Annotated in this window: 59 protein-coding genes, 1 tRNA gene and 1 pseudogene (2 of these 61 only partly in view); 30 read left to right on the forward strand and 31 right to left on the reverse strand. The window is 55.9% G+C overall.

The features are described from left to right. The 4 genes from xynR to IM303_RS22250 form a co-directional block, all read right to left on the reverse strand. Window positions 1-193, reverse strand: partial view of a DNA-binding transcriptional repressor XynR gene (gene xynR / locus IM303_RS10530; protein WP_048998901.1) — the 5' end (the start) only. Its footprint begins 569 nt before the window's first position; only the first 193 of its 762 coding nucleotides appear in the window; its start codon is at window positions 191-193; its stop codon lies beyond the left edge, outside the window. 208 nt (window positions 194-401) lie between these two features. Then, window positions 402-956, reverse strand: a complete 555-nt coding sequence (locus tag IM303_RS10535) for a DUF3828 domain-containing protein (protein WP_226859537.1) — start codon at window positions 954-956, stop codon at window positions 402-404. Between the two features lie 519 nt (window positions 957-1,475). After that, window positions 1,476-2,480 carry an ornithine carbamoyltransferase gene (gene argF / locus IM303_RS10540; protein ID WP_193052588.1) on the reverse strand — a complete coding sequence of 335 codons (1,005 nt, stop codon included), beginning with the start codon at window positions 2,478-2,480 and terminating at the stop codon, window positions 1,476-1,478. Then, the gene (locus tag IM303_RS22250; protein ID WP_213014347.1) at window positions 2,450-2,545 is read right to left on the reverse strand and encodes a hypothetical protein; all 96 of its coding nucleotides are present in this window, start codon (window positions 2,543-2,545) and stop codon (window positions 2,450-2,452) included. Before IM303_RS22250 ends, argF begins: the two co-directional genes overlap by 31 nt. 99 nt (window positions 2,546-2,644) lie before the next feature. Between IM303_RS22250 and rraB the strand changes: the two genes are divergently transcribed. From rraB to IM303_RS10570, 6 genes are all read left to right on the forward strand, one after another. Continuing rightward, a complete protein-coding gene (rraB, locus tag IM303_RS10545) occupies window positions 2,645-3,070 on the forward strand; it encodes a ribonuclease E inhibitor RraB (RefSeq protein ID WP_003862940.1) in 426 nt (141 codons plus the stop codon). Window positions 3,071-3,117: 47 nt separating this feature from the next. Beyond that, the gene (gene miaE / locus IM303_RS10550) at window positions 3,118-3,876 is read left to right on the forward strand and encodes a tRNA isopentenyl-2-thiomethyl-A-37 hydroxylase MiaE (RefSeq protein ID WP_193359888.1); all 759 of its coding nucleotides are present in this window, start codon (window positions 3,118-3,120) and stop codon (window positions 3,874-3,876) included. Window positions 3,877-3,906: 30 nt separating this feature from the next. Next, the gene (locus IM303_RS10555; protein WP_193359889.1) at window positions 3,907-4,629 is read left to right on the forward strand and encodes a topoisomerase II; all 723 of its coding nucleotides are present in this window, start codon (window positions 3,907-3,909) and stop codon (window positions 4,627-4,629) included. 106 nt (window positions 4,630-4,735) lie between these two features. After that, window positions 4,736-4,820, forward strand: a tRNA-Leu gene (locus IM303_RS10560). A gap of 336 nt (window positions 4,821-5,156) precedes the next feature. Continuing rightward, entirely contained in the window at window positions 5,157-7,031 is a 1,875-nt protein-coding gene (locus IM303_RS10565; RefSeq protein ID WP_193359890.1) for a DNA adenine methylase, read from the forward strand. Further along, window positions 7,000-8,175, forward strand: coding sequence for an HNH endonuclease signature motif containing protein (locus IM303_RS10570; protein ID WP_193359891.1), 1,176 nt, complete (start codon window positions 7,000-7,002; stop codon window positions 8,173-8,175). The genes IM303_RS10565 and IM303_RS10570 overlap by 32 nt, the downstream gene beginning before the upstream one ends. A 143-nt stretch (window positions 8,176-8,318) precedes the next feature. Here the strand turns inward: IM303_RS10570 and IM303_RS10575 are convergent, their stop codons facing one another. After that, window positions 8,319-9,191, reverse strand: a complete 873-nt coding sequence (locus IM303_RS10575) for a phosphorothioated DNA-binding restriction endonuclease (RefSeq protein ID WP_193359892.1) — start codon at window positions 9,189-9,191, stop codon at window positions 8,319-8,321. Window positions 9,192-9,492: 301 nt separating this feature from the next. Between IM303_RS10575 and IM303_RS10580 the strand changes: the two genes are divergently transcribed. Continuing rightward, complete coding sequence (locus IM303_RS10580) at window positions 9,493-9,966, forward strand: SymE family type I addiction module toxin (RefSeq protein WP_075206615.1); 474 nt, start codon at window positions 9,493-9,495, stop codon at window positions 9,964-9,966. 77 nt (window positions 9,967-10,043) lie between these two features. Here IM303_RS10580 and IM303_RS10585 read toward each other — a convergent pair whose 3' ends face one another. The 11 genes from IM303_RS10585 to trpS form a co-directional block, all read right to left on the reverse strand. Further along, on the reverse strand, window positions 10,044-10,415 hold the full coding sequence (locus IM303_RS10585) for a hypothetical protein (protein WP_192986745.1): 372 nt from the start codon (window positions 10,413-10,415) through the stop codon (window positions 10,044-10,046). Between the two features lie 114 nt (window positions 10,416-10,529). Next, window positions 10,530-10,778 (reverse strand): bacteriocin immunity protein, encoded by a 249-nt coding sequence (locus tag IM303_RS10590; protein ID WP_045259639.1) that lies wholly within the window; start codon window positions 10,776-10,778, stop codon window positions 10,530-10,532. 58 nt (window positions 10,779-10,836) lie between these two features. Continuing rightward, window positions 10,837-11,094, reverse strand: a complete 258-nt coding sequence (locus IM303_RS10595) for a colicin E3-like toxin immunity protein (protein WP_075206614.1) — start codon at window positions 11,092-11,094, stop codon at window positions 10,837-10,839. A 39-nt stretch (window positions 11,095-11,133) separates the two neighbouring features. Beyond that, on the reverse strand, window positions 11,134-11,385 hold the full coding sequence (locus tag IM303_RS10600) for a hypothetical protein (protein ID WP_045259569.1): 252 nt from the start codon (window positions 11,383-11,385) through the stop codon (window positions 11,134-11,136). Next, window positions 11,385-12,926, reverse strand: a complete 1,542-nt coding sequence (locus IM303_RS10605) for a colicin E3/pyocin S6 family cytotoxin (protein WP_065420201.1) — start codon at window positions 12,924-12,926, stop codon at window positions 11,385-11,387. The genes IM303_RS10600 and IM303_RS10605 overlap by 1 nt, the downstream gene beginning before the upstream one ends. A gap of 3 nt (window positions 12,927-12,929) precedes the next feature. Next, a complete protein-coding gene (locus IM303_RS10610; protein WP_048999504.1) occupies window positions 12,930-13,412 on the reverse strand; it encodes a hypothetical protein in 483 nt (160 codons plus the stop codon). A gap of 488 nt (window positions 13,413-13,900) precedes the next feature. Beyond that, entirely contained in the window at window positions 13,901-14,272 is a 372-nt protein-coding gene (locus IM303_RS10615; RefSeq protein WP_150144905.1) for a hypothetical protein, read from the reverse strand. A 115-nt stretch (window positions 14,273-14,387) separates the two neighbouring features. Continuing rightward, on the reverse strand, window positions 14,388-14,867 hold the full coding sequence (locus IM303_RS10620) for a type VI secretion system tube protein TssD (protein WP_048999276.1): 480 nt from the start codon (window positions 14,865-14,867) through the stop codon (window positions 14,388-14,390). A 2-nt stretch (window positions 14,868-14,869) separates the two neighbouring features. Beyond that, window positions 14,870-15,217: a hypothetical protein gene (locus tag IM303_RS10625; protein WP_193359893.1), complete on the reverse strand. Its 348-nt coding sequence runs from the start codon at window positions 15,215-15,217 to the stop codon at window positions 14,870-14,872. Next, window positions 15,210-15,893, reverse strand: a complete 684-nt coding sequence (locus IM303_RS10630; RefSeq protein WP_048999277.1) for a hypothetical protein — start codon at window positions 15,891-15,893, stop codon at window positions 15,210-15,212. The genes IM303_RS10625 and IM303_RS10630 overlap by 8 nt, the downstream gene beginning before the upstream one ends. Window positions 15,894-16,065: 172 nt before the next feature. Then, complete coding sequence (gene trpS, locus IM303_RS10635) at window positions 16,066-17,070, reverse strand: tryptophan--tRNA ligase (protein ID WP_048999278.1); 1,005 nt, start codon at window positions 17,068-17,070, stop codon at window positions 16,066-16,068. Window positions 17,071-17,269: 199 nt separating this feature from the next. Between trpS and fosA the strand changes: the two genes are divergently transcribed. Continuing rightward, window positions 17,270-17,695 carry a FosA/FosA2 family fosfomycin resistance glutathione transferase gene (gene fosA / locus IM303_RS10640; protein ID WP_048999279.1) on the forward strand — a complete coding sequence of 142 codons (426 nt, stop codon included), beginning with the start codon at window positions 17,270-17,272 and terminating at the stop codon, window positions 17,693-17,695. Here the strand turns inward: fosA and IM303_RS10645 are convergent. Then, window positions 17,681-18,688, reverse strand: a complete 1,008-nt coding sequence (locus IM303_RS10645; protein WP_048999280.1) for a LacI family DNA-binding transcriptional regulator — start codon at window positions 18,686-18,688, stop codon at window positions 17,681-17,683. The two genes, fosA and IM303_RS10645, sit on opposite strands and share 15 nt — an antisense overlap. A 185-nt stretch (window positions 18,689-18,873) precedes the next feature. On the opposite strand from IM303_RS10645, the gene IM303_RS10650 reads away from it, so the two are divergent. Beyond that, window positions 18,874-19,962 (forward strand): cellulase family glycosylhydrolase, encoded by a 1,089-nt coding sequence (locus tag IM303_RS10650; protein WP_048999281.1) that lies wholly within the window; start codon window positions 18,874-18,876, stop codon window positions 19,960-19,962. Between the two features lie 45 nt (window positions 19,963-20,007). Then, window positions 20,008-21,402 carry an MFS transporter gene (locus IM303_RS10655; protein ID WP_048999282.1) on the forward strand — a complete coding sequence of 465 codons (1,395 nt, stop codon included), beginning with the start codon at window positions 20,008-20,010 and terminating at the stop codon, window positions 21,400-21,402. Window positions 21,403-21,438: 36 nt separating this feature from the next. Here the strand turns inward: IM303_RS10655 and IM303_RS22255 are convergent, their stop codons facing one another. The 5 genes from IM303_RS22255 to IM303_RS10680 form a co-directional block, all read right to left on the reverse strand. Then, complete coding sequence (locus IM303_RS22255) at window positions 21,439-22,680, reverse strand: hypothetical protein (RefSeq protein ID WP_048999283.1); 1,242 nt, start codon at window positions 22,678-22,680, stop codon at window positions 21,439-21,441. 125 nt (window positions 22,681-22,805) lie between these two features. Further along, window positions 22,806-23,627 carry an alpha/beta fold hydrolase gene (locus IM303_RS10665; protein ID WP_048999284.1) on the reverse strand — a complete coding sequence of 274 codons (822 nt, stop codon included), beginning with the start codon at window positions 23,625-23,627 and terminating at the stop codon, window positions 22,806-22,808. A gap of 30 nt (window positions 23,628-23,657) precedes the next feature. After that, window positions 23,658-25,277, reverse strand: coding sequence for an MFS transporter (locus IM303_RS10670; RefSeq protein WP_193359894.1), 1,620 nt, complete (start codon window positions 25,275-25,277; stop codon window positions 23,658-23,660). Beyond that, window positions 25,274-25,681: a DoxX family protein gene (locus IM303_RS10675; protein WP_028015359.1), complete on the reverse strand. Its 408-nt coding sequence runs from the start codon at window positions 25,679-25,681 to the stop codon at window positions 25,274-25,276. The genes IM303_RS10670 and IM303_RS10675 overlap by 4 nt, the downstream gene beginning before the upstream one ends. Next, on the reverse strand, window positions 25,681-27,552 hold the full coding sequence (locus tag IM303_RS10680; protein ID WP_193359895.1) for an amidohydrolase: 1,872 nt from the start codon (window positions 27,550-27,552) through the stop codon (window positions 25,681-25,683). The genes IM303_RS10675 and IM303_RS10680 overlap by 1 nt, the downstream gene beginning before the upstream one ends. 219 nt (window positions 27,553-27,771) lie before the next feature. On the opposite strand from IM303_RS10680, the gene IM303_RS10685 reads away from it, so the two are divergent. The 5 genes from IM303_RS10685 to IM303_RS10705 all read left to right on the forward strand — a co-directional run bounded on the left by IM303_RS10685 (window position 27,772) and on the right by IM303_RS10705 (window position 34,994). Beyond that, complete coding sequence (locus IM303_RS10685) at window positions 27,772-28,458, forward strand: hydrolase (protein WP_023331928.1); 687 nt, start codon at window positions 27,772-27,774, stop codon at window positions 28,456-28,458. Window positions 28,459-28,519: 61 nt separating this feature from the next. After that, entirely contained in the window at window positions 28,520-28,741 is a 222-nt protein-coding gene (locus tag IM303_RS10690) for a DUF1427 family protein (protein WP_028015362.1), read from the forward strand. Further along, window positions 28,738-28,998, forward strand: coding sequence for a XapX domain-containing protein (locus tag IM303_RS10695; protein ID WP_193359896.1), 261 nt, complete (start codon window positions 28,738-28,740; stop codon window positions 28,996-28,998). Before IM303_RS10690 ends, IM303_RS10695 begins: the two co-directional genes overlap by 4 nt. Before the next feature lie 23 nt (window positions 28,999-29,021). Continuing rightward, on the forward strand, window positions 29,022-29,402 hold the full coding sequence (locus tag IM303_RS10700) for a response regulator transcription factor (protein ID WP_028015364.1): 381 nt from the start codon (window positions 29,022-29,024) through the stop codon (window positions 29,400-29,402). A gap of 9 nt (window positions 29,403-29,411) precedes the next feature. Continuing rightward, complete coding sequence (locus IM303_RS10705; protein WP_193359897.1) at window positions 29,412-34,994, forward strand: ATP-binding sensor histidine kinase; 5,583 nt, start codon at window positions 29,412-29,414, stop codon at window positions 34,992-34,994. A gap of 3 nt (window positions 34,995-34,997) precedes the next feature. On the opposite strand, the gene IM303_RS10710 is transcribed toward IM303_RS10705, so the two are convergent. Together IM303_RS10710 and IM303_RS10715 are read right to left on the reverse strand one after the other, a co-directional pair. Continuing rightward, window positions 34,998-35,615 carry a response regulator transcription factor gene (locus IM303_RS10710; protein WP_193359898.1) on the reverse strand — a complete coding sequence of 206 codons (618 nt, stop codon included), beginning with the start codon at window positions 35,613-35,615 and terminating at the stop codon, window positions 34,998-35,000. Between the two features lie 179 nt (window positions 35,616-35,794). After that, a complete protein-coding gene (locus IM303_RS10715; protein ID WP_193359899.1) occupies window positions 35,795-36,181 on the reverse strand; it encodes a VOC family protein in 387 nt (128 codons plus the stop codon). 85 nt (window positions 36,182-36,266) lie between these two features. Between IM303_RS10715 and IM303_RS10720 the strand changes: the two are divergent. Next, window positions 36,267-36,872: pseudogene (locus tag IM303_RS10720) on the forward strand (ATP-dependent Clp protease proteolytic subunit); the annotation flags it as partial. Between the two features lie 135 nt (window positions 36,873-37,007). After that, entirely contained in the window at window positions 37,008-38,129 is a 1,122-nt protein-coding gene (locus IM303_RS10725) for a cupin domain-containing protein (protein WP_045259554.1), read from the forward strand. A 38-nt stretch (window positions 38,130-38,167) separates the two neighbouring features. On the opposite strand, the gene IM303_RS10730 is transcribed toward IM303_RS10725, so the two are convergent. Further along, a complete protein-coding gene (locus IM303_RS10730; protein ID WP_028015370.1) occupies window positions 38,168-38,356 on the reverse strand; it encodes a hypothetical protein in 189 nt (62 codons plus the stop codon). 220 nt (window positions 38,357-38,576) lie between these two features. On the opposite strand from IM303_RS10730, the gene IM303_RS10735 reads away from it, so the two are divergent. The 3 genes from IM303_RS10735 (at window position 38,577) to foxA (ending at window position 42,132) form a co-directional block, all read left to right on the forward strand. Continuing rightward, window positions 38,577-38,810 carry a DUF2171 domain-containing protein gene (locus IM303_RS10735; protein WP_028015371.1) on the forward strand — a complete coding sequence of 78 codons (234 nt, stop codon included), beginning with the start codon at window positions 38,577-38,579 and terminating at the stop codon, window positions 38,808-38,810. A 138-nt stretch (window positions 38,811-38,948) separates the two neighbouring features. Then, window positions 38,949-39,902 carry an AraC family transcriptional regulator gene (locus IM303_RS10740; RefSeq protein ID WP_032644966.1) on the forward strand — a complete coding sequence of 318 codons (954 nt, stop codon included), beginning with the start codon at window positions 38,949-38,951 and terminating at the stop codon, window positions 39,900-39,902. A 121-nt stretch (window positions 39,903-40,023) separates the two neighbouring features. After that, the gene (gene foxA / locus IM303_RS10745; RefSeq protein WP_126296415.1) at window positions 40,024-42,132 is read left to right on the forward strand and encodes a ferrioxamine B receptor FoxA; all 2,109 of its coding nucleotides are present in this window, start codon (window positions 40,024-40,026) and stop codon (window positions 42,130-42,132) included. A 77-nt stretch (window positions 42,133-42,209) separates the two neighbouring features. On the opposite strand, the gene IM303_RS10750 is transcribed toward foxA, so the two are convergent. Next, a complete protein-coding gene (locus IM303_RS10750) occupies window positions 42,210-43,625 on the reverse strand; it encodes a PLP-dependent aminotransferase family protein (RefSeq protein WP_041911335.1) in 1,416 nt (471 codons plus the stop codon). Window positions 43,626-43,801: 176 nt separating this feature from the next. Between IM303_RS10750 and IM303_RS10755 the strand changes: the two genes are divergently transcribed. After that, window positions 43,802-43,963, forward strand: coding sequence for a DUF1127 domain-containing protein (locus tag IM303_RS10755; protein ID WP_032644967.1), 162 nt, complete (start codon window positions 43,802-43,804; stop codon window positions 43,961-43,963). A gap of 39 nt (window positions 43,964-44,002) precedes the next feature. Here IM303_RS10755 and IM303_RS10760 read toward each other — a convergent pair whose 3' ends face one another. Continuing rightward, complete coding sequence (locus IM303_RS10760) at window positions 44,003-45,391, reverse strand: PLP-dependent aminotransferase family protein (protein ID WP_048999291.1); 1,389 nt, start codon at window positions 45,389-45,391, stop codon at window positions 44,003-44,005. Between the two features lie 101 nt (window positions 45,392-45,492). On the opposite strand from IM303_RS10760, the gene IM303_RS10765 reads away from it, so the two are divergent. Next, entirely contained in the window at window positions 45,493-45,972 is a 480-nt protein-coding gene (locus IM303_RS10765; protein ID WP_014882392.1) for a carboxymuconolactone decarboxylase family protein, read from the forward strand. Here IM303_RS10765 and IM303_RS10770 read toward each other — a convergent pair. After that, window positions 45,959-46,861, reverse strand: a complete 903-nt coding sequence (locus tag IM303_RS10770; RefSeq protein WP_041911333.1) for a LysR family transcriptional regulator — start codon at window positions 46,859-46,861, stop codon at window positions 45,959-45,961. The two genes, IM303_RS10765 and IM303_RS10770, sit on opposite strands and share 14 nt — an antisense overlap. A gap of 100 nt (window positions 46,862-46,961) precedes the next feature. Here IM303_RS10770 and IM303_RS10775 point away from each other — a divergent pair, with 100 nt between their 5' ends. The 7 genes from IM303_RS10775 (at window position 46,962) to IM303_RS10805 (ending at window position 52,569) form a co-directional block, all read left to right on the forward strand. After that, entirely contained in the window at window positions 46,962-48,374 is a 1,413-nt protein-coding gene (locus IM303_RS10775) for an aldehyde dehydrogenase family protein (protein WP_192986767.1), read from the forward strand. 75 nt (window positions 48,375-48,449) lie between these two features. After that, window positions 48,450-48,773 (forward strand): antibiotic biosynthesis monooxygenase, encoded by a 324-nt coding sequence (locus IM303_RS10780; protein WP_028015378.1) that lies wholly within the window; start codon window positions 48,450-48,452, stop codon window positions 48,771-48,773. Next, window positions 48,766-49,161, forward strand: a complete 396-nt coding sequence (locus IM303_RS10785; RefSeq protein ID WP_045631062.1) for an amino acid-binding protein — start codon at window positions 48,766-48,768, stop codon at window positions 49,159-49,161. The genes IM303_RS10780 and IM303_RS10785 overlap by 8 nt, the downstream gene beginning before the upstream one ends. After that, the gene (locus IM303_RS10790; RefSeq protein WP_193359900.1) at window positions 49,136-49,831 is read left to right on the forward strand and encodes a helix-turn-helix transcriptional regulator; all 696 of its coding nucleotides are present in this window, start codon (window positions 49,136-49,138) and stop codon (window positions 49,829-49,831) included. Before IM303_RS10785 ends, IM303_RS10790 begins: the two co-directional genes overlap by 26 nt. Before the next feature lie 149 nt (window positions 49,832-49,980). Then, window positions 49,981-50,451 carry a MarR family winged helix-turn-helix transcriptional regulator gene (locus tag IM303_RS10795; RefSeq protein WP_047367261.1) on the forward strand — a complete coding sequence of 157 codons (471 nt, stop codon included), beginning with the start codon at window positions 49,981-49,983 and terminating at the stop codon, window positions 50,449-50,451. Further along, the gene (locus IM303_RS10800; protein WP_193359909.1) at window positions 50,448-51,515 is read left to right on the forward strand and encodes an HlyD family secretion protein; all 1,068 of its coding nucleotides are present in this window, start codon (window positions 50,448-50,450) and stop codon (window positions 51,513-51,515) included. The genes IM303_RS10795 and IM303_RS10800 overlap by 4 nt, the downstream gene beginning before the upstream one ends. Next, a complete protein-coding gene (locus tag IM303_RS10805) occupies window positions 51,505-52,569 on the forward strand; it encodes a DUF2955 domain-containing protein (RefSeq protein WP_045259544.1) in 1,065 nt (354 codons plus the stop codon). Before IM303_RS10800 ends, IM303_RS10805 begins: the two co-directional genes overlap by 11 nt. Here IM303_RS10805 and IM303_RS10810 read toward each other — a convergent pair. Then, entirely contained in the window at window positions 52,560-52,940 is a 381-nt protein-coding gene (locus IM303_RS10810) for a tautomerase family protein (RefSeq protein ID WP_028015384.1), read from the reverse strand. The genes IM303_RS10805 and IM303_RS10810 overlap by 10 nt on opposite strands. Further along, window positions 52,940-53,248: a carboxymuconolactone decarboxylase family protein gene (locus IM303_RS10815; RefSeq protein WP_028015385.1), complete on the reverse strand. Its 309-nt coding sequence runs from the start codon at window positions 53,246-53,248 to the stop codon at window positions 52,940-52,942. The genes IM303_RS10810 and IM303_RS10815 overlap by 1 nt, the downstream gene beginning before the upstream one ends. A gap of 97 nt (window positions 53,249-53,345) precedes the next feature. On the opposite strand from IM303_RS10815, the gene IM303_RS10820 reads away from it, so the two are divergent. Beyond that, the gene (locus tag IM303_RS10820; protein ID WP_048999300.1) at window positions 53,346-54,209 is read left to right on the forward strand and encodes a LysR substrate-binding domain-containing protein; all 864 of its coding nucleotides are present in this window, start codon (window positions 53,346-53,348) and stop codon (window positions 54,207-54,209) included. Here the strand turns inward: IM303_RS10820 and IM303_RS10825 are convergent. After that, on the reverse strand, window positions 54,190-55,285 hold the 3' portion of the coding sequence (locus tag IM303_RS10825) for a DUF445 domain-containing protein (RefSeq protein WP_193359901.1). It continues 182 nt past the right edge of the window; only the last 1,096 of its 1,278 coding nucleotides appear in the window; its start codon lies beyond the right edge, outside the window; its stop codon occupies window positions 54,190-54,192. The two genes, IM303_RS10820 and IM303_RS10825, sit on opposite strands and share 20 nt — an antisense overlap.

Here is a 55,285-nt window from a genome sequence, read left to right on the forward strand (position 1 = left end):
CGAGGCGATATTTGCCGTTCTCCGGATTCTGATCGATATAGCCGTGAAGCTGGAGGGTTTTCAGCAGCGAGTGGAGGGTGCTCTTGCTCAGCCCCATCAGTTTGCTGATGTCGGTGATCTTAAGCTCGGTGGCCTGCTCGTTGAACAGGTCGAGGATCTGCAACGCACGTTCAACAGACTGAATAATCGGCATAATGCTGGCATGTCCACGCTGGAATGAAGGCGAAAACGTACCTTTTTCGGGGTGAAAAATCAATTGAGTAGAGCGGGTTGTGGGAGAAATGGCATCAGGCCGCATCGTAGCCTGATTTGCCCGGCGGCGCTACGCTTGCACGGGCCTACGGGTTTTGTAGGCCGGGTAAGCGCAGCGCCACCCGGCTACATTATTGTTAGCGGGGGAATCAATTATTATCCCGTGCAGCGACAGACTGAATTTTCCAGATCCCATCTTCTTTAACCATGCAATCAATAACTGTGTGCTGGGTCTTTTTGCCGAACGTGATATTCACGTTTACACAGACCGGGTCTGAATCATACGAATCAATAGCCACATTCTCAGCCCAGTCCTCGCCGATATACTGCGATTTCATAAAAAAATCAGCCTCGTAAAATTCAGCATCGGCATAACGGGGATCGTCTGCATGACGTAATTTTTTCATGGTACTGGCCGTAACGAACTTATCGATTTCATTTCCCTCCTGGATAGGATAATGATCGTTGTTCACCTGTTTGACGTACCAGCGATTGAATTCAAGGGCGCGCTGCATCGGTATCTGAAAATCTTCGGCCCCCAATGCTGCTGTGCTGAATAATACAATTAAGATGAGCTTATTCATATTAATAATGCCTGTATAAGGTGACGGCTGGCTGGAGTTGGCGATACGTTGGCCCCGGGTACATTGTTCTCTGTTTAAAATCTGAATACCAGGTTCCAGCGCCATCGTAAATACAGACATGCCCGTACTGATTCGGGCCGGGCAAGGCATCAATCACCGCGATATCCCCCTCTATGGGAGTGCCATCGACTTTTGTGAACCCTGCTTTTTCAAGAGAACGCCAGAAATCCTTAGCGTTTGCCCCTTCGATTTTAAGCCCTCCGGCTCGAATGGCGGCGGCGATTGCGCGAGCGCAATAGTGTCCAGTATGGGTTAGTGCGTGGCTGCGGGCATACGACACAGCTTCATGCTTATTCCATGACATGAATAATCTTTATTAACGAAATGCAGCAATAAGGAATGTTACGCCGATAATATACGGTGTTTTGTAATTGATAATGACCTGATATTAACCATTATCTACTCAATAAATAATGGTTAATAAAAACATAAATACTTATTATGGTTAATGTCTATCTGAGAAAGCGGCATTAAAAATATTTTTCTGCCAGACCATAACGCTGTTGTCGTTTTTAGTGTTTTCTCCCTCTCCCTGTGGGAGAGGGCCGGGGTGAGGGCACCAGCGCGCAGAGGACTGAATCACTCCCCAAGCGTCGCCACCATCACCGCCTTAATCGTATGCATCCGGTTTTCAGCCTGGTCGAATACGATGCTCGCCGCCGACTCAAACACCTCGTCCGTCACCTCCATCCCGCCGTGCAGATCGAACTCCTTCGCCATCTGCTTGCCGAGCGAGGTCTGGTCGTCATGGAACGCGGGCAGACAGTGCAGGAACTTCACGTTCGGGTTGCCGGTCAGCGCCATCATCTGCGCGTTCACCTGATACCCCCGCAGCAGCGCAATCCGCTCCGCCCACTTCTCTTTGGCTTCGCCCATCGACACCCAGACGTCGGTATAGATAAAGTCCGCGCCCTTCACGCCCGCCGCCACGTCTTCCGTCAGGGTGATTTTGCCGCCGTGCTTCTCCGCCAGCGCGCTGCACTCCGCCACCAGGCTCTCTTCCGGCCAGCAGGCTTTCGGGGCCACCAGGCGCAGATCCAGCCCGGTCAGCGCCGCCGCTTCCAGCATCGAGTTGCCCATGTTGTTGCGCGCGTCGCCCGCGTAGACCAGCGTCATCTCGTTAAACGCCTTCCCCGGCAGGTGCTCCTGCATGGTCAGCAGGTCCGCCAGCAGCTGCGTCGGGTGAAACTCGTTAGTCAGCCCGTTCCACACTGGCACGCCCGCATACTGCGCCAGCGTTTCGACGACTTCCTGGCCGTGGCCGCGATACTGAATGCCGTCGTACATCCGCCCGAGAACCCGTGCGGTGTCCTTAATTGACTCTTTATGCCCAATCTGGCTGCCGCTCGGCCCTAAATAGGTAACGCGCGCGCCCTGGTCAAATGCGGCAACTTCGAAAGAGCAACGTGTACGGGTCGAGTCTTTTTCGAAGATGAGCGCGATGTTCTTACCGGTAAGCTTCTGTACTTCCTTGCCCTTTTTTTTATCGGCCTTGAGCTGTGCGGCAAGGGTCAGCAGAGAAGTGAACTGTGCAGGGGTAAAGTCGAGCAATTTCAGAAAGTGTTTCTTGTACAGATCAGACATTTTATCCTCACATGGCGAACGCCACTTATTGAATTAAAATTCACTTTATATGTGTAATTATTCATTTGCAACCCCGTTTCACAAATCTTTCCAACAAAGGTGGAGGCAAACCCGTCCGTGTGTGAAAATAGAAGTATCTGCCGCACTTTAAAGAGGATTGAGCCATGGCAAACCCGGAATTACTGGAAGAGCAACGCGAAGAGACGCGTCTGATTATTGAAGAGCTGCTGGAAGACGGTAGCGATCCGGACGCGCTGTACACCATCGAGCACCATTTCTCTGCGGATGATTTCGACGCGCTGGAAAAAATGGCCGTGGAAGCCTTCAAGCTGGGTTACGAAGTGACCGAGCCGGAAGAGCTGGAAGTGGAAGAGGGCGACACCGTCATCTGCTGCGACATCCTGAGCGAAGGCGCGCTGAAGGCGGAGCTGATCGACGCGCAGGTAGAACAGCTGATGAACCTGGCCGAGAAGTTTGAGGTGGAATACGACGGCTGGGGAACCTACTTCGAAGATCCGAACGGTGAAGACGGCGAAGAAGGCGACGACGAAGATTACGTCGACGAAGACGACGACGGCGTGCGTCACTAAGTGATTCAGGCGGTGGCGCGCGCCACCGCTTTTTTCAAGGCAGAACCATGGATTACCCGCAGATACTCGCCCCCGTACTCAACTTCCTCCAGTGCCCGACCCCGCAAGCATGGATTGATAAAGCCCGCGACCCGGTAAACCTGCCGCTGCTGCTCACCGACCACATGGTGTGCGAGCTCAAGGCCGCCCAGACCGCGTTATTACTCGTGCGTAAATACGTCGCCGACGAAAGCGGTGCCGACGCGCTGCTCGACTGGCTCAAACCCTACGAACAGTTCACCTTTCGCGACGGCCCGGAGCCGGACTTCATCGCCCTGCACAGGCAGATTGGCAAAAGCGTAATGCCCAAAACCGACGACCCGTGGGGCCAGGCGCTCATCGACAGCATGGTGCTGCTGATTAAAGAGGAGCTGCACCACTTCTGGCAGGTGCGCGAGGCGATGCTGGCCCGCGACATTCCGTACGTCAAAATCACCGCCAGCCGCTACGCCAAAGGGATGCTGAAGGAAGTGCGCACTCACGAACCGCTGACGCTGATCGACAAGCTCATCTGCGGCGCCTACATCGAAGCCCGCTCCTGCGAACGCTTCGCCGCGCTGGCCCCGTTCCTCGACGATGATTTGCAGAAGTTCTATCTCTCGCTGCTGCGCTCGGAAGCGCGCCACTACCAGGACTACCTGACGCTGGCCCAGCAGGTAAGCGACGACGATATCTCACCGCGCATACAGCATTTTGGCGAAATTGAAGCCACACTTATCTCGACACCGGACAACGAGTTTCGCTTCCACAGCGGCGTGCCGGTGTAAACCGGCATAACGCAAGGATAAGGATGCGAGATGAAAAAAACGTGGATCAGTACGGTCATTGTTATTGTCGCGGCTGCCGCCGTGGCGTTCTGGGTCTTCTTCGACAGGCAGCGCGCTCCGGAAGCGCAAAATGATACCGCCCTCCACGCGATGCCCGCCTGGCAGGTGATCAAGGAGCAGGAGCCTGTGCTGCATCAGCGCATCCTCGACCAGATGGCCGCCCTGCAAAAGGCCGGCGAGCCGGAGCAGCACATTATCGACACCATCCAGCCGCAGATCCTGCATTTGCAGATGACGCGCCTGCAAAACGCCCCGGACGCCAACGTGGTGAACTACATGACCATCAACATGGAGCAAACCGCCGCCATCCAGAAGGTGAGCGACGACGCCTGCTTCCGCTTCCTCTACCCGACGGTGAAGGGCGGCGTGAACCCGATGCGCATGCTTGATAAAGACCTGATGACGCGGCGCATGCAGGCCGACGCGGACATGATGCGCGCGGCCTACGGCAAAAACCGCCACACCGTGACCCAGGCCGAACGCGAGGCGGCTGTCGAGGACGTGCGGCCGATTATGAAGGAACTTGCCGATAAGTACGGCGAGGACATCCAGCTGTTGCAGATGCCGGAGAAGGCGGCGGGCAAAGAGAAGCTCTCCTGCGATATGGTGCAGGCGATGTGGGCGAAGGTGCTGGCGCTGCCGGAGCAGAAGGCGGCGAGAGTGATTAGGCTGGCGGTGTCTGAGCTGGAGTGACAAAGGGCGCTGGTTTTTTGGGCACTTAGCGCGGGTTTAGCGCGTCGTCGCTTGCATGGCGGCGCGCGACAGGTATAATCCACAACGTTTCCGCATCCCCTTCAGTGCCGAAGTGGCGAAATCGGTAGACGCAGTTGATTCAAAATCAACCGTAGAAATACGTGCCGGTTCGAGTCCGGCCTTCGGCACCAAAATTTCCTTAAAAGTCAATAAGTTATTCCTCTAAAAATATTCTATTTATCTAAGCCCTTTAGAGTATATTTTCATTCAGGGTAATGGGTTTAAGAGATGATTTCTAAATTTTTAATATCATGGATTCATAGTAACGTTAGTCTGTGTTAAACTTGACAATCCTTTTTATTACACATTTTATTTCATATTCTATAATGAGTTTTTATATAATTTAATTTTTATTACTAATGCCTCGTGAAGTATGTAGTATTCCAATAAATTATTACTTATATACTTCAAAATCGATTTTAGATCAGTTATAATAAGAGTAAGTGGAAAAGTATTGGGGAAAGTAATTGAGATACTTAGGAAATAAAGATTTAATTCTTCCTGAAATAAAAAAATTAATGGAAGAAAAAGGCTTGTTAAGCACAAATAATGTGTTTTTTGATGCTTTTTGTGGTACTGGATCTGTAGCTAATTATTTCAAATCTTCTTTTAAGGAGATCGTTATTAATGATAATTTAAAATGGTGCGTAATTAATTCTGCCGGTAGAATTAATTATAATGCCTGTAATTTTAATTCTTTAGGATTCGATCCTTTCGACTTTTTTGCATATGATGACAATATATTAGAAGGCTTCTTTTATAAAAATTATTCTCCTGCTTATTCAGAAAGAATGTATTTCACTCCTGAAAATGCAGGTCGTATTGATTATATAAAGACCACTATAAAAAAATGGCTCAAAGATAACTTGATAAAACAGCATGAATATAATTACCTAATGCATTGTTTAATCGAAGCGATTTCAAAAGTTTCTAATACTGCGGGTGTATACGGAGCATTTTTAAAAAAATGGGATTCTCGAGCATTAAAAAAAATAAATTTAATACCTATCAAAGATGCTTCATCTGAGTGTCAGAATCTCCGTTGTTATAATGATAAAATTGAAAATATTATTGAAGATGTCTATTGTGATGTAATTTACATTGATCCTCCTTATACTCAAAATCAATATGGCACTCAATATCATTTATTAGAAACACTTGTTTTAGATGATAATCCTTCAATTAGTAAAATAACTGGCTCTCGCCCAACGGGACCAATGCGTTCAGATTGGTCGAAGGATTTTAAAGCCCATATATTATTTGATAGAATAATATCAAAAACAAAAGCTAAGCATATTCTTTTCAGTTATAGTATTGATGGCTTTATGTCTAAGAGGTTTATTGAATCTGTATTGCTTCGCTATGGTAAAAAAGAAACATATACTTTAAAAGAAATAAATTATAAAAAATATAACAATCATAAGTCTAGTGGGAAGAAAAATCACATTGAATATCTTTTCTATGTTGAAAAGAAAAATTCTGATGATGTTTATTATGAGTCGCCGTTAAATTATATTGGCAGTAAATCAAAACATGTTGGTGATATATTTAAATACATCCCGAATAATTACCAATATTTTTACGATGTTTTTGGTGGTGGATTCAATATCGGTATAAATGCCAAATCTGATTATATTATCTACAATGATATTAATAATTATGTTGTAGAATTGATTTCTTCGTTTAGAAGAATTGACACTTACGAATACATCAATTATGTGAAGAAAATTATTAAAAAATTTGAATTGGTTCCTGAAGGAAAGGAAGCGTACCATGCTTTAAGAGATAAGTATAATGCTTTACCACATGATAAACGAGATCCTAGGCTACTGTTCTCTTTGATCATGTATGGCTTTCAACAACAGATAAGATTTAACAGTGCGCATGATTTTAATAATCCGTGCGGTATGCGGTGGTTTAATGACAGGGTTTTAGAGAAATTCATATCTTTTTCAAGAGTTGTCAAGGAAAAAAACATTTCTTTTCATAATGTTAGTTTTGAAAAATTAATCGAAAAGCCTATGTCGAACTGTTTTTTCTATATGGATCCTCCATATAGATTTACTGTTGGTAGCTATAATGATGGTAAGAGAGGTTTCAAAGGCTGGGATTTATCTATAGAATCAAGTTTAATTGAATTTTGCGATCTTCTAGATAAGAAAAATTGCAATTTTATGTTGTCCTATGTTCTCGAGCACGGAGAACATTTTAACAAGGAAGTTTATAAAGAAATAACTAGTAAAGGTTATTCTGTAGTAGAACTTCCAATTATTCCAGGAAAAAAAAGAAAAGAGGTTATCATATACAATTATGAAAACTCCGACATTCGAAATTTACAGTAATTCTCAAAAAGGTGTTGAGGATTTTTCCTCAACATTTTCTAATTATATTTTAAACGAAATATGTTTCTCTCTTACCGGAAAGACAGATTTTGAAGTGATTTTTATTTCCGAACGTTATAATAAAGGTAGGTTGGCGAAACTATATTATAAAGATTATGTCCACTATATAACTATATCACCAATTACAGCTGATGGTAGAAATTCATCTTTTCAAAGCGTACCTACTGCTTTAGGTGAATTTATACGAGATGAAAATGCGAATAAAACAATAAATTATTTTATAATCGAATCGGGAAAAGGAATTAATACCAAGTATCATCAATTTATGTACAGGTTAATGGCTACATGTAAATTCAAATTTATAAATGGAGATAAAATTGGTATACATCCCACCGCATTTAATTCTGTACAGGATTTAATCCTTGCTAAAGAATCCATTAGGTCTAAAAACAAGTCTAATAATTCATCATTTGTAACCATTAATGAGCATAATATTACACAAGTTTTTGCCAAGACTTATGGTGCAAATAAAAAAGAGTCTGTTCTTTTATGTTTAGCTATAGCCTATGTTACTGCATCCCCTCTGGAGCTTATTCAAATTTCGGAGGGTAATCTTAGAACACTACCACAAAAAGACTTAGAAATAATTTCAAGTATTGTAAAAATAAAAACAATAATAAATAGTAATACTTTAGAAAAAGAAGAATTTACGAAAAATGATAGTTTGCGTTCTAAGGTTTACATATATAATTTATTAGATAAACTTGGTCCAAAGAAATGTGCTATGTGTGATTGTGATATCCCGCAAATTATCCAGGGTGCCCATATTTGGCCTGTTTCTGAAATAAAAAAAACAGGCCTTAGTGACGAGGATAAGATATATCATGCAACACACGGTGATAATGGTTTATGGTTATGCGAAAACCATCATAGATTATTTGATAGCAATATTTTAATCATTAATGATAAAGGCTGTGTCCTCCGGAATAAATCATGTGAAGAAAGTCACGTAACTTTTTTAAGCAAAACAACATTGCTTAGAGAAATGAATAGTGAGTACCTTAATGATGATTTTCTAAAATATCTTTCTGAAAGAAATACTTTGTTAAATATTAATGATTATTTGAAGATAGAAACTGCATGAACTTGATTTTATATTTTTAGAGTGTTTATCTGAGTGCTCTATCTTTATTATGTGTAGGGGGGTAAATTATATAATTATATATTTTTGTTGTGCCAAATTAATTAATGTGTGGAATATAGGTATGTCATAATCTCAAATAGATATTAAATAAATCTAAAGACTTCTTTTCTGTGCCATTCAATAAAACCTTCCCTAGGATAATTCCTCTTCTCCATAGGTAGCGCGATCTGCTTCCCGGCAAAATCCCAGAACAGTTGCCCAACAATTCCGCCCCCATTCACCGCCTCAGACACGAGCACCCGCATACTTTCATCCAGCCCAATCGACCCCTTATCAAACGCCTTATGATGAATCGCACACAGCGCCAGTCCGTTCGTGATCTCACACGGTCCACCAAACTGCTTCCACTTGATATGCGCGGCTTCAAGTCCAACGGAGGCGTTATCATGCCGCATGTTAAATCCGCAGATGGCACATTCATAGTTATAAGCACGCAGCACCTGCTGACGGAACAGCGGATCGCGAACCTTACGGATCTGCTGAATATCAAAACCCATCTCATCCGCGATCTCCTCCTGAATGCTTTCAGGAAAGTGCGCTTCAAGGATCTGCTGCGCCAGCGAGCCGATCATTTTTTTGTTCTTACTCAGCAGCGCAAAGTGTTCTTCATCAAACCCACCTGCGACGTTATGTTCCACAAGTTCTTTAACAGGCGGTTGCTTACTGCCGGTGGTCGAACAGAACTCAGTGTTCTGAAGATCCCAGAATCCATCCCCCTTAAGCCGCCAGAAGGGCATATTCGGGTAATGCGCCTTCCGCTGTGGGCCAAAGCGCTCTAAAAGGCTAAGCAGCTGCTCGTGTACCTCGGTTCCATAATCAAACAATCGCGCATGCCCCTGCTGATACTTCGCCAGCACGTACAGAAGCAATAAAGGCTTATGCGGCGCACGCTGTTCGCCTTTGCGCCAGATGGTGATGTCGGCAATTGCCTGTTCGAGAGTTTTTCTGGAAGCCATCGCGTTACGAAAGAAGGTAAATAATTGCGATGATGCTCGCAAAACCCGGACCAATCAACCCGCAATCAACAAAAACATGACCTTACCGCATAGAACTCTATTTCCTGAATCCCCCTCGCAAATTCCAAATTTCCCCTACACCAAACCGCTGTATTTATATTCAGCCCTGTATAATAGGCACCAGAAATTACGCCGAACGGCAAAGGAAGTATCAAGGAATATTTAAAGAGAGAATTCGCGATATGAAGGTGCTGCAACACCCCCATACCGCTAACCACAACCAACTAGTAAGGAGTTGTATATGGCTGCGACGAATTTTAAGCCAGAGTTTACCGTTTGCAAAACAGAATCAGACGCTTTCACCGGCATGATTGAAAACCGCGAGCTGGTACGCAAAAACAGCGCCCGCCGTCTGCACGGCAACCAGCCCAACGCGGCACCCGTCCACCCTCGCGCGGAAACGCAGCAGGACAGTGCAGCCTGCTGCGAACTGTATGCACGCATAGACATGAAATACCTCCTGCTGGGCGGCGACTGGTTAAAACGTGCGGGCTTTATCAACGGCATGCCCGTAAAAATCCGGGCTATGAAAGACTGTATTGTGATTACGCCCCAGCATACAAGAGAATTATGGGGATGCCTGGAAGGGATGAGTGTGGTGAATATAAATAAACAGAAAGTCGCGCAGTGGTTGAAGACGTTTCCGGGAGCGCTAAATGATACCGGGGATATACCCGTTGTGAAGCGGGGAATCGGGCAAGCGATGCCTGAGTAGTTCTGGCTTCCTGCCTCATATTCCTGGAGCAATAAAACGATACGGGCATGTCATCCCATGCCCGTTTTAAGTAAAAATCACTCGTACTTTACCTGTTCTTTCACAGCCTTAACCAGCACAGCGTGAAGTTCGCCGACGGTTAAATCGCGTATCACAGGTTCGGGTATGCCACGCACCCAGCGGATAAATCGACAGATGCCAAAAAAGTCTATGCCTTCACCCGTAAACAGATACTCATTCTCCGCGAGAGAGAACGTTTTCCTGTAGCCATCTTCTTCTGTGGCAAGCTGAACGCCAAAAGCTTCTTCGCAGTCTTCCAGTAGGTCTTCGCCATCCATACCGCAAATATGCAAATCGGCCTCAATCCAGGTGTTGCTATCGATAGGTTTGCGATGTATCCCAGAGGACTCACGTACGACCTCAATTACTTGTGCGAGAGTAGGTTCCATTTACAAAATATTCCGTATTCGTTAGTTTCAATTGGCTATCCGGAGCTTAACAGTCACCCACTATTCGATAAGTTGTAAAGTAGAGTACGGATTCAGAAAGCGTGATTATCTTTGCTATGGCTTGAAACCGGGTTTGCCATTTGCGCTACGCCACTCCTTTACTTCCTGGACTACGCCCTCGGGAGTGTCTTCTCTGCCTTCTCGTGGATAGTAAATAAGATCAGAACCATCAGGGTGCTGCGTCAATCGTTTGAATTCGAGGATGTTTTTTATATCTTCAGCTTCAGTGGTACCAGATACATCAAAAATTTTTCTTACAAATTCCAAAAATTGCTCTTCTGTGTAATCTTCAATTTTATCCATTTTTAAATCGTAGATGAGATCTTTTAATGTGCCCGATAAGATTATCGGGCAATGCCTCTCACCAATTATCCCTATAGTCGAAAGAAACCTGATAGTCATAAATAGTGGGGGTTATTTTATGTACGAAGTGGGGCTGAAGAACGGGGATCCATTCGGCTTCAACATCAAAAAAACCATTATTCACATTGTTCTTAGTCGGCATATGAAAACCTTTGGTCATGATCTTCGCATTATCGCCGAAATCTTTCGAAAATTCTCTACCTTCACCTAGTTCAGTCCTCATATCATACCATTGCAATCTAATCTTCAAACCCATGGTAGCCCTCTTTTTTAAATTATTGATTCTAAAGTTAGGTTAAATTTCCCCTCCAGAGAGCTGAAAAGTTAAATCATCGGAATAAAATTTTTTCCCAAGAAGGCTTTCTAAACGATGTGCCTGATGCTCATTGATATTATAGACGCCGATACCATGCGAAAAATCGCTTCTATCTTCTGCATTCATTCCCATAATCATGCATAGATCATTGAGGTTTTGATGCGGTATTTCGATTTCGAAAAGCAAATTTTCATCCGTTTTACTGTATGCATCAATTGTGTAAACGATCATTATTTTTCTACCTTTCTGGTTGGATCTGCTGGTTTAGTTTGCTTACCCGTAGTGGGATCAAACTCACCGAGGTGACTGCGTCCTGAGCGATCATAGACCTCAACTGTACCGTGTTGAGAGTCCCATTCGTAAATTTTACCTTTTGAATCCTTCCAACGGGTACGAAGTTTTCCTCCCCCCTTAATTGGTGTTTTCGCTTGAGCTTTCTTAGCATCAGGAAATGCAGATAAGGGAGGATTTCCTTTAGGAGGTGAATGGTATTTGTGATCTGAATTACTATAGACATAAATCGGCGGCACCCCGCCCACCGGCAGAATCAGAATATAATCCGCAAACGTCCTCTCTTCCGGTGTCGGGCTGGTCGTCACACCAATCCCCGTATCCTCCGGCAGCGGGTCAACCACAACCGGGTTCGGTATCCGTACCGGGTTGTGATTGCCCGTATCCCACGGCTTACTGTCTCCGGTGCGGTCCGGTGTCCAGATGAGGGTGATACCGGGGTCTTCTTCGGTGGTAAAGGTGTACGCCTGGCGTTGGCTATCCCACTCCATCCTGCGAACGCGCACGCTGTCTTTGCCCGGCGGCGTATGCCAGCCGCGCGGTGTCGGGTTACCGCTGGCGTCGTTCTCCCAGGTGAAGCGAACGCGGGTAGGGGCTTCCCGCATCTGTTCGGCGCGCATCCTGTCGATAAAATCCTGTTCGCCGTCGTTCAGCTTGCCGGGGTACATTCCTATCAGCAGCCCTGCGACAGGGGCACCAAGGCCTCCCGTGGCTATCTCGCCAAGTGCAGCGCCGCGCACGGCCCAGGTGCCAGGAGTGATTGTGCTCCCGCCAACCAGAACAAGTTCGCTGGCATCGGCGATCGCGGTCCGTGCAATCCAGGCCCTTTCTTCGTCCGCAACGGCAGCCTGATAGTCCATCTCCTCGTGATGCCCATTCCACCAAAGATAAAGCGCGCTGCGTTGCTTCGGCTTTGGGATCGCCTTACGCTTTGCCGCCTGAGCGTGCTGCGGGGCGTCGTTGGGCATGGCCTGGTAAAATGCCATCTCGGCGAAGTTGGTGTGCGGCTCGCTTCCGGTGCCTGCATCGTTACAGCCTTCACCACGCAGGCAGGATTTCGCAAAGACCCGATTGCGATCGCGTTCTTCTGTTCGCCGCAGCGCTTCGGCCTCTTGCTCTTTTTGGCGCGCTGCGAGCATGGCCTGATGCTTTTCCTGTGCGATCTGTTCAGGAGAGGGACCGAAGCCGAGCCACTCTCCCGATGGGGCAATCACTCGGTTGGTTCCGTGCGGGCAGCCACAAATAACGACAGAACCATCGACGGCTGAGGCTTGCCCCATCCAGTTAACGCGAGGTTCACCGTCTGCAACAACGCCCTGCTTGCCGCATTTAGGGCATGCCGTTGTTTTATCGCCAACGCGGATAACGCCTCGACCGTGCTCGGTGCAGTTGGGCAGAGTTGTGCAGCATATTGCGCCGGTGGTTGTTCTGTCGCCGTGCAGCGCCTGACCGCGTCCATGGTTATCGGAACGGTAGCCCATGTCCTATTCTCCGGGCCAGGTTAAGAAGTCCTCATGAGGTGGAATACCTTCGCGGGTGACCAGATAAGTACTGCCGAGCGGTGTGCTGATAATCTCGTCATCGTTATCAAGCAGGCTACCAACCAGGGCAACGCCGTGTCCTTTCCACGTAAACGCTTCTCCTGCTGAGGTCATAATCGTGGCGAGCGTTCCATCCGGATAGGCCACACAGTCTCCTTCGACAATCACGCTGGTGTAACTCCCATCGTCCATGAGCATTGTGGCTTCACGATCGACGGGAAGAACAACGCCGCCCAGTCGGGTCTGGCTGCCAGCCGTGGCGATCCGCCAGATGGCGGTGACGGGATGTTGTCGATGAAAGGCTTCCTGTTCGGCAATGATGGCGCGCGCGTCCTCGGGCATGGCGGCCAGTTCTTCATCGGAAAACGGTGAACGATCTATTTCCGCTTTTAACTCAGCGGTAAATTCATTGGTATAAAGCTGCATGACAATTCCTTGTAGGGGCAGAAGAGTAAATGCAGCAATGCTAGGTTTTAGACTGTAAGGCGAATATACATAAAGTGGTTAATAAGCCGGGCTAAAATCCGAAATAAAGATCCATATTGATATTGGTCATGTTTTAAAAAAGGAATGGTAATGGTTCTTGTTAATTATAAATGTAACATTTACTGAATTGCCGATAAATAATATTATGCAGCGTATGTGTTTTAAAATGGGAGTGTTAGAAATCCTTTGTCATTCCAGTAATATAAAATCAAAAAGGAATCAAATTTGTCCCAACCCTTTGATTGCGACAAAACCCTTAGGGCTCCCTGGCCTGGCCATGCTCTGACTTGTAAATATGGTGTTTTAATGCGGATAATCAAACAGTTAATGGTAGATGCGACATATGAATCTCTTGATCCCACCTCATGTAATCCTTGAAGCAATAAAACGATACGGGCATGTCATCCCATGCCCGTTGTAAGTAAAAATCACTCGTGCTTTACCTGCTCTTTCACAGCCTTAATCAGCACAGCGTGAAGTTCGCCGACGGTTAAATCGCGTATCACAGGTTCGGGTATGCCACGTACCCAGCGGATAAACCGACAGATGCCAAAAAAGTCTATACCTTCACCCGTAAACAGATACTCATTTTCTGCGAGAGAAAACGTTTTCATATAGCCATCTTCTTCCGTGGCAAGCTGAACGCCAAAAGCTTCTTCGCAGTCTTCCAGTAGGTCTTCGCCATCCATACCGCAAATATGCAAATCGGCCTCAATCAACGTATTGCTATCGATAGGTTTACGATGCTCACCTGAGGAGTTTCGAACAACCTCAATGACTTGAGAGAGTGTGGGTTCCATCATGATGCTCTCCTTTAATGCGGTGGAAATCATCGCCAGTGCTTCCCGGCGTCGTTCCGCTTGGTCGGACCGACAAGCACAACGTTACCCCGGCCCGAGAAATTTTAAAGTCGGTTCAGGCTATCGCCATATGATTCCAGGCATCTCTGTAAACTATATTCCCGTCACAGTGTTTCCAGGTGATTGCCTCATATCTTAGCTCGATTGTCTCTGTATGCGTTCCTGTTCCAGAACCCGGGAACAGATTTGGCGTAATCCCCGTGATTTTTACATTCTCCAGGATAATGTTGAAATATTCTCTCTCGATTCCTGCATCATCAATTTGATACATTTTGATCGTAGCCGATTTTAGCGTTTGGTTTTCACACAGTGCCCTGATAAGAACCGGAGTTGTTTTATCAAACACTTTCTGAACAGCAATCGGTGTATGTACACGGGTACCTGTTAGTCGGCCTGTATTTCCACTCACAGGAATGGTGAGGTGATGAGTGACTGCCTTTAATTCAATAGCACCTAACCGACCGGACACCATGGAACCTCCTACGACGGGTGAGCCATTAGCATCGGTTAACCATAGATATGCTGGATTTGACATGATTATTCCTCATCTATATTTACAAAAGAAGGTAGGTGCAACATCGCCACGACCCATATGAATAAGCCAATTATTTTCAGCGGCCATGGTTCAAGGACAGCTATACAAGCAAATGCCCCGATGATCATTAAGGGACCTGATAACACATCCAGGAGCCCGCCCCAAATATGTATCTTTCCTGGCAGGAATTTATTCATTACAAATGAAATAATGTAAGCACTTATGGTAATAATGCAAAAGGCGATTGTTTTATCATGCCAGGTTTCGAATTCTATCCAGCAAAGGATATAGGCTAAAACTAAATATGAGCAAAGAAGCAGATTTATAATTGGGATGATAAACTTACTCATACGCGCCTACCGTAGTGTGTGTTGTTAGTTTTTCATTAACTTTCTTCATGATCTGATTAAATACAGGCATACCTTCTGAATAACCTGCATGGATAGCATCTACGAAAGGCTGGACGGCATCAGCGAACAGAAAATAAAGTAGATCGTAGTCTCTGGGTCTCAGAAGTTGATATATCTCAGGGGCTTCGGCTTTGAGTCTGTCAGATGTTCTGATTGAGCGTTCAGCCATTCCCCCAAACAAAAGGAGTGTGCTCAGTGCCGTGATTGGGTTTTTTTTTCCTTTGAAAACAACAAATGTGAAGGACGTTCTTTCAATAACATGTTTTGCGATAGTAGATGCAATAATATTGGTTGATATTCTACCTGCAATTGAAGTCGTTACAGATCGGTATATTTTATCCTGCTCATCCTCGGTTAAATATCTATTGAATACTTTAAAAATACTTTTAACTGCGTTGACAATGTTCTCGTAATTCAAAATGTCGTTTTTTATGGCAGTCATCATTCTTATACGTTGAGTTTCACGGGCATACCTCGTATCCGTGTCAAAGATACCATAGACCAGATATCCATAATCTAGCGGTACAGATAGCCCTCCATTTATAAGCCCAGTAACTGTATCAGGAGAAACGATAATATTGCATAATCTCCGGGCTATATCTTCTACATCGGCCATAATAATCCTTTAAAAGCGCAATAAAGGATTTATCAATGTAATATTAATGAGACTGAAGCAATTTATATTATCTAAATAAGAAGTTAAGTATTGTTAGAGGTATCAATTTCAATTTTAATGAGATAATAAGCGGCTTCATGCTAATCCCACGCACTCCACCGCTAAATCTACCTTAACTAAACACCGGCACCCCCAGCCCAACCTTCACCTCCCTCAACGTCTCCTGCGTCACCCCCTGCGCCCGTTCCGTCCCGCGCTTCAGCATCGCCATCAACTCCCCCTTGTCCTGCATATACATCGTCCGCCGCTCCCGCATCGGTGCAATCAGCTCTTGCAGGCACCCCTCCAGCTCGTTCTTACACACCCGGTCACCCAGCCCGCCCGCCTGATAGTGCGCCTTCATCGCCGCCACTTTCTCCTTGTCCGGATGAAACGCGTCGAGATACGTAAACACCACGTTCCCCTCAATCTGCCCCGGGTCGCTCACCTTCAGGTGGTTCGGGTCGGTGTACATCGCGCTGACCGCACGGTGAATGGTCTCTTCGCTGGCTGAAAGGTGCAGCGTGTTGCCCAGCGATTTCGACATCTTGGCGCTGCCGTCGATACCGGGCAGGCGGCTGGTATCGCTCAGCATCGCCTTGCAGTGGCGCAGCACCGGAGCGGGCAGCAGGCTATTCATCTTGTGGACGATCTCGTTGGTCTGCTCAATCATCGGCAGCTGGTCGTCGCCGACGGGCACGCACTCGGCCTTAAACGCGGTAATGTCCGCCGCCTGGCTGATGGGGTAGGCCATAAACCCGACCGGCAGCGAGCGGGCGAAGCCCTTCTGCGCAATCTCGTTTTTCACCGTCGGGTTACGCTCCACGCGGGCGACGGTGACGATGTTCATATACAGCATCGTCAGCTCGGCGAGGGCGGGCAGGGCGGATTGCAGACAGATCGTGGTCAGGTTCGGATCGATGCCGGCGGCGAGGTAGTCGGCCAGCACTTCGGGGATGTTGTCGCGAATTTTTTGCGGGTTGCTGCCATTGTCGGTCAGCCCCTGCAGGTCGGCAATCAGCACAAACTGGTTGTGCGTCTGCTGAAGCGCCACGCGCTGGCGCAGCGATCCGACGAAGTGGCCGAGGTGCAGCGGGCCGGTTGGGCGATCGCCGGTGAGGATGGTGGGTGCGTTCATAAAGACTCCTTAACGTTGTAATGCCGAAAGGGGTCTTAGAAAAGTGAAAGCCGCCTTTCGGCGGCTATCTGAAAATGGGAAAAACTACTCCGTGCCGCCTTTAAGAAGGCAGCCACCAGCGGTTTACGGTGAGGACGGCGTGGTTTATGTTCATCTCTTTACCGTACCACGTCCGGCGCGAAAAACAAAAGGGCACGTCATGCTGCAATCTCTCAACCACCTGACCCTCGCGGTCAGCGACCTGCAAAAAAGCATCACCTTCTGGCACGCGCTGCTGGGGCTGACGCTGCACGCCCGCTGGAAAACCGGGGCCTATCTCACCTGCGGCGATCTGTGGGTCTGCCTGTCGTACGATGAGGCACGCCGGTACGTGCCGCCGCAGGAGAGCGACTATAGCCACTACGCGTTTACCGTGGCGGAAGAGGATTTTGAACCGTTCTCGCAAAGGCTTGAGCAGGCGGGCGTCACCGTCTGGAAGCAGAACAAAAGCGAGGGGGCGTCGTTCTACTTTCTCGACCCGGACGGGCACAAGCTGGAGCTGCACGTGGGCAGCCTCGCCGCGCGGCTGGCGGCGTGTCGCGAGAAGCCCTATGCGGGCATGGTGTTTACCTCAGACGAGGCTTGAGGCGCGCACCTTCAGCCTGCCCGCCAGCGTCACGTGCGTGGCGGCATCTTCCTGATTGCACAGGTACTCCACCGCCAGCCGTCCCAGCTCGCTGTAGGGCAGCTGGATACTGGTCAGCGGCGGGGTGAGCTGCTCGGAAATCTTCTGGTCGTCGTAGCCCGCCAGCAGCATGTCCTGCGGAATGCGCACGCCGTTCACCGCCAGCGCCTGATAGCAACCAATCGCCAGCCAGTCGCTGGCGCAGAAGATGGCGTCCGGGCGCTCGGCCAGTTCCAGCAGGGCCGTGGTGGCGGTAAAGGACTCGCTGAACTGCCAGTTGGTCTGACGCACCAGGCCGTCGTCGCACGCGAGTCCGGCCTGCTGTAGCGCCGCCCGGTAGCCCGCCAGACGCTGGCGGGAGGCCTCCATCCAGCTCTCGCCGGTGATGTGGGCGATGCGCGTGGCCCCGCAGGCGATGAGGTGTTTAGTGACCTGGAAGGCGTTGGCGTAGTCGTCCGGGATAAACGACGGCAGCAGCGGCGAGCCGGGGTCGCGCTGGTTGAGTAGCACCAGCGGGATGCGGGTACAGTCGTGAAACGCCGTCATGTCCACCAGAGTGGTGACCGGAGAGGCGAGAATAATCCCGATGCAGTTGCGCTTCTCCAGCTGGCGGATAATGTTCAGCGCCAGCTCCACGTCGTCGCCGTAGTCGTAGACGGTGAGCAGGGTCTCGTTGCGCCACGCGGCTTCCCGCGCCTGGCTGATGGCGTCGATAAACGGGTCAAAGCTCTGCAGCGAGCTGACCAGCAGGGCGATCTCTTCCTGGTTGCGCGGGGCGTGAACGGCGGGGAGGCGGTCGTAGCCGAGCTCGGTGGCGACGCTAATCACCCGATGGCGAGTCTCGTCGCTGAGCTTGATGTTGCGGGACTGGTTGAGCACCAGCGATACCGTTGCCTGCGACACCCCTGCCGCCCGCGCAATATCGTTCATCGTCACTTTTGTTTTTCGCTTCATCCGTCCTCTCCCTTTCGCGACTTCGCATCATACCCTAACCGCACGCTTTAGCGCCGTCGATCACGTTTCTCATTCATCGAAGCGTGAACTTTGTGAGGGGCATCGCTTTTCTAAACGCCGTGATTTGCGCATTTATCCCGCAACTAATATTTATTAGCTAAACATTATCAGTAAGAGGATGCGTAATGAAAGAGCAGTGGAGCAGGGAGCAGGCAAAGGCGTGGTATGAACAAAAAGGCTGGCTGTGCGGGTTTAACTATCTGCCGTCGACGGCGGTGAACTGGACTGATATCTGGCAGGAGGAGACCTTCGATGCCGAAACCATCGAGCGCGAGCTGGGCTGGGCGGCGGAGGCGGGCTACAACACCCTGCGCATTAATCTGCCGTTTATCGTCTGGGAGCACGACCGCGACGGGCTGATTGCGCGCATCGACCGGTTTTTGACGATTGCCGACGGTCACGGGTTCAGCACCATGCTGACCCTGATGGACGACTGCGGCTTCTCCGGTGACGAGCCGTACCTCGGCCCGCAAAAGCCGCCGGTGCCGGGCAAACACAACAGCCAGGCGGCGGCGAGCCCCGGTCGCGATAAGGTTTGCGATCCCGACTGCTGGGCAGACATTGAACGCTATATCCGCGACGTTGTTCGCCAGTTCCGCGACGACAGGCGCGTGCTGCTGTGGGATCTCTACAACGAGCCGGGCAACCGCGGCATTTTCGCGACGGGCACGCAGGAGGTGCAGTACGACGCGAAGCTGGAGACCTGCGCCCACGCGCTGATGAAGCTGGCGTTCCGCTGGGTGCGTGAAGAAGACCCGACCCAGCCGCTCACCGTCTGCGCGTGGCGCGTCCCGCCGGAAGAGGAGGGCGAGACGTTCTTCCAGCACCCGCTGGACCAGACCGCGCTGGCGCTCTCGGACGTGGTGAGCTTCCACGCCTACACCCACACGGGGCGCATGACGGCGATGATTCAGCAGCTGCAAAAGCTCGGTCGCCCGCTGTTCTGCACCGAATGGCTGGCACGCCACGTGGGCAGCACGATTGAAGAGCAGCTTCCGCTGATGTACATGGCGAAGGTTGCGCCGTATCAGTGGGGGCTGGTGCGCGGCAAGACCCAGACGTGGCTGCCGTGGCCGGTGGTGATGAAAGAGTCCACGGACTACTGTCGCCTCTGGTTCCACGACGTGTTTGAGGAGAACGGCATTCCGTTCTCACGCGCTGAAATTGCGCTGATGCAGCAGCTGCGCAAAATCGCCCCGAATCCGCAGGGCTAATAATAACGACCCGGCGCGCTGTCGCCGGGCAACCAGGTACGCACTATGGCAACGACAATGAAAATACCGTCTCGCGAGTTGTGGTCTTATTTTGGCTATGGTTTAGGTCAGTGTTTTAGCTTTGGTTTAGTGGGTTCGTTTATTAACTATTTTTACACCGACGTGCTGGGGATCTCGGCGCTGGCGGCGAGCACCATCTTCCTGATTGCCCGCGCGTGGGACGCGGTTCACGATCCGCTGTTTGCCAGCATAATGGACACCATTAACAGCCGGTTCGGCAAGTTTCGCCACTTTTTGCTGATTGCGCCTTTGCTGATCACCGGCGTCACGCTGCTGTCGTTCTATAAAATCGAAGCGGACATGACCACCAAAATCCTCTACGCCGGGGTGACGTATATCCTGTGGGGGACGCTGTACGCCATCTCCGATATCCCGTTCTGGTCGATGTCGTCGGTGATGACCAACGACTCCGGTCAGCGCACCCGCGCGGTGACGGCGGCGATGCTCGGGGTGAACGCCGGGATTGCCTGCGCCAATATCTTCTTCCCGAAGCTGGCGGCGTTCTTCGCCCAGTACAGCAACGATAAAGGCTACTTTATGGCGGCGCTGGTGATGATGCTGGTGGGCCTGCCGCTGATGCTTAACGGCTTTATGCAGATCAAAGAGCGCGTGCCGCCGAGCCCGGAAAAGGTGACCATCCGCGACACCTTCCACAACCTGCGCCAGAACAAGCCGCTGTTTATCGTCCTGCTGTCGTTCTTCTTTTGCGTGTTCCACAACGTGGCGGGCGGGCTGTATATCTATTTCTTTATCAACAACCTGGGCGACGGCAGCCTGCAGATGGCGATTGGCGTGATGGGCATTGTGGCGGCGGTGCTGTGCCTGGTCGCCCCGATGCTGACGCGCCGGATGCAGAAGCGGAAGCTATTTATGATCCTCTGCGGGCTGGACGTGGCGGTGCGCGTGGTGATGTGGTTTGTCGGATATCAGCAGGTGACGATGCTGTTTATTCTGCTCGGCCTGAGCACGCTATTCGTGATGATGACCAACATCCTCACCTCGTCGATGATTGCCGACACCATCGAGTACGCGGAGTACCACACTAACAAGCGCTGCGCGGCGATCACCTTCTCCGGGCAGACCTTTACCGGCAAGATGTCGGTGGCGGTGGGCGGCGGGCTTATTGGCGTGTTCCTGACGATGATCGGCTACGTGCCGCAGGCGCAGATCCAGAGCGAAGGCGTACTGTCGGGGCTGTTCTTTGGGATTTGCCTGCTGCCGGCGATTGGGTCGCTGATCCGCATGGGCTTTATGTCGCGCTTTACCTTTACCGAGGAGAAGCATGCGGAGGTTTGTCGGTTGCTGGCGGAGCGCGAGCACGGCGTTGTGCAACGCGGTGAGCCTGGGCAGAAGCATGAGCCTCCGCTTACTGTGAATTGATTAAGTAGCGCCCGCGCTGCGGGCGTTTCTTAAAAGCTACTTGATATCATGAAGCAACTTTAATAAAAGGCTATCACCGTTAGATTTAATTTTCTGAAAATAAACAGGCTCAGCTATAGGCGAATCCCATTGGTGTATCTCATCCTTCTTAAACGGGATACATTTCATAGCGGTGTTTTTTAACCGTTTTATGCGAAGGTCATATTCGTCAAAGTTGTCTGGCGTAGTTTTCAGGCTCAGCGATCTGGCATGATTGATTTGCGTAGGGCAAATAAGCTGAATGTTTCCAAGCGAGAAAATGTTTACGCCGGTGATAAAGAATCTCGAAGGGATATCTTTATAGTAACGTGTGTTCCATGTTAAACCATCAAACATCGCTGGCGGGTGAGTGTGAGTATCTATGTAATATTGATGTGTGCGCCAGTCGCTAATGCCGGAAAGGTTCATGGTCATGTTAATGATCATATTGGGGGTGGGGCGGAAAATCATTGTCAGGACAAGCATGCTGAGAGGAATAATAATTAGTGTATAAGTGATTATTTGCAATAAACTTTTATTTTTCTTTTCGTTTATCAGGATCATTCCTGGGAAAATACCCACAATAATCATCGCGACCGAGAGTGCAAGGAAAATGATAACCTGTAAGAACGTATTACTTCCTTCGCTAAAATCTAGTTGACCCGCGATAAAAATGAGCGGGAAGATTTGTGTAAATGCAGGGGCAATCAATAACAGAGGCAGCCAGTTTCTGACGGCGTTTTTCTGCAAATATTTTACATCACGCGTATCATCAACATCCTTATATGACTGAACGTTGAACATAAGCCAGTAGGATAAGCAATACGATGCGGCCAGTATTATGGCTATCGCTAAGGCAAGAACGATAAAACCATTTATATCAAGAAAAAATTGTAAGCAGAACGCTCCGATAAGCACAACGCACATCACAACGCTATTACCAAAACAGATTGAGGTAAAGCTATGTGTCAAACCTTCGTATTTAACAAACTCTTTCTCATGTGCGGTGTAAATTAAGTAAGCAAGGACAGATGAGATAAAAATGACAAGGCTGAAACCAAGTAGTGAGACAAGGGTAAACCCAAATATTATTCCTACTGCGCTACTCACGCTCAACGCATCATATAAAATATCAAGCCGGTCAATATTCGCAAGATAGAACCATATAACGCTAAATGTACAGGCTGTGACAAATGAAGAGGATGTTAAAATAGCGATGATAAACTTTCGGGTTAGCCGCTTAAGAAACTGGATATTCATCTTATGTAGTCTCCCTTTGAAATGAAGGAATACTAGTCACAAGGGAGAGGGAGTTCTACGCTCAAATTTAGTATGCCGGGAAGTGCATATTCAGGCTGACGCCTGCTGGCGTCAGCCCCGGGACCTTACAGCGACTTCACAAACGCCAGCAGATCTTCGTTGAGCTGATCCTGGTGGGTCAGCGCGAAGCCGTGCGGCGCGTTGTCGTACACCTTCAGCGTGGCGTTTTTGATCATCTCCGCCGCCAGCTTGCCGGTGCTTTCAAACGGCACGATCTGGTCGTTGCTGCCGTGGATCACCAGCGTCGGCACGTCGATTTTCGCCATATCCGGGCGGAAGTCGGTTTCGCCAAACGCGGTCACGCAGTCGATGGTGCCCTTCAGGGATGCCAGCAGGGCGATGTTCAGCGTCTGGGTCAGGGCACCGGCAGAGACGGTCTGCCCGGCGTTGGTGCCGTAGAACGGCGTCGCGAAGTCGCTGATGAACTGGGCGCGATCTTTACGCAGTCCGTCGCGAATGCCGTCGAACACGCTCTGATCCACACCCTGCGGGAAGGAGTCGGATTTACCGAAGATCGGCGTGACCGCGCCCAGCAGCGCCAGACCGGCCACGCGCGAACTGCCGTAGTTGTTGATGTAGCGGGACACGTCGCCGCCGCCCATGGAGAAGCCCACCAGCGTCACGTCCTGGAGGTCCAGGGTGGTGATCAGGTCGTTAATGTCGGACGCAAAGGTATCGTAGTCGTAGCCGTTCCACGGCTGATCCGAGCGGCCAAAGCCGCGACGGTCAAAGGCGATGGCGCGGAAGCCGCGTTCGGCCAGGTAGTTCAGCTGGCTGTCCCACATGTCGCCGTCCAGCGGCCAGCCGTGGCTGAAGAGAACCGGTTTGCCCGCGCCGCAGTCTTTGTAGTAAATCTGCGTGCCGTCTTTTGCCTTAAACGTTGCCATAGTGTGTTCCTGTACAGGTGATGGTTATGGTTATACCGGCGCGACCAGATAGCGAATTGCCGGTGATGTTGTGCCCTGATGAAAAGCCAGAACGCGGCTCTGCAGCAGGAGGTCATTCATGGTGTGGCGTTCCTGCTGGCGCAGATGCTCAATCCACGAGCCCATCAGGAAGGTCTCGATAAACAGACCGGGGCGCTCAATATCCTCGTACACCGCCCAGCTCATCGCCCCGGCGCGGCGGCGCACCCGGCGCAGCTCGTGTACCGCCTCCAGGAAGGCTTTCGCGTTCTGCGGGTCGATGATGTACTCGTGCGAGACCAGCACCGGGCCGCGCTCGTTCGGCAGCTCAATCTCCACGCCGTCCAGCGGCTGGCCGCTCAGGTCGAGGTTTAAATCAGGATCTTTCTCCAGCTTCCAGCGGAACACCGTTGCGCTTGCCAGCACCATCCCCAGCGTGGCGATCACCAGCGAGGTTGGGGTGCCAAACTGCGAGGCGATCTGCCCCCAGATGGCGCTGCCCGTGGTCATCGAGCCGAAGAACACCGTCAGGTAGACCGCCAGCGCGCGGGCCTTCACCCAGCGGGCGGCGCTGCGCTGCGCGCCGAGGTTCAGCGTCGAGAGCACCGCAATCCACGCGAAGCCGGTGAAGAACTCAAACAGGTTCAGCAGCCAGACGTGGCGCACGAACGCCAGCGCCAGCATGGTGAGGGCAAAAACCAGGCTCGCGGCCACCATCAGGCGGTCGGCGTTCAGCCGCTGGCGCAGGCGCGGCAGCAGGATGGCCCCGGCAATGGCCCCCAGGCCAATGCACGCCAGCATCACGCCGTAGCCCGCCGGGCCTAAACCCAGCTCGCGGCGCGCCACCAGCGGCAGCAGCGCCCAGCCCGCGCTGCCGAAAACGAAGAACGCCACGGTGCGCACCAGCACGTTGCGCAGCACCGGCGCGGCGTGCACGTAGCGAATGCCGGAGCGCACCGCGGAGAAGAAGTGTTCCGGCGGCAGGCGCTGCACGGACGGTGCCGGACGCCAGCGCCACAGCACCCACGCCACGCCGACCACGGACAGCGCGTTCAGGGCAAACACCATCCACGGTCCGGCGAGCGAAAGCAGAAAACCGCCCAGCGCGGGACCAATCGCCCGGCTGATGTTCACCCCGAGCGAGTTCAGCGCCACGGCGGCACCCAGCTCCGGCTTGCTCACCAGATCGGGCACCACGGCCTGGAACGGCGGCGAGCTCATCGCCGCGCCCACGCTCAGCAGGAACGTCGCCACCAGCAGAACGGAAGGGGTGACGTGTCCGGTGAAGGAGAGCACCGTCAGCCCGGCGGCGGCGATGAACACCCACAGCTGGGAGAAGAGCAGGTATTTACGCCGGTCGACGATGTCCGCCATCACCCCGGACGGCAGGGCGAAGAGGAACATCGGCAGGCTGCTCGCCGCCTGCACCAACGCGATATCCAGCGGATCGGCACTGAGCGTCAGCATGCTCCAGTTGATGCCGACGTCGCTCATCCATGAGCCGACGTTAGAGACCACCGTGGCGATCCACAGCATGCGGAACACCGGCTGGCTCAGCGGCTGCCAGGGCGAAACCGCCCGCGCGGGCGTCGTCTCAACGTGTGCGTCGCGAACGTCGTTAACCTGGGTCATGCGAACCTCTCCGTTGCCTTACGCTGCAGCCGCCACTGGCCCGGCCCGGTGAGGGCGAGAGTGGTGAAGATAATTAGCAGCAGCCAGCCAAACTGCCCTTCGGCAATCGACCAGTCCGGGTGTACCGCCAGCATCGCCACCAGCAGCACGGCGATAATCGGCAGGCACGCCAGGCGGGTGTAGACGCCCGCAATGATCAACAGCGGGCAGATGACTTCGGCGACGATCGCCGGGATCAGGCTCGCGTAAGGCCCGAAGCCAAACGGATCTTCAATGCGCGTCAGCTCTTCGCTGAAGTGCAGCACCTTCGGCAGGCCGTGCACGTAGAGCAGCAGCAGGCTGCCGGTGAGGCGCAGGAAGAACAGCCCCAGGTCGACCCGGGGCGGCATAGTAGTGTTTTTCATCAGAATGCAAAGCAGCTGCAGCCCAGCGCCCCCCAGAAAGCGTTATCGTCGGACACCGGCATCTCTGACGTGCGGGCGAAATCATGCTGGTGGCTGTGAACTCCGCACGGGCCGCTGCAGTGGTGGACGGTGTTCATGCCGACGCGCGTAGCCTGCGGCGGCGCGCTGCGGTAGTGGCCCGGCACCTTCACCACCGGGGACCACTCGGGCAGGACCGGAATGGCCGGTGGCGCGAGCGGGCCAAAGCTGCCTGCGGCGTAGACGATGTCGCCGTTGACCACCGTCAGGACGGACTCGATGCCCTTGATCTCCTCTTCCGGCACGCGGAAGTAGTCTTTGCTGAGCACCGCCAGATCCGCGAGCTGGCCGACCTTGATCTGCCCCTTCTGGTTCTGCTCGCTGGAGAACCACGCGCTGCCCTGGGTCCAGAGCATCAGGGCGGTATCGCGGTCCAGGCGGGCGCTGTGATCGTACATCTGCATCCCGCCGACGGTGCGGCCGGAGACCAGCCAGTAGAGCGCGGTCCACGGGTTGTAGCTCGCCACGCGGGTGGCGTCCGTCCCTAAGCCCACCGGTACGCCGGTCTCGAGCATTTTTGCCACCGGCGGCGTGTGGCGGGTAGCTTCGATGCCATAGCGCTCGGCAAAGTACTCCCCCTGGAAGGCCATGCGGTGCTGCACGGCAATGCCGCCGCCCAGCGCTTTGATGCGGTCGATGTTGGCCTGGGTAACGGTTTCCGCATGGTCGAAGAACCAGTGCAGGCCGTTGAACGGAATGTCGCGGTTAACTTTTTCGAACACGTCCAGCATGCGGCTGATGGATTCGTTGTAGGTGGCGTGCAGGCGGAACGGCCAGCGGTGCTCCACCAGATGGCGCACCACGCGCTCCAGCTCGTCCTCCATGCCCGGCGCGAGGTCCGGGCGCGGCTCGAGGAAGTCTTCAAAGTCGGCGGCGGAGAAGACCAGCATCTCGCCCGCGCCGTTGTGGCGGAAGAAGTCGCTGCCCTGGCCCGGCGTGAGCATGTCGGTCCATTTTTCAAAGTCTTCCAGCTCGTGGCCCGGACGCTGGGTAAACAGGTTATAGGCGATGCGGATGGTCATCTGCTTTTTCTCGTGCAGCTCGGCAATCACCTCGTAATCTTCCGGGTAGTTCTGGAAGCCGCCGCCCGCGTCGATGGCGCTGGTCAGCCCCAGACGGTTCAGCTCGCGCATAAACTGACGGGTGGAGTTAACCTGCTGCTCCAGCGGCAGCTTCGGCCCTTTGGCCAGCGTGGCGTAGAGGATCATGGCGTTCGGACGGGCAATCAGCATCCCGGTCGGGTTGCCGTTGGCGTCGCGCTGGATCTCGCCGCCCGGCGGGTTGGGCGTGTCTTTGGTGTAGCCGACCACCTTCAGCGCGGCGCGGTTGAGCAGGGCGCGGTCGTACAGGTGCAGGATGAAGACCGGGGTGTCCGGCGCGGCGTCGTTAATCTCATCCAGCGTCGGCATGCGGCGCTCGGCAAACTGGAACTCGCTCCAGCCGCCGACTACGCGCACCCACTGGGGCGACGGGGTGCGCAGGGCCTGCTCTTTCAGCATCCGCAGGGCGTCGGCCAGGGAGGGCACGCCTTCCCAGCGCAGCTCGAGGTTATAGTTCAGCCCGCCGCGGATCAGGTGCAGGTGCGAGTCGTTCAGGCCGGGGATCGCGGTGTGGCCTTTCAAATCCACCACCTTAGTGCCGTCGCAGTAGTGCTGCATCACCTCGGCGACGGTACCCACTTCCAGAAATTTTCCGTCGCGCACGGCAACGGCTTCCGCGACAGGATTTTCGCGATCGACGGTGTGAAACTGGCCGTTAACCAGAATAAGATCGGCTTTACCGAGGGTAACCATAACTGCTCCTGACTGAGAGGGGGAATGGTCAGGATTATGGGAACCGGTTTCGGCAAAGATCCAGTTATACAATAGGATAGGTATACCAAAGTATAACTATACCTAAGGTTAACTATACGAAGAGATAATTACGCGCGGCGACGGAAAACCGCAGGATGAGGGTGACTTTATCGTCGCGGCGCTCGCGGCGATTTCTACCCTTAACCACTGGAAAATGCTATGACCTCTTCAAAGCTCGAAGTGTTAACCCCTGCGAACTGTCAGATCATCTTTATCGATCACCAGCCACAGATGGCGTTTGGCGTGCAGTCGATTGACCGCCAGGTGCTGAAAAACAACACCGTGGCGCTGGCGAAAGCGGCCAAAGTGTTCAACATCCCGACCATCATCACCACCGTTGAGACCGAAAGCTTCTCCGGTAACACCTATCCGGAGCTGTTGGACGTCTTCCCGGGCCAGGACATTCTGGAGCGTACCTCCATGAACTCCTGGGACGACCAGAAGGTGCGCGACGCGCTGAAGGCTAACGGCAAGAAGAAGGTGGTGGTTGCCGGCCTGTGGACCGAAGTGTGCAACAACAGCTTTGCCCTGTGCGCGATGCTGGAAGGCGACTACGAAATTTATATGGTGGCGGACGCGTCCGGCGGCACCTCCAAAGAAGCCCACGACTTCGCGATGCAGCGCATGATCCAGGCAGGCGTGATCCCGGTGACCTGGCAGCAGGTGATGCTGGAGTGGCAGCGCGACTGGGCGCGTAAAGAGACCTATACCGCGGTGATGGATATCGTGCGCGAACACTCCGGCGCGTACGGCATGGGCGTGGATTACGCCTACACCATGGTGCACAAAGCGCCGTCTCGCCAGAAGAGCGAGCACCGCACCTTAGCGCCGGTCCCGGCTCGCTAAGTTCCGTCGGCGGGCTGGTCCCTCATCCGGCTCGCCGCTGCCTCTTTCTCTGGAGTTCACGATGAGTACTGGGCTGATATCCCTTGCCGCAGGCGTGTTGATTGGCCTGATGTATGCCGTGCTGAAGGTGCGCTCCCCTGCGCCGCCCGCGCTGGCGCTGATTGGCCTGCTGGGGATGCTGGCGGGTGAACAGGCGACGCGCCATCTGTTATCCCGCGACGGCGCGCCGCCTCCTCAGGTAACGGTTCCACAGGTGAAATCGCAGACGGGAGCAACGTCATGAGAGCATGGATAATTTCGCTGGTGTGCGGCGTGGTTGCTGGGGTAATTTACGCCCTGCTCGACGTTCATTCCCCGGCACCGCCGGTTGTCGCCCTGCTTGGCCTGTTTGGCATGCTGGTGGGTGAACAGCTCATCCCGGTGGGACGGCGTTTACTGAGTCGCGAACCGTTTACCCTCGCCTGGTTTCGTTACGAATGCGTGCCGAAAATCAGCGGCACGGCGCCCCCTGCGCCCGCGAAGGACGATCGCGACGTTTAATGATTTTTTTGAGGAAAGACAGCATGACGCTGCCGTGGCGCATTGCCATCATTGATGACGAACGTTCCGTCCGCAGCGGGCTGAGTAATCTCCTGGAGTCGGAAGGGTATGCCGCCGATACGTTTGATTCGGCAGAGGTGTTTCTGAGCCATCCGCTCGCCCTGTCCGGCGCGGCGCTGGTGATCGCCGATATCAAGCTGCGGGGCATGAGCGGCCTGGAGCTGTTTGACAAGCTGCGGCTGCTGGCCGTCCCCCCGCCGCCCGTGATCTTTATCTCCGGTCATGCTGATGAAAATATGCAGCGGTACGCTCTTAGCCTGGGCGCCGCTGCATTTTTGCGTAAACCCATTAACATCGATATTCTGCTGGATCATATACAGCGGGAGCTGGCCCGCCGACGATAAGGATCGCGGATGAACGAACACGAGCAGCCTGCATTCTGGCCCGCCCAGGGGAATCTTCACCAGGGGCGGGTTTTTGTCCTTAAAGAGGATGTGATTTTTACCGTGCTGGCGCAGGAGGGCGGTATCGCCTGGATGCACGCGCGCCATCCCCATTCCGGCGGCTCGTTCATCATTGCCACCGCGGTGAGCGACGAAGAGGAAGAGCGGGCCACGCGGCTGCTAAAAAATGAATTTGCGCTGCGTGACGTGCTGCAGGACAGCTGGGCCATCCGTGCCGTAGCCTCCACCCAGTACCGGGGACGTTTCGCGCTGGTGTATGCGCCGTTTGCGTTTGAGCTGCTGGCGCGGCGCGCGGGCAGGGCGATCTCGGGGAACTCGCGCTTTATTGAGATGGCGATCCAGATCTGCGTTCCCCTGCGCCAGATGCACCTGCAAAACCTGATCCACGGCGATATCAAGCCCGGCGCGATTTTTGTTCATCACGATGCCACCTGCCGTCTGGGCAGCTTTGGCCTCTCCTGTAGCCTCTCCGGGGCCTTCTCCCAGACCCGGCTTGCCGTTTCAGGCGGTACGCCCGCGTATATGTCGCCGGAGCACACCACCCGCACCCGGCGTCCCGTTGACGGCCGCAGCGATCTCTACAGCCTCGGCATGGTGCTGTATGAACTCCTGACCGGACGCCTGCCGTTTGAGTTGGGGGAGGACGATCAGACCAACTGGGCGCACTACCATATTGCCTCGGAGCCGCTGGCCCCGGACGTGATTCGCCCGGACGTGCCGGGAATGCTGTCGACCATCATCCTCAAGCTGCTGGAGAAGCACCCCGATAACCGCTACCAGACGGTCGACGGGCTGATTGCCGACCTCCGCCGCTGCCAGGCGACGCTGACCTGCGAGGGCGAGATCGTCGCCTTTACGCCCGGCCAGCAGGACCGCACTCCCGCGATCCATCTGGCGGACTCCCTGTTCGCGACGCATCCGCAAGCGAATGACGTCATTGCCGCGTTTGAGCGGGTGGGCCAGAATCTGGTGCCGGAGCTGGTGACGATCGGCGGGCCGTCGGGGATTGGCAAATCGTCCATCATCGCGACGGCGCTCAAAACGCTGCAGCAGCGTCAGGTATTGCTGGCGGTGGGGAAAGTCGATCAGTTCTCGCCGTCTTTGCCCTACGGCGTGTTAAGCTCCGCGTTCCGCACCCTGACGCTGCACCTGCTGGGGCTGCCCGCGGAAGATGTAGCGAAGTGGAAAATCCGCCTGTCGCGCGCCCTGGAGGGGTACGAAGCGCTGGCCGTCAGCCTGGTGCCCGAGCTGGGGCTGCTCCTTGAGAGCAAGCCGCGCTACTCGGCGGATACCTTTTCCATTGATGCCCGGGCGCGCTTCAGCCATATGGTGCTGGCGCTGGTTAAAACCTTTGCTTCTCAGGGCTGCCCGCTGGTGCTGGTGCTCGACGATCTCCAGTGGAGCGACGCGGCCAGCCTGCATACGCTGAAACATCTGCTGGTGACCTGCGGCGCTATCCCGCTGCTGCTGGTGGTCGCCCACCGCGATATCGGTTCGTTGTCTGAACCGACGCTGCAACAGCAGCTGGCGAGCCTGCCGGAGGCGGCGCAAAACGCGACTGAAATTGTCCCGCAGGCGCTGTCCGTGAAGGCGGTGGCACGCTGGCTGGCGACGATATTTCGTGCCCGCAGCGCGGCGACGACCGACCTCGCCACGCTGATCCACGAGAAAACCGGGGGCAACCCGCTCTTTGTGCACGAGTTTTTCCGCCGCATCGTGGATGACGGGCTGGTGGTGCACAACAAATATCAGGATAAGTGGCACTACGATCTGCAGGCGATCCGCGCCCGGCACTACACCGAAAACGTCGTTACCCTGGTGCTGGAGCAGCTCGAAGAGCTGCCCGACGAGACGCGCCGCCTGCTGGGCAGCCTCGCCTGCCTCGGCGGCACGGGCGAGATGGAGATGATCTGCCGGGTGGTCAGCATGTCGATGGCGGAAATGCGCTATGCGCTGCATCCGGCGGTGATGGCCCAGCTCATTGTGCTGACGGAAAAAGAGTACGCCTTCACCCACGACCGGGTGCAGGAGGCGGCCTTTGCGATGCTGGATCAGCATGAGAAAAGCCATCTTCACCTGACCACCGCCAGCCTGCTGGCCGACGCCGCGCGTCAGGCCGCGGGGAACGAACTGTTGTTCCGCGCCGTTCACCACGTCACGGCCGCGCTGGACTGCATCCAGCCCGCGCCGCAGCGCCAGATGTTCCGCGAGCTGAGCCTGCTGGCCGCACGACGGGCAAAGCGTTCGGGGGATTATCCATCGGCACTCAGCTATATCCAGACCGCCAGAGCGCTGGGCAACGCCGGGACGGTGTCAGACTTTATGCTTGATATCGAAGAGGCGGGCTGCGAGTTTGCTCTGGGGCACCTGGAGCGCACCCGCGAGCTGTGTGATGCCATCCTCGGCTGCCCCGGCGGGCTGACCGAAAAGGCGCTGGCGGCCAACCTGCTGGTGGAAGTGTACATTCGCCAGTCGGACAGCCGTCTGGCGCTGGAGGCGGCGCTCTGCTGGCTGGGGATTTTTGGTATTCAGATTGGCCGCCACCCGGAAGACGCCGACTGCGACGAGGCCTGGGAACACTTCTGCAACCGCACGGCCGACGCGCCGCAAAACCTTTTTGCCCAGCTGTCGCGAATGGATAACCCGGAAACCGAAGCGGTGATGAACCTGCTCTACAGCGCCAGCATTTGCGCCAGCTTCATCTGCCCGCGCCTGCATTTTTTGCTGCTCTGCCGCATGATGCACCTCACCCTCGACCACGGCATCACTGGCGCCTCCACCACGGCGATGGCCTGGTTTGGCGTGCTGATTGGCCAGCGCTACGCCGAGTACCGCCTCGGGTTCCAGTACGGCACCCTGGCCCGCGAGCTGGTGAACCGCCACGGCTACGACGCGTTCGAAGCCAAAACCCTGCTGCCCCTCGACCAGCTCAGCGTCTGGACCCAGCCGCTGTCATTCACCATTGAGTGCGCAAAAGCTTGCTTCACCGCCGCCGTTACCCACGGCGATATGACGGTGGCCTGCTTTGCGGCCTGCCATCAGGTCATTAACTTCCTCTCACGGGGCGATCACCTGGACGGGGTGTTGACCAGCATCGATCGCGGCCTGGCGTTTGTACGTAAAACCCACTTCCAGGACGTAGAGACCATATTGATGCTCCAGCGCACCTTCGTGGAGTTTTTGCGCACGCCGACGATTGGCACCTGGACCGCGTCGCAGGCGCTGCCAGAGGCGCTGCTTCCCGCGTCGCCGGAGCAGGCCCCGGAGCAGACCTCCACCATGCTGTTCTGGTACTGGCTCTACCGTGGCATGGCGCACTTTACCTGCGGCGAGTATACCGACGCGCAGGCGGATCTTGAGATGGCGGGCTGGTACGCGTGGTCTGCGCCGGGCCATATCCATCTGCTGGATTACCATCTCTACAGCGCGCTGGCGCTCTCACGTCAGCTGACGCCGGAGACGTTTTCGGCGAATCACCGCCGCAGCATTCACGCACACTACGACAAAATCGCCCTCTGGGCGCGCATTAATCCCGGCACGTTCGCGGATAAAGAGGCGCTGATATACGCCGAAATTGTCCGTCTGGACGGGATGAACAGCATTGCGCTTGAGCAGTATGAGAAGGCGGTCCGGCTCTCCCGCGAGGGTGGCTTTAACCCGATTAACGCCCTGGCCCACGAGCTGGCGGGCCGCTTTGCGCTGGCCTGCGGCTACCCAACCGCATCAGACGCGCACTTCCGCGGCTCGATTGCCGCCTGGGGCCGCGCGGGCGCGCAGGCCAAGGTGCGCCAGCTGGAGCAGGATTTCCCGCACCTGCTGGCCTCCGGGCAGGCCAGCGCCTACGACACGGTGGCGTTTGCCCAGAACGAGACGATCCGCGATCTGCAGAGCGTGATCAAGGCTTCCCGCGCGCTGTCGGAAGAGATCAATCTTGAGCGCCTGATTGAAAACCTGATGACCATCCTGCTCGAACGCGCCGGGGCGCAGCGCGGCCTGCTGCTTCGCGTGAGCGATAACCTGATCCCGGAGATCGAGGCCAGCGCCTGGACCAGCACCGACGGCGTGCGGGTGCGGATCCTGAAAGACGTGCCGATGGCGACCGACATGCCGCTGTCGGTGCTGGCTGCGGTGATCCGCACCGGGCAGGAGATCCGCACCGGCAAGCCGGAGGAGTTTCATCCCTTCAGCCAGGACCCTTATCTGGTGACCTCGGGGGCGGCGGTGATGTGCGTCCCGATGTTCAAACAGGCGCGGCTGGTGGGCGTGCTCTACCTGGAAAACCGCCTGATGCCGGAGGTCTTCACCGCCGAGCACTCGCGCGTGGTCAGCCTGCTGGGCGCGCAGGCAGCGGTATCCCTGGAGACGGCGCGGCTCTACGCCGAGCTGCTGGCGGAGAACATTCAGCGCCGCCGGGTGGAAAAAGAGCTGCGCGCCAGCCAGACCTCGCTGATGCTGGGCGAGCAGATCAGCCACACCGGCAGCTGGCGCTGGGAGCTGGAGCAGGATCTGATGTTTGTCTCGGAAGAGTACGCCCGCATTCTCGGCCTGCCCGACCAGCAAAAGATGATCTCCATGGCGGAGTTTTTAACCTTCGTCCACGAGGACGATTACGCCCGCATTAGCGCCATCGTCACCCAGAGCGTGCGCGACGGGCTCTCCATGCGTGCGGAGTTTCGTATAAAGCGCACCGACGGCTCAACGCGCTACCTCCTCGGGATTGGCGATCCGGTGGGGGTGGGCAGCGAGGTGAACGAGTACTACGGCATCATTACCGATATCACCAGCCAGCGCGCCGCGGAGGATGCCATGCGGGTGGCGCAGGCGGATCTGGCGAGGGTGTCCCGCGCCACCACCGTCGGACAGCTGACCTCCTCCATCGCCCACGAGATCAACCAGCCGCTGATGTCCATCGTCTCGAATGCCGGGGCGAGCCTGCGCTGGCTCAGCCGCGAGCCCGCCCGCCTGGATAAAGTGCGCGAAGGGCTGGAGGAGATCGCCGCGGAAGGCGCGCGTGCGGGGGAGATCATTCGCAGCATCCAGTCCCTGACGCGCAAGCAGGATCCCACCTTCTCGCGCATCGATATGCACTACCTGATCCACCATATCCTCACGCTTTCGCGCAGCGAGCTGGAGCAGAGACACATTAGCGTTGATTATCTGTTGAACGCCAGCGACAGCTTTATCACCGGGGACAGCGTGCAGATCCAGCAGGTGCTGCTGAATCTGGTGATGAATGCGGTAGAGGCGATGGCCGAGGTGAGGGATCGCGCCAGCACCATCATCCTCAGCACCGCCAACGCGGACGGGAAAGTGATCGTTGAGATCGCCGATACCGGGAGCGGCATTGAGCCCGAACGGCTGGAGCAGATTTTTGACTCGTTCTACTCCACCAAGCCGCAGGGTATGGGGATGGGGCTGACCATCAGCGCCAGCATCATCGAGCGCCACTGCGGGAAGCTGAGCGCGCGCCGCCGGGAGCCGCACGGCACGGTGTTTACCTTCGCGCTGCCGCTGGCCGCGCAGGAAGGGTAAACGTTACTCCGCGGGCTGGCTTTTGGTCAGGCGCTCCACGGCCCTGACCAGCTCGGCCACGGAGCGCACCTGCATTTTCTCCATCACGCGGCGGCGGTGCACCTTCACCGTGATCTCGCTGACGCCCAGCTCGGCGGCAATCTGCTTGTTGAGCTTGCCGGTGATGGCAAGCTCAAGCACCTCGTGCTCGCGCGGCGTGAGGGACAAATGGCGCTGCTTCAGGGCGTAGTGCTCTTTATTGCGCTCGGCGTTGTTCTCCGCCAGCTGCAGCGCGGACTCAATGGCGTCGATCAGCGCGGCGGATTCAACGGGCTTGGTGAGAAATTCGTACGCGCCGCCTTTGATGGCGCGCACCGACATCGGGATAGTGCCGTGGCCGGTGAGAAAAATAATCGGGATCTCGCGCCCGCTGTCTTTGAGCGCGTCCGCCACCTCGAAGCCCGAGATGGCGGGCATCTGCATATCGAGGATCACGCACGACGGCAGATCCTCAAACCGGTGTTGAAGAAACGTTTCTGCTGATGAAAAGCCGATGGCGTTTAAGTCTGCCGATTCCAGCAGCCCGATTACGGACTGCCTGACCGCGTCATCGTCATCAACCACATACACAATGTGTTCCATTCACCGCCCCGGTGCTGATTTAAATGTCGAGGATGCAAACAGTCCCAACGGTGGCGTAAGAGACTGTTTATGCTGACTTTCATCTTAACACATTAAATATCATTATCATTTAACAATATGATAACCATATGAAGTATAGCGAGCCGGGGCGGGGGCGGTGAAGGAATGAAACGCTGTTTTTATGCACCGACAAGCTCAATGCGGTTGCCGTCCGGGTCCGCGACTACCGCTTCATAGAAGCCGTCCCCGGTCATGCGCGGGGCGCTGAGCAGCGTGCCGTTTGCCTGCGCCCGCTCGGCCATGCTGTCCACTTTTGCCTTGCTGCCGACGTTAATGGCGATATGCGCCCAGCCGATAAACTCCGGGTGCGACGGGGCGTCGGGCAGGTCCGGCAGCGTCATCAGCTCGAGGGTCGGCCCGTCATCCAGGGTAATAAAATGGGATTCAAACCCCGGACGGTTTTTGCTGACGTAGCGTTCGTTACTGCGGCCATTAAACACCGTTTCCCAGAACTGAACCTGGGCCTCAAGGCTGCGGGTCCAGAGTGCGACATGTGCAATATTCATAAGATCCCTCGTTATTTGTCTGTGAGGACTTTCACCGATAAAACAGGCTACACTCTGGTTTTGAGCGCGACAAGCTGAGGAAACAACAATGCACTACACACTGAAAGAAAGCGACAAGGACAAAGCGGAAGGGTCAAGCGGCGCGGGCGCTCTGCAGCAAAAACTGCTGGAGTCCCGTTCGATTGTCATCTCCGGCGAGATCAACCAGGAGCTGGCGCAGAAGGTCATTACCCAGATGATCCTGCTGCAAAGCGTCAGCAACGATCCGATCAAGCTGTACATCAACAGCCAGGGCGGCCACGTGGAAGCGGGTGACACCATTCACGACTTCATCAAGTTCATCCGCCCGGAAGTGCACGTCATCGGCACCGGCTGGGTGGCAAGCGCCGGGATCACCATCTTCCTGGCAGCGAAAAAAGAGCACCGCTACTCGCTGCCGAATACCCGCTTTATGATCCACCAGCCGCTGGGCGGCGTGCGCGGTCAGGCGACGGATATTGAGATCGAAGCGCGCGAGATCATCCGCATGCTGGATCGCGTCAACAAGCTGATCGCTGATGCCACCGGCCAGCCGCTGGAAAAAGTGAAAAAAGACACCGACCGCAACTACTGGATGTCTCCGGCAGAAGCGCTGGACTACGGCATCGTGGGCAAACTGATTACCCATTACGACGAGCTGAACCTGGATTAAGTTTTACCGCCGTGTACGTGTCGGGTAGCGGCTTCGCCTTACCCGACCTACGCGCGCTCGTTTGACCCATGACAAGTTCCCCCTCTGCCTTCTTGCCTATAATCGCGCCTGTTTCCCCTCTCGCTGGTGCTACCCATGGCGTATCAATTGAACCTGAACTGGCCGGAATTTCTTGAGAAATACTGGCAAAAACAACCCGTAGTGCTGAAAAATGCCTTCCCGAATTTTGTCGACCCGATTACCCCGGACGAGCTGGCAGGCCTGGCGATGGAGCCGGAAGTCGATAGCCGTCTGGTGAGCCACGCTAACGGCAAATGGCAGGCCAGCAATGGTCCGTTTGAGCACTTTGACGGTCTGGGCGAAACCGGCTGGTCGCTGCTGGCGCAGGCGGTGAACCACTGGCATATGCCCGCCGCAGAGCTGGTGCGTCCGTTCCGCGTCCTGCCGGACTGGCGTCTGGACGATCTGATGATCTCCTTCTCCGTGCCGGGCGGCGGCGTGGGTCCGCATATCGATCAGTACGACGTGTTTATCATTCAGGGGATGGGCAGCCGCCGCTGGCGCGTGGGCGACAAGCTGCCGATGCGTCAGTTCTGCCCGCATCCGGCGCTGCTGCACGTGGATCCGTTTGAGCCGATCATCGATGAAGATCTTGAGCCGGGCGATATTCTCTACATTCCGCCTGGATTCCCGCATGACGGCTTCACCCATGAAACCGCGCTCAACTACTCCGTCGGCTTCCGCGGGCCGAACGGCCGCGATCTGATCAGCAGCTTCGCCGATTACGCGCTGGAAAACGATCTGGGCGGCGAGCACTACAGCGATCCGGATCTGACCTGTCGTGAACATCCTGGCCGCGTGGAGCAGTACGAGCTCGATCGTATCCGTCAGATGATGATCGACATGATTAGCAAGCCGGACGATTTCACGAAATGGTTTGGCAGCTTCGTCTCCACGCCGCGCCACGAGCTGGATATCGCCGCCGCCGAGCCGCCGTATTCGGCAGACGAGGTGCTGGACGCGCTGCAGGGCGGCGAAACGCTGTCTCGCCTGAGCGGCCTGCGCGTGCTGAACGTTAACGGCAGCTTCTTTATCAACAGCGAACAGCTGGAAACGGCGGATGTGAACGGGGCAGATGCGCTGTGCCGCTACACCGAACTCGGCCAGGCCGAGCTGGGCGATGCGCTGAAAAACCCGGCGTTTGTTGACGAACTCACCGGGCTGATTAACCAGGGGTACTGGTACTTCGACGAGTAACAGGAGGCGGCGTTTAGCCAGCCTAAACGCCGCTACGTTTAAACCAGCATATTACATGCCTTCCAGTAGTTCAAAAGCCGCTCGTCGTCGCGCTCTTTCTCCGCTTTGATTTTCATCGCCTGGGCGAGATTCTCTCGCGATAACTCATGGCCTTTTTGCACGATGTCCAGGACCGCTTCACCAAGAGCCAGCGAAATTTCTGCCCGATTATTGTTGCGAATCGTCATAAATACCTCCTCGTTGGTTGCGATAATTTAATTATGATCGGGAAATAATCAGTCGGGAATAATTCATCTCATTCTTATTTTTTCACTTCGGCGTTAAATAGACATCATATTCCATTCTGTCAATGATGTTTCAAAATGCTAATAAGCCTTTTAAGCCTGAATTTATGCGCTACATTTATTTTTTGTGCGACAGGCAAATAACCGAAACAGGAGAATGATTATGGTAGATAAAAGCGCAATTAAGGATCACACTCAGGTTGTCGCCAGCTGCGGAACGCACGTCGGGGTTGTGGACCATTTAGACGGCGAGCGTATCAAGCTTGCGAAGAGTGACCCTGAATCAGGCGGCAAGCACCACTTTATTCCTCTCGGCTGGGTCGATAAGGTCGAAGATAATAAAGTTATCCTGACCAAAAACCATAAAGAGGTTTTTGCTGAGTGGCAGGAAGCATAAATATATTTCTCGTAAAGAAATATATATCTTCGCTCCGGCTTTGTCCGGAGCGTAATAGTGTCTGCGCCCGGTGATTGCTGACATGGCAAAGGGATGGTACTGTTTTGCCTGTCCTTTTCCCGATGCAGGCCCCGAATTATGCTCCAGAGTGAAAATAGATCAGCGAAACGCATATTTTTTGTTGAGGATTTTCAGGTATTCGGCGAGCGCTACGGCATCGACTACCGTTTCCCGCTGTTAAAAGGGGAGCAGGTCAGCGGCAGCCCGGTGTTGCAGGGGAATGTGGAAGAGATGACGCTCTCGTCCGGCATTTCGCTGACCCACTCCGACGTGCATGTATTACAACCCTACGAAACCACATCCCGCCACAGCAGCCCGCTCTATATGCTGGTAGTTCTGGAAGGGTGCGTTACGATCGCGCTCAATGGCATCGACTATCACGTTCGTCCCGGCATGGCGTTCAGCGCCCGTCTGAGTGAGGAACAGGTGATGAGTGCGCGTCACGACGCCGACAGCGCGCTGAAAACGCTCTCGTTTGGCGTGTACCCGCATGAAGCCGGGCGTGAAGCCCTGCTTGAGTCGCTGCTGCTGGAATGGCAAAACCTGAATACACCCACGTTTGTCTGGCACGTTCCCGAGTTTGTTATGTCAGGCATTCAGCATGCGCAGCAGCAGAGGGGAAGCATGCTCGCGCGTAAGCTATTGCTGGAGGGGCTGATGTACCAGCTGCTCGGCCACGGCCTGAACCAGCGCCAGCAGCCCTGCCCGAGCCGCCCTGAGCATGCGCGCCTGGAACGCGTACGGAGCATGCTGGAACAGTCTCCTGAACGGGATCATACTCTCGCGCAGCTGGCAGCCCTGGCTGCAATGAGCCCAAGCAGCCTGCGCAGCAAGTTCCGTCAGCGCTACGGCTGCACCCTCTTCGATTATCTTCGCGACTGTCGCCTTGCGCTGGCGCGCCGCTATCTTCTGGAAGGCCACAGCGTGCAGCAGGCGGCCTGGATGTGCGGGTATCAGCATGCCACCAACTTCGCCACCGCGTTTCGTCGTCATTACGGGATTTCTCCGGGCGACGTGCGCAAACTCCGCTAACGTAATTTCGCCCATCGCGCGAACGCATCCCGTGCGGTTTAGCATCGCGCATACGTAACCTGGCGGCGCGCATAGCCGTTTGCACTCTCAAAAAGGTAATAATTCTTATTAACAATAAGAAATATCTCTGGAGAGGGTTATGTTTGCTAAATCGCGTCTGGCACTGCTGGTGGGATGGGTTACCGGTAGCGTCGCTTTTCCTTTACTGGCGCAGGATGCGCAAAAAACTGACACCGTGGTGGTGACCTCGCAGATGCAGTCTGCGGCCACCAAGCTTGAAACGCCGGATATTGAAACTCCGCAGTCGGTCTCTATCGTCACGCGCGAGCAGTTCGAAGAGCAGGGCGCAACCAGCGTGCGTCAGGCCGTGAGCTACACGCCGGGGGTCTACAGCAACCAGATTGGGGCGTCTAACCGCTTTGACTACATGGTGCTGCGCGGCTTCTCTGACGGCAGCCTGGACAACGTTTACCTGGACGGCCTGAAGATGATGGGCGACACCAACTCCCACAGCTCGCTGGTGGTTGATCCGTGGTTCCTGGACAGTATCGAAGTCGTGCGCGGTCCGGCCTCCGTGCTCTATGGCCGTTCATCGCCGGGCGGGATTGTGGCGCTTACCTCCCGTAAACCGTCGTTCGATCCGGGCGGGGAGATCAAGCTCTTCGCCGGGAACAATAGCCAGCGTGGGGCGATGTTCGACGTCACCGGCCCGGTTGATGACAATGACCGCGTGGCGGTGCGCCTCAGCGGGATGACCCGCTATGCCGATTCCCAGTTCGATCCGCTGAAGGAAGAGCGTTACGCGCTGATGCCGAGCCTGACCTGGCGTATCACCGATAACACCCGTCTGGATCTGATGGCCTACCTGCACCGCGATCCGGAAGGCGGCAGCCACTCCGGCCTGCCGTACGAGGGCACCGTTGTGCCGCACAGCGGGAAGAAAATCTCCAACACGTTCTTTGAAGGCGAAGACGATTACGACAAGTACGATCGTCGGGAAAACATGGTCGGCTATAACCTTGAGCACCTGTTTGACAGCGGCTGGTCCGTGCGCCAGAAGCTGCGCTACCTGCACACCAAAGTGGAGCTGAACCAGGTGTATGCCGCAGGCTGGCTGAATGACACCGAGCTGAACCGCGGCTATTCCGGCTCTGACGAGAAGATGAACGCCATCACCCTGGATAACCAGGTCGACGGCAGCTTCGACACCGGGGCGGTGAACCACCGCGTGCTGATTGGCATGGACTATCAGGACCGCACCAACAACGTGACCGGCTACTATGGCGGCTTCCCGCCGATTGACGCCTTCCACCCGGTTTACGGTGCGAAGCCGGACTACATCACCCAGTACAGCAGGGAAAAGCATAAGCTTCGCCAGACCGGTTACTACCTACAGGATCAGATGTCCGTTGACCGCTGGCGCCTGACGCTTGGCGGGCGTTACGACCAGGTGAGCGTGTCGAACGTCGACAACTTCAACCACACCCGCAGCGATCTGGATAAAAACAACTTCAGCAGCCGCGCGGCGCTGCTGTATCTGTTTGATAACGGCGTTGCGCCGTACGTCAGCTACTCCACCGCCTTTACGCCGACCAGCTTTGCCGACGAGCAGGGCAATATCCTGGATCCGATGAAGGGCAAGCAGTGGGAAGCGGGCGTGAAGTATGAGCCAGAAGGGATGAACAGCCAGTTCAGCGCCTCGGTGTTCCGCATCAACCAGAAGAACATTGCTACCAAAGAGGAGCCGACCGATCCGTACCGTTCCATCGGTGAAATCGAATCCGAAGGCGTTGAGCTGGAGGCGATTGGTCAGCTGACCGACAGCCTGCGCATGCAGGCGGCGTACACCTACACGGATATTCGCTATAAGAAGAGCAGCCCGGAAGAGGAGGGCAAGCGCGCCGTTTATGCCCCGCGTAACATGGCCAGCGCCTGGCTGAGCTACGACGTCAAAACCGGCCCGCTGGACGGCCTGACCGTCGGCTCCGGGGTGCGCTATGTCAACGGGATCGTCAGCGATCGCCAGAACACCCATACGCTTCCGTCGTACACGCTGGTGGACATGGTCGTGGGATATGACCTGTCAAAAGTGGGGCTCACGGGCGTGAGCGCACAGCTGAACGTCAATAACCTGACGGACAAAAGCTACGTCGCGGCGTGTAACTCGCTCTCTTACTGCTACTTCGGCGCAGAACGCAGCATTGTGGGCAGCGTTTCGTGGAAGTTCTGAGTCGTTGATTTTGCCGGGTGGCGGCTTCGCCTTACCCGGCCACTTTATTCCGTAGCGCCACCGGCGCTAAAAACGTACTACTCCTCCATCGCAATCACAATCGCCTCGCCCATCTTCTTCAACGCCTCGCGATGCTTATCCGTCGGCGGCAGCGCCACGTTGATCCGCAGGCAGTTGCGGTACTTCCCGGAGGCGGAAAACAGCGACCCGGCCGCCGCCTGGATCTTCAGGCGGCACAGCTGCTTGCTGACGCACACCATATCCACCTTCTCTGGCAGCTCAACCCACAGCAGGAAGCTCCCCTGCGGGCGCGTGACGCAAATCTCCGCCGGAAAATACTGCCGCACCCAGCAGGTGTAGGTTTCCATATTCTGCTGATAAATCTGGCGCATACGGCGCACGTGGCGATGGTAATGGCCGTCGCGAATAAACGCCGCCACCGCCATCTGGGTGCCCGGCACGTTAAACCCGCCCGCGGCGTATTTCATGTGCATCACCCGGTCGTAATAGCGCCCCGGCACAATCCAGCCGACGCGCAGGCCCGGCGCCACGGTTTTGGTAAACGAGCTGCAGAGGATCACGCGGCCATCGATGTCCATCGAGTGAATGGTGCGCGGGCGCGGGTACTCCGCCGCTAGCTCACCGTAGATATCATCCTCCACAATCACGATATCGTGCCGCTGGGCGAGGGCTAAAACCTGTTTTTTCCGCGCTTCCGGCATGATAAACCCGAGCGGGTTATTGCAGTTGGGCACCAGGATCACCGCCTTGATCGGCCACTGCTCCATTGCCAGCTCTAACGCCTCAATGCTGATCCCGGTTTCAGAGTCGGTGGGAATTTCAATCGCCTTGATGTCAAACCCGCGCAGCATCTGCATGGTGCCGTGAAAAGATGGCGACTCCACCGCCACGATGTCCCCCGGTTTGCACACCGAGAGCAGGGCGATCGACAGCGCGCCGTGGCAGCCGTTGGTGATCACAATGTCGCTTGCCGAGACGGTAGAGCCGCCGTCCAGCATCAGGCGGGCGATCTGCTCGCGCAGCTCAAGGCGGCCGTCGAGCACGTCATAGCTCAGCATCTCGCTTGGGTTATGCTGCGCAAGGCGGCTCATCTCGCGCCACAGGGGCTTCAGGCTCGGCTGGTTAATGTCCGGCGAACCGCCGCCAAAGGAGATCATCTCTTTGTCGGCGCGGGCGTCCAGCAGCATCATCACCTCATCCCACTGGGTGACGTCCACCGGGCGCTGCACCGGGCGCGTCATCGCCGGGACGGGCGGCTGGGCTTTGCGTTTCGAGACAAAATAGCCGGAGCGCGGCTGGGGGGTGATCAGCTGAAGGTTTTCGAGGATCTGGTAGGCCTGCTGTATGGTGCTGATGCTCACGCCGTGCTCCTGGCTCAGGGCGCGCACCGACGGCAGACGCTCGCCGCTGCGATACAGCCCTTGTTCAATGCGTTCTGCCAGAAGGTTGGCCAGGTGTTGATAGCGTGTCATGCTGTATCCTTTATTTTCACCATACAGATTATTAAACCAGTACAGATTGCCGCAAAAAACGGCATGCAGATACCGTTTTAGCGGATCTGTATGTTAAATAAAAGTTGTTTTTGCATCTGTATTGCGCAGGTCGATTTCCAGGATGATAACCCCACTGGCACAGTGAGGAGAGCATTATGGAATTCTACGAGAACCGATCAAAACGTCCGTTCGTCGTATTTGTCTGGATCGGCAAAACGATCCGCAACTGGTATCGCATCAACCGCACCCGCCGCATCCTGAGCCAGATGAGCGACGAGCAGCTCAAGGACGTTGGGTTATCCCGCAATGATATTTAAACCGTGGCCGGGTAAGGCGCAACCGCCACCCGGCGTTTTTCAGCTCAACAGCGCGAGCGTCTGCCGTTTCGGCCTTTCCAGCAGCTCCACCGCCTCCTGATACGTCCGCACGTTGTTATAGCCCATCACCAGCCCGTAGCGTTTGCCCGACCCGCGATACCACTCAGAGAGCGCATTGACCTGCAGCTGCTGTTCCTGCCAGCAGCGGGCCACTTCCCGGTCGCAGCTCCCTTTGGTGAGAAACGCCACGATATGCATCCCGCCGTCGTTTTGCTCGGTGAAAAACAGATCGCCATACACCTCGCGCAGGGCGGCAATCATCCAGTCGCGGCGGGTCTGGTACAGCGCACGCATCTTTTTGAGATGGCGGAAAAAATGCCCTTCGTTGAGAAACGCGGTGAGGATCTTCTGCATCAGCACCGGCTGGCCGCTGGTGGTGATATCCGCGCAGTCGGTAAAGGCCCCGACGGTGCTGGCGGGCATCACCACGTAGCCCATGCGCAGCGACGGCATGATGGTTTTACTGAAGGTGCCCATAAAGATCACCCGGTCGTGCTGGTCGAGGCTTTTCAGCGACGGCAGCACCTTGCGGGTGTAGTGAAACTCTCCGTCGTAATCGTCTTCGATGATCCACGCCTCGTTCTGGCTGGCCCAGTCGAGCAATTGCTGCTTGCGCGGCAGGGAGAGCGTCACCGCCAGCGGGCTCTGGTGCGAGGGGGTGACGATGGCAAAAAGCGCGTCACGATGGTGACGAAGCAGGTATTCCGTATCAATGCCGCAGCGATCGACCGGCGCCGTGTGCAGGCGCGGCACGATCCGCTTCAGCAGCTGCTGGCCCATAAAGTAGCCCGGATCTTCAAATACCACCTTGTCGCTGCGGCTGGCGAGGGTGTCGAGGATCAGCCGCAGGCTGCCGCTGTAGCCGCTGGTGATCAGCACCTGTTCGGCGGTGCAGGACAAGCCGCGCGAGATATTGAGATAGCTGGCGATGGCCTGGCGCAGCGGATACCAGCCCAGGACGGGCGGGTTGAGCATCTCCTCCTGACGCATGGCGCGCGTCGCCTGGCCCGCCAGCAGCAGCCATTTTTTATACGGGAAGCTGTCGAGGGCGGGGATGCCGGGGCGCAGAAAACCGGCCCGCTCGCGCTGGCTGATAAGCGAGGCCGGAAGCGTACCGGTAGGCTGTTCCGCAGGGGCATTGTTATCCGGCAGCAGTAAATCCGGGTTGACCCGCGTGCCGCGCGCGCCCTGGCTCACCAGATACCCTTCACCCGTCAGAATGGCGTACGCCGTTTCGACGGTTTTGCGCGCCACCTTCAGCTCTTCCGCCAGCACGCGGATGGCAGGTACCTTATCCCCCGGCTTCAGCACGCCGCGCGTGATGTTGTCGCGATAGCGGGTATAAATGTCGTGATAGCCCGGCTTCATGTCCTACCTCATTTCACGCTTTTTGTATCTTTTTACTATGTCATGAACGGCGTAGATTTGCCTCATCGCACGGCACATGCCGCACAAAAAGAGGAAAGACAATGAGCACTCGCGTTAACCACCATAAAGTTACACCTGCCCTCGCCAACGCGCTGTCTGCCCTGAGCATGGAGGTGGCAAAAACCTCCATCGACCCGGCGCTGAAGCACCTGATCGACATTCGCGTGTCGCAGCTGAACGGCTGCACCTTCTGCCTGGATATGCACTCTAAAGAGGCCAAAATCGCCGGGGAACGGGAGCTGCGCCTGTACCATCTGGCGGCCTGGCGCGAGTCCCCGCTGTTCAGCGCCCGCGAGAAAGCCGCGCTGGCCTTCACCGAAGCGCTGACCCAGATTGGCGTTCACGGGGTGAGCGACGCGCTGTACCGCAGCGTGGCGGAGCACTTCTCGGACGTGGAGATTTCAGAGCTGAACTTCGCCATCGTGGCGATCAACGCCTGGAACCGTCTGGGGATCACCTCCCGCATGGCGCCCGGCTCGCTGGACGCGGCTTACGGGCTGAATAAGGCTAACCTGGAATAATCCCGCGCTCGCGGATCATCGCCACCAGCGCCCGCAGTCCCGGCGGGACGTGGCGATGGCCGGGGTAATACAGGCGCAGCCCGGCAAAGGGCTGCGCCCAGTCGTTTAAAACGCTCACCAGCTCTCCATTCTCAAGCTCTTCCCGGATATACAGTTCCGGCAAAAATCCTACCCCTAATCCCGCCTTTACGGCGCGGATCGAGGCGAAAAGATCGGATGTCGCAAAGCGTGGCGGTACGGCGAGGGCGTACGTTTCCCCCCGACGCGCCAGCTCCCAGCGGTAGATCCCGCCGTGGGCCATGCGCATGCCGATCCCCTGATGTGAAAGCAGATCGTCCGGCGTCTGCGGAGTACCGTGACGGGCAAAATAGTCCGGCGTGGCGGTCACCAGCTGGCGGATCTCCCCGGTCAGCGGCACGGCGATCATGTCCTGCGGCACGGACTCCTCAAGGCGGATCCCCGCGTCATAGCCTTCCGCAACGATGTCGATCATGCGCGCTTCGCTGACGGTTTCCACGCGCATCTTCGGGTAGCGGATCATAAAGTCGATCAGCAGCTGGTCCAGAAACAGGGTGCCGATATGGTTCGGCACGTTCAGACGTAGCGTGCCGGCGGGTTCCCCGGTGTCGCTGTGGATCTCCTCGCTGGCGAGGCGGATCTCCTGCAGCGCCGGGCCAACGCGCGCCACGTAGCGCTGTCCGGCGTCGGTGAGCGCCACGCTGCGGGTAGTGCGGTTAAAGAGGCGGGTATCCAGGCGGCTCTCCAGCCCGGCAATGGCGTTACTGACCGCCGTGGCGGACATGCCGAGCTCCTGTGCCGCGCCGCGAAAGCTGCCGCGCCGCACCACCGCCATAACCACTTCCAGCTCTGTCAGACCTGAACGATGCATAGATTATCCTGAAAATCGAAACAACCCTTGCAGCATAGCGTGGATTATCGCAACGGAGAAGCCGTGCCAGACTGTGCTCACACAGCCTGAGGAGGTTTATATGCACACTATCGAACAGATCTTTATTAACGGCGAATTTGTTACCCCGCACGGCACCGAACGGTTTGATTTATACAACCCGGCGACGGCGCAGGTCATCGGGCAGGTACGCCTGGCGGATGAGGTTGACGCAGCGCGCGCCGTCGCGGCGGCAAAAGCGGCGTTCCCCGCGTGGTCGCAGACGACAAAGCAGGAGCGCATTGCCGCGCTTAAACGTATGCACGCCGCCGTGGCCGCTCGTCACGACGATCTGCTGGAAGCGGTCATCGAAGAGTACGGCGCGCCCGCCTCGCGCTCGGCGTGGATGGCCAGCTATCCGGCGGAGGTGATTGCTCAGGCGATTGAGGCGCTGGAGGCGTTTGAATTCGTCACCCTCGCGGGCGCAGCCACGGTGCAGATGACGCCGCTTGGCGTGGCCGGGCTGATTACGCCGTGGAACAGCGACGCAGGATTTATCTGCGGCAAGCTGGCGGCCGCGCTGGCCGCGGGCTGTACGGCGGTGATCAAGCCGAGCGAAATGAGCGCCCTGCAAACGCAGATTGTCACCGAAGCGCTGCGCGATGCGGCTCTGCCGCCGGGCGTGTTTAACATCGTCACCGGGCGGGGTGAGACGGTCGGTGACACAATCAGCCGCCATCCGGACGTGGCAAAAATCTCGTTTACCGGTTCGACGCATACCGGCAAGGCGATCCTGCGCAACGCGGCGGAAAGCTTTAAGCGCGTGACGCTGGAGTTAGGCGGGAAATCGCCGACGATCCTGCTGGATGACGTGGATCTGGCGCAGGCGATCCCGCTTGTCATTCAGGCCGGGTTTATGAACAGCGGGCAGGCGTGCGTGGCCGGTACGCGCATTCTGGTGCCTTACTCGCGTAAGGCGGAGATCGAAACCGCTCTGGCGCAGGCCGTGGCGGCGGTGAACTCCGGCGACCCGCGCGATAAATCAACGGATGTCGGCCCGATGGTCAGCGCAAAGCAGTGGCAGCGAGTGCAGGGCTATATCCGCAAAGGTGTCGAAGAGGGGGCGCGCCTGCTGGCGGGCGGCGAGGGGCGGCCGGAAGGCACACAGGACGGCTGGTTTGTGCGCCCGACGCTGTTTGCCGACGTGAACAACCAAATGACGATTGCCCGCGACGAGATTTTTGGCCCGGTGCTGTGCGTAATTCCCTATCGTGACGAGGCGGAGGCGATTGCCATTGCCAACGACACGGACTACGGCCTGAGCGCGGTGGTGCTGGGCGGTGCGGACCGCGCGCGCCGCGTGGCGCAGCAGATTGTTTCCGGTCGCGTGCTGGTGAACACCCTGGCCCATGAACCGAAAGCGCCGTTCGGCGGGTTTAAGCACTCCGGCGTTGGGCGCGAGATGGGCGAGTGGGGGATCCGCGCGTTTATGGAGCCAAGGTCGGTTCTGGGCTAAAGCTTCGCTCTTTACCGAAGCATTGTTCTTTTCCATCCTGCATTCTCTCCTCAACATCACAGCGGAGAGACCATCATGATCGCAGTCCTTTTCGAAGCCAAAGCTGCGCCTGCCCATCAGGCGCGCTACCTCCAACTTGCCGCAGAGCTTAAGCCTTTGCTGGCCGACATCGACGGCTTTATCGACATCGAACGGTTCCAGAGCCTGACGACCGACGGCAAAATACTTTCCCTTTCCTGGTGGCGGGATGAAGAGGCCGTCCGCCGCTGGAAGCAGAACGTCTTCCATCAGGCGGCGCAGGCCGAAGGGCGGGAGTCAATTTTCTCTTTCTACCGTATTCGCGTGGCGCAGCTGGTGCGGGAGTACAGTTCCGAAACGGGAGGGCGCGCGGATGTATGACGTTCACGTGATTTTCCGCGACGGGCCCGGCGAGCTGGCGCGCTTTGGACAGCTGTTGGGGCGCAACGGCGTAGGGCTTGAGGGTGGCGGCGTATTCGGTACCGATGCCCATTTCCTGGTGGAGGACGGGGAAAAAGCCCGCCGCGTGCTAGTGGAGGCCGGGTTTACCGTGCAGGCGGTGCGCAGGCCGGTTATCAGAAAACTCAGGCAGTCGCGTCCCGGCGAGCTGGGTGAAATTGCGGCGGCGCTGGCGGCACGCGGCGTGTCTGTTCTTACCCAGTACAGCGACCATGCGAATCACCTTATTCTGCTGACGGATGATGATAAGCTGGCCGCAGAGATCACCGAACCCTGGGCAGCACATGTTAAAGACAAGCTTACCGACTGATAACGGCGCGGCGCTGGAGCAGGCCATTGCGGCGGTGGCGGCGGCAATGGCCGATCCGTCGCGCGTGAAGATGCTGTGCGCGCTGATGGACGGGCGGGCGTGGACCGCCACTGAACTGAGCACCGCGGCAGACGTCGCCCCCTCGACCGCCAGCGGGCATCTCGCCCGGCTGGTGGAGGGAAAGTTGATTACCTGTCTGTCTCAGGGGCGGCACCGCTACTATCGTCTGGCGGGGCACGACGTGGCGGAGCTGGTCGAACAGATGATGGGGCTCTCCTGGAGCCGCATTGCGCCGCCGGAAACCACCGCGCCGAAGGCCATGCGGGAGGCGCGGACCTGCTACGATCATCTGGCGGGCGCGGTGGCGGTAAAGATCTACGATTTCATGCAGGCGGAAGGCTGGCTGGAGGCAGACGGTTCAGCGCTCACGCTGTATGGCCGGGAGCAGTTTCTGAAACTCGGCGTGTCGTTAAGCGCTCATCCGCGCCGTAAGGCCTGCTGCGCCTGTCTGGACTGGAGCGAGCGGCGGTTTCACCTCGGAGGCGAAGCTGGCGCGGCGCTGCTTATTCATCTGGAAAGCAAAGGGTGGATCCAGCGGGTGGCGGGGTACAGGGAGGTGTTGGTGACGGCTTTGGGAAAAAGTGCCGTCAGGAGGCATTTTAGCCGCTAAACTCCACTGCGGGCTGGTGCCCTCACCCCGACCCTCTCCCACGGGGAGAGGGAGACATCGTTTTCGCAATTCCTGCTCTTTCGTCTCGCGTTTCTTGATACTTACCATGATAACTATTATCTTGACCGCGTGTGACGAGAGGTTTCCCCATGAGTGAAGAAGAACTGTTCTGCCGCAGGCCGATGGGCATGCGGATGGCAATGATCGTGCGCCAGTGGCGTGCGGTGATCGATGATGCCATTCTCGATACCGGCTTAACCCAGTCGAGCTGGACGGTGATGATGCAGCTTCATCAGCTCGGGGATAACGTCTCAATGAGTGAGCTGGCGGAGGTGCAGGGTATTGAACTGCCGCCGCTGATGCGCACCCTGACACAGCTGGAAAAACAGGGTTACCTGCTGCGCACCACATCGCCTTATGACAAGCGCATCCGGCTTCTGACGCTGACGCCTGAGGGAAAAGCCATATTAAAAAGGCTCACTCAGGTGATTGAGACCTATCAGGCTCGCGTATCGCAACACATCGCGCCGGAGCATATCGAGATTTTCAGCGCCACGTTAAATCAAATCGCCTGCAATTTGCGGACAATCCGCGAAGAAGACAACAAGACCGAAAAATAATGACCCCTGAACAAAAGTTTGCCCGCTGGGTAAGGGTGAGTATTGCCTCTTTCCTGCTGATGTTTATCTATTTTGTCGTCGCGGATATCTGGATCCCGCTGACGCCGGACTCCACCGTCATGCGCGTGGTGACGCCGGTTTCTCCGCGCGTCTCCGGCTACGTGGCGGCGGTACATGTCCACAACAACAGCCAGGTGAAGAAAGGCGATCTGCTGTTTGAGCTCGACGACACGCCGTTTCGCAATAAAGTGGAAGCGGCGCAAATCGCGCTGGAGCAGGCGCGTCTCTCTAACGAACAGTTGGACGCGCAGATCGCCGCCGCGCAGGCCAGCCTGAAAACCGCGGTGCTGACCGCGCGTAACGACAAGGTGACCTTCGAACGCTATCAGAAGCTGAGCACGTTACAGAACGTCTCGCAGGCGGATCTGGATAAGGTCCGCACCGCCTGGCAGAGCAGTGAGCAGTCCGTCAGCACGATTCAGGCCAACATCCGGAACCTGCGCATCCAGCGCGGCGAGCGCGAAGAACACCGCAACGTGACGCTGCAAAAATACCGCAACGCGCTGGATGAAGCAGAGCTGAACCTCGGCTGGACAAAGGTCTACGCCCTGGCGGACGGCACGGTCAGTAACCTGCAGTTAAGCCCCGGTTTTTACGCCTCATCCGGCTCCGCCGCGCTGGCGCTGGTAAACAACCAGACCGATATCGTGGCCGATTTCCGCGAGAAGAGCCTGCGCCATACCCGTCAGGGCACCGATGCCGCCGTGGTGTTTGACGCCTTCCCGGGGCAGGTGTTCCGCGCCCACGTGGCCAGCAGCGACGCGGGGATCCTCGCAGGCCAGGAGGCGGTTAACGGCCAGCTCTCCCAGCCGGAGACCTCTAACCGCTGGGTACGAGACGCCCAACGCATGCGCATTCACGTCAAGCTGGATGAGCCGCTGCCGAAGCCGCTGCCAACCGGCGCGCGGGCGACCGTGCAGCTCTACAACAGCGAAGGGCCGTTTGCGCGCTTCTTCTCCGGAATGCAGATCCACCTGGTGAGCCTGCTTCACTATGTCTATTAATACGCTGGCGCGGGTCTTTACCCCGCACGGCAACATCGTCTACACGGCAAACGACTTTCGCCAGACCCTGCGCATCGTTTTTGCCGGGATGATTGCCCTGAGCATATCGAGCTTCTACAACACCAGCTACGGCGTGTTTTTCGTGGTCTATCCGATCATGCTGCTGTCGCTGGTGCCGGTGTTTAACCGCCACGTGGCGAAGCAGTTTATCTTCAGCGCATCGCTGAACTGCGTCGAAATGGTGATTATCATCGGCTATCTTTCCCAATGGCCGGTCATCATGACGCTGGTGGTATTTGCCCTTTACGTGATGCGTTTTCGCTTTATGAGCAAAGGGCCGCTGTTCCTGTTCGGCTCGATGGGCGTTGTGTGCCAGAGCGTAATGCTCAACTTTATGAGCTACCCCACCACCAACTGGCACACGCTGCTGTTTTCCAACATTGAAGCGAGCGTGATGGCGGTGTGCCTGAGCGCGCTGATGAACTACCTGCTGCCGGACGTGGAGCCCCGCAAGCCGCCGCCGCTGATTGAGAAAGACGACGCCCGCGTGCGCCACGAGTCGCTGCTCTCCGGCAGCGTCGCGACGATGATTTTCGTGGTGTTTCAGATTAGCGACTTAAGCGATTCGCTCTCGGCGCTGATGGCAGGAATTCTGATCCTGTTCCCTATGCACTACCGCGGCGCGGTGATGAGCTCCATCTGGCGCGTGGTCGGGGTAGTGCTGGGCTGCCTCTACATTCTGGTGGTGCAGCTTATCCTCTACGATCACAGCAGCCATATGCTGCTGATGATGCCGCTGATTGGCCTCGGCCTGGCGTTTGGCGCGCGGCTGCACGTGATGGAGAAAGTGGGCGCGGGCGTGGGGTTTTCCAGCATCACGACCATCGGCATTATGTTCGGGCAGAACATGCACCCGGACAGCGACCTGGTGTTCAGCGATCTCTATCGCATCACCTCCGTGACCTTTTCGCTGGTGGCGACGCTGACGATGGTCTTTCTGGTGCATTTGATCCTGAACCGTTTCGCCGCCACGCGCTACGTCATTCAGGGCTGATAGCGTTTGCCGCCGCTGAAGCTCCAGTCCTCAGCGGCCGTAAACTGGATAACGACCATCACGTCTCCACCGTCAATGCCCATCTTCTCATTCAGTTGCGCAGCCAGCTGGCGGTAGAGGGCAGATTTCTGTTCAGTGCTCCTCGGCTTACCAGCAACGATGTTAAACAGTATCGCCCCCTCCGTTCTGCCCGTGCTGAGATAGCGCCGATCAATGTATCGATCCCCGGCCGCGAAGCATTCAAAAAAATGGAACCTGTCCTGCGCGGGAACGGCGAAGGTTTCCGTCAGCGCCTGGTGCAGAATGTCCGAGATCTGCTTTTGCTGCATCTCGCTATAGCGGTCACCCGTCATGATACGAACAAACGGCATTATTGTTTCTCCTCTGCAAGGCTGCTCAGCGCGCTGACGGCGGCCGGCCAGCCTGCGTAAAACGCCAGATGGGTAAACGCTTCGGCTATTTCGTCGTCCGTCACGCCGTTTTGCCGGGCGAAGCCGATATGCCAGGGAAGCTGCGCGGTGCGCCCCAGGGCTGCCAGCGCGGCAAGCGTGATCAGACTGCGATCCCGCGGGGCTAACTGCGGACGCTGCCAGATATCGCCAAAAAGTACCTGCTGGCTCAGTTCCGCCAGCTTAGGGGAAACCTGCGCAAGCGTGTCGCGATTCAGTGTTGTGCTCATTTTTATTCCTCCTGTCGTCTGGAAATCACTCTCGCAGGCTGCCACCATAAATAAAATCGCAATGTTCAGGACTGAATGTCCTGAAAATGAGGATGATATGGATAAACGCTTTTCAGCATTAGACCTGGACGCGCTGCGCAGCTTTGTGGAGGGGATTCAGTCCGCCAGTTTTGCCGAGGCGGCGGACAGGCTGTGTCGGTCCACCTCTGCGGTCAGTGCCCAGTTAAAAAAGCTGGAGCAGCAGTGTGGCGTGGCTCTGACCGTTAAGCAGGGGCGTACGCTGGCACTGACCCGAGAGGGTGAAATTCTGCTGAGCTACGCCCGACGCATGCTGGTATTAAATGATGAAGCGCTCCGGGCTATCAGAGGTGAGTTGCTTCAGGGCGAGGTGCGGCTGGGTATGCAGGAGGACTTTGGCGAGTCCGTGATGCCGAAGGTCCTCGGCGATTTTCACAGACAACACCCTGAGCTTCGCATGACGGCACGTGTCGATCGCAACCCGCCGCTGCTGCGCGGCGTGGCGGCGAATGAACTCGATCTGGCGCTGGTCTGGCAGGAAGGTCGAGAAGGCGACTACGTGCGAAGCGAACCGCTGGCATGGATTTGCCGGTCCCGCGAGGACATTGAGGTCCTTCTGCAACGAGGTGAGCCGCTGCCGCTGGTGATTTTTGACGCGCCCTGCCTCCTGCGAAGCCGGGCCATCGCGGCACTGGATGCCGCAGGTATTCCCTGGCGTATCGCTTATACCAGCTATAGCCTGAGCGGGCTGTGGGCGGGAGTTAGTGCGGGGCTGGGTATTACGCTCCGCACGCGTATTGGTCTGCCCGAGACGTTACGGATCGACAGCCACCTGCTGCCAGATGCAGGAGAACTGGGAATCGCGCTGCATCAGGGGAGCGTCTCCCCCGATGCAGCTATTACCAGCATGAAGGCGCTGATCCTCAGGACGCTGAATGGATAAGCGTTGGGACTTGCGAGAGTAAGAACAGGATTAGGCCTATCGTCCCGCCCACCAGCGTGCCGTTGACGCGGATGAACTGCAGGTCTTTGCCGATGTTCAGCTCAATCTGGCGGGACATGTCTTTGGCGTCCCAGCTTTTGACCGTGTCGCTGATGTGGCGGGTCAGGAACGCGGCGAAATCCGGCGCGACGCGGTGCGCGGCCTGCTCCAGATGCTCGTTCAGCGACGCGCGCAGGCTGGCGTCGTTTGTTAGCGTTTCGCCAAACCACAGTCCGGCGTTGGCGATGCGCTGCTTCACGCGCGAATCCTCGCTCTGCATATCCGCCTTCAGCCACTGGCGCAGGTCAGCCCACATCTCGCCCAGATAGCGGTTAAACGCCTCATCGTTCTTCAGGTAGTGCTTGATGTTGTCGGCTTTCGCCGCCATTTCCGGATCGTTTTTCAGGTTGTCGATAAGCTTCAGCGTGGCGCGGTCGAACGCCTGACGGATCTGGTGCGTGCGGTCGTGGCTGATATCGTCCAGCAGCGTGTTCACCGCGTTCGACACCATCTCCGCGCTTTGATCGCCCAGCCACTCCGTGGGGAGCACCATCGCCTTGCGCGGATGCTCGGTTTTGAGCCAGTGGACAATCTGATCGGCAATAAACTCCCGCGTGCTTTCCCGCTGAATCAGGGTAATCAGCCGGTTGATGATGGCGTCCAGCAGTACCTGATGGCGGTTATTTTTGGTCATGCTCTCCAGCATGACGGCGCTGGTTTCGGTGAAATCCACCTTATCGATAGCTTTATGCACCGCGCGTTTGAGCAGGCGCTGAATGCGCCCGTCGTCGGTTAACTCAAGAAAACCGCTCATCACCTGCATCAGATGCAGCCCGACGCGCTGGGCGTTGTCGGGCTTGCTGAACCAGGCGCCAATCATCTGCGCTGGCTCATAGCGGCGGATCAGCGACACAAGCGACTGAGTATCAAGAAACTTCTCCTGCACGAACTGGCCGAGATTGTCGCCGATTCGGTCCTTATTGCGCGGGATAATCGCCGTATGGCGCGAAATAAACGGAATGGGAACCCGGCGGAAC

The organism is Enterobacter cloacae complex sp. P38RS (assembly GCF_014930775.1).
Taxonomy (GTDB): domain Bacteria; phylum Pseudomonadota; class Gammaproteobacteria; order Enterobacterales; family Enterobacteriaceae; genus Enterobacter; species Enterobacter bugandensis.

Bases quoted from the DNA above. Each gene is read 5' to 3' on its own strand.
- IM303_RS10535 (WP_226859537.1), bottom strand. From the start codon at position 956: ATGTCTGTATTTACGATGGCGCTGGAACCTGGTATTCAGATTTTAAAC.
- argF (WP_193052588.1), bottom strand. From the start codon at position 2,480: ATGTCTGATCTGTACAAGAAACACTTTCTGAAATTGCTCGACTTTACC.
- IM303_RS22250 (WP_213014347.1), bottom strand. From the start codon at position 2,545: ATGAATAATTACACATATAAAGTGAATTTTAATTCAATAAGTGGCGTT.
- rraB (WP_003862940.1), top strand. From the start codon at position 2,645: ATGGCAAACCCGGAATTACTGGAAGAGCAACGCGAAGAGACGCGTCTG.
- miaE (WP_193359888.1), top strand. From the start codon at position 3,118: ATGGATTACCCGCAGATACTCGCCCCCGTACTCAACTTCCTCCAGTGC.
- IM303_RS10555 (WP_193359889.1), top strand. From the start codon at position 3,907: ATGAAAAAAACGTGGATCAGTACGGTCATTGTTATTGTCGCGGCTGCC.
- IM303_RS10570 (WP_193359891.1), top strand. From the start codon at position 7,000: ATGAAAACTCCGACATTCGAAATTTACAGTAATTCTCAAAAAGGTGTT.
- IM303_RS10575 (WP_193359892.1), bottom strand. From the start codon at position 9,191: ATGGCTTCCAGAAAAACTCTCGAACAGGCAATTGCCGACATCACCATC.
- IM303_RS10580 (WP_075206615.1), top strand. From the start codon at position 9,493: ATGGCTGCGACGAATTTTAAGCCAGAGTTTACCGTTTGCAAAACAGAA.
- IM303_RS10585 (WP_192986745.1), bottom strand. From the start codon at position 10,415: ATGGAACCTACTCTCGCACAAGTAATTGAGGTCGTACGTGAGTCCTCT.
- IM303_RS10590 (WP_045259639.1), bottom strand. From the start codon at position 10,778: ATGGATAAAATTGAAGATTACACAGAAGAGCAATTTTTGGAATTTGTA.
- IM303_RS10595 (WP_075206614.1), bottom strand. From the start codon at position 11,094: ATGGGTTTGAAGATTAGATTGCAATGGTATGATATGAGGACTGAACTA.
- IM303_RS10600 (WP_045259569.1), bottom strand. From the start codon at position 11,385: ATGATCGTTTACACAATTGATGCATACAGTAAAACGGATGAAAATTTG.
- IM303_RS10605 (WP_065420201.1), bottom strand. From the start codon at position 12,926: ATGGGCTACCGTTCCGATAACCATGGACGCGGTCAGGCGCTGCACGGC.
- IM303_RS10610 (WP_048999504.1), bottom strand. From the start codon at position 13,412: ATGCAGCTTTATACCAATGAATTTACCGCTGAGTTAAAAGCGGAAATA.
- IM303_RS10615 (WP_150144905.1), bottom strand. From the start codon at position 14,272: ATGGAACCCACACTCTCTCAAGTCATTGAGGTTGTTCGAAACTCCTCA.
- IM303_RS10620 (WP_048999276.1), bottom strand. From the start codon at position 14,867: ATGTCAAATCCAGCATATCTATGGTTAACCGATGCTAATGGCTCACCC.
- IM303_RS10625 (WP_193359893.1), bottom strand. From the start codon at position 15,217: ATGAGTAAGTTTATCATCCCAATTATAAATCTGCTTCTTTGCTCATAT.
- IM303_RS10630 (WP_048999277.1), bottom strand. From the start codon at position 15,893: ATGGCCGATGTAGAAGATATAGCCCGGAGATTATGCAATATTATCGTT.
- trpS (WP_048999278.1), bottom strand. From the start codon at position 17,070: ATGAACGCACCCACCATCCTCACCGGCGATCGCCCAACCGGCCCGCTG.
- fosA (WP_048999279.1), top strand. From the start codon at position 17,270: ATGCTGCAATCTCTCAACCACCTGACCCTCGCGGTCAGCGACCTGCAA.
- IM303_RS10645 (WP_048999280.1), bottom strand. From the start codon at position 18,688: ATGAAGCGAAAAACAAAAGTGACGATGAACGATATTGCGCGGGCGGCA.
- IM303_RS10650 (WP_048999281.1), top strand. From the start codon at position 18,874: ATGAAAGAGCAGTGGAGCAGGGAGCAGGCAAAGGCGTGGTATGAACAA.
- IM303_RS10655 (WP_048999282.1), top strand. From the start codon at position 20,008: ATGGCAACGACAATGAAAATACCGTCTCGCGAGTTGTGGTCTTATTTT.
- IM303_RS22255 (WP_048999283.1), bottom strand. From the start codon at position 22,680: ATGAATATCCAGTTTCTTAAGCGGCTAACCCGAAAGTTTATCATCGCT.
- IM303_RS10665 (WP_048999284.1), bottom strand. From the start codon at position 23,627: ATGGCAACGTTTAAGGCAAAAGACGGCACGCAGATTTACTACAAAGAC.
- IM303_RS10670 (WP_193359894.1), bottom strand. From the start codon at position 25,277: ATGACCCAGGTTAACGACGTTCGCGACGCACACGTTGAGACGACGCCC.
- IM303_RS10675 (WP_028015359.1), bottom strand. From the start codon at position 25,681: ATGAAAAACACTACTATGCCGCCCCGGGTCGACCTGGGGCTGTTCTTC.
- IM303_RS10680 (WP_193359895.1), bottom strand. From the start codon at position 27,552: ATGGTTACCCTCGGTAAAGCCGATCTTATTCTGGTTAACGGCCAGTTT.
- IM303_RS10685 (WP_023331928.1), top strand. From the start codon at position 27,772: ATGACCTCTTCAAAGCTCGAAGTGTTAACCCCTGCGAACTGTCAGATC.
- IM303_RS10690 (WP_028015362.1), top strand. From the start codon at position 28,520: ATGAGTACTGGGCTGATATCCCTTGCCGCAGGCGTGTTGATTGGCCTG.
- IM303_RS10695 (WP_193359896.1), top strand. From the start codon at position 28,738: ATGAGAGCATGGATAATTTCGCTGGTGTGCGGCGTGGTTGCTGGGGTA.
- IM303_RS10700 (WP_028015364.1), top strand. From the start codon at position 29,022: ATGACGCTGCCGTGGCGCATTGCCATCATTGATGACGAACGTTCCGTC.
- IM303_RS10705 (WP_193359897.1), top strand. From the start codon at position 29,412: ATGAACGAACACGAGCAGCCTGCATTCTGGCCCGCCCAGGGGAATCTT.
- IM303_RS10710 (WP_193359898.1), bottom strand. From the start codon at position 35,615: ATGGAACACATTGTGTATGTGGTTGATGACGATGACGCGGTCAGGCAG.
- IM303_RS10715 (WP_193359899.1), bottom strand. From the start codon at position 36,181: ATGAATATTGCACATGTCGCACTCTGGACCCGCAGCCTTGAGGCCCAG.
- IM303_RS10725 (WP_045259554.1), top strand. From the start codon at position 37,008: ATGGCGTATCAATTGAACCTGAACTGGCCGGAATTTCTTGAGAAATAC.
- IM303_RS10730 (WP_028015370.1), bottom strand. From the start codon at position 38,356: ATGACGATTCGCAACAATAATCGGGCAGAAATTTCGCTGGCTCTTGGT.
- IM303_RS10735 (WP_028015371.1), top strand. From the start codon at position 38,577: ATGGTAGATAAAAGCGCAATTAAGGATCACACTCAGGTTGTCGCCAGC.
- IM303_RS10740 (WP_032644966.1), top strand. From the start codon at position 38,949: ATGCTCCAGAGTGAAAATAGATCAGCGAAACGCATATTTTTTGTTGAG.
- IM303_RS10750 (WP_041911335.1), bottom strand. From the start codon at position 43,625: ATGACACGCTATCAACACCTGGCCAACCTTCTGGCAGAACGCATTGAA.
- IM303_RS10755 (WP_032644967.1), top strand. From the start codon at position 43,802: ATGGAATTCTACGAGAACCGATCAAAACGTCCGTTCGTCGTATTTGTC.
- IM303_RS10760 (WP_048999291.1), bottom strand. From the start codon at position 45,391: ATGAAGCCGGGCTATCACGACATTTATACCCGCTATCGCGACAACATC.
- IM303_RS10765 (WP_014882392.1), top strand. From the start codon at position 45,493: ATGAGCACTCGCGTTAACCACCATAAAGTTACACCTGCCCTCGCCAAC.
- IM303_RS10770 (WP_041911333.1), bottom strand. From the start codon at position 46,861: ATGCATCGTTCAGGTCTGACAGAGCTGGAAGTGGTTATGGCGGTGGTG.
- IM303_RS10775 (WP_192986767.1), top strand. From the start codon at position 46,962: ATGCACACTATCGAACAGATCTTTATTAACGGCGAATTTGTTACCCCG.
- IM303_RS10780 (WP_028015378.1), top strand. From the start codon at position 48,450: ATGATCGCAGTCCTTTTCGAAGCCAAAGCTGCGCCTGCCCATCAGGCG.
- IM303_RS10785 (WP_045631062.1), top strand. From the start codon at position 48,766: ATGTATGACGTTCACGTGATTTTCCGCGACGGGCCCGGCGAGCTGGCG.
- IM303_RS10790 (WP_193359900.1), top strand. From the start codon at position 49,136: ATGTTAAAGACAAGCTTACCGACTGATAACGGCGCGGCGCTGGAGCAG.
- IM303_RS10795 (WP_047367261.1), top strand. From the start codon at position 49,981: ATGAGTGAAGAAGAACTGTTCTGCCGCAGGCCGATGGGCATGCGGATG.
- IM303_RS10805 (WP_045259544.1), top strand. From the start codon at position 51,505: ATGTCTATTAATACGCTGGCGCGGGTCTTTACCCCGCACGGCAACATC.
- IM303_RS10810 (WP_028015384.1), bottom strand. From the start codon at position 52,940: ATGCCGTTTGTTCGTATCATGACGGGTGACCGCTATAGCGAGATGCAG.
- IM303_RS10815 (WP_028015385.1), bottom strand. From the start codon at position 53,248: ATGAGCACAACACTGAATCGCGACACGCTTGCGCAGGTTTCCCCTAAG.
- IM303_RS10820 (WP_048999300.1), top strand. From the start codon at position 53,346: ATGGATAAACGCTTTTCAGCATTAGACCTGGACGCGCTGCGCAGCTTT.